Annotated in this window: 43 protein-coding genes and 2 pseudogenes; 43 read left to right on the top strand and 2 right to left on the bottom strand. The window is 53.5% G+C overall.

What is annotated here, in order from left to right:
* Positions 1-95 precede the first annotated feature (95 nt).
* The 11 genes and pseudogenes from FYJ45_RS21590 to FYJ45_RS21540 all read left to right on the top strand — a co-directional run.
* Positions 96-329, top strand: a pseudogene (locus FYJ45_RS21590) (conjugal transfer protein TraE); the annotation flags it as partial.
* A 1-nt stretch (position 330) separates the two neighbouring features.
* On the top strand, positions 331-696 hold the full coding sequence (locus tag FYJ45_RS21585; protein WP_154467181.1) for a DUF3851 family protein: 366 nt from the start codon (positions 331-333) through the stop codon (positions 694-696).
* Positions 689-2,422, top strand: coding sequence for a C40 family peptidase (locus tag FYJ45_RS21580; protein ID WP_154467180.1), 1,734 nt, complete (start codon positions 689-691; stop codon positions 2,420-2,422). The genes FYJ45_RS21585 and FYJ45_RS21580 overlap by 8 nt, the downstream gene beginning before the upstream one ends.
* 30 nt (positions 2,423-2,452) lie before the next feature.
* Positions 2,453-2,710 carry a DUF4315 family protein gene (locus FYJ45_RS21575; protein ID WP_154467179.1) on the top strand — a complete coding sequence of 86 codons (258 nt, stop codon included), beginning with the start codon at positions 2,453-2,455 and terminating at the stop codon, positions 2,708-2,710.
* Positions 2,700-3,467, top strand: coding sequence for a DUF4366 domain-containing protein (locus tag FYJ45_RS21570; RefSeq protein WP_154467178.1), 768 nt, complete (start codon positions 2,700-2,702; stop codon positions 3,465-3,467). The genes FYJ45_RS21575 and FYJ45_RS21570 overlap by 11 nt, the downstream gene beginning before the upstream one ends.
* Positions 3,464-3,676 carry a hypothetical protein gene (locus FYJ45_RS31000; RefSeq protein WP_154467177.1) on the top strand — a complete coding sequence of 71 codons (213 nt, stop codon included), beginning with the start codon at positions 3,464-3,466 and terminating at the stop codon, positions 3,674-3,676. Before FYJ45_RS21570 ends, FYJ45_RS31000 begins: the two co-directional genes overlap by 4 nt.
* Positions 3,657-5,756: a type IA DNA topoisomerase gene (locus tag FYJ45_RS21560; protein ID WP_154467176.1), complete on the top strand. Its 2,100-nt coding sequence runs from the start codon at positions 3,657-3,659 to the stop codon at positions 5,754-5,756. Before FYJ45_RS31000 ends, FYJ45_RS21560 begins: the two co-directional genes overlap by 20 nt.
* Complete coding sequence (locus FYJ45_RS21555) at positions 5,753-6,037, top strand: immunoglobulin (protein WP_154467175.1); 285 nt, start codon at positions 5,753-5,755, stop codon at positions 6,035-6,037. The genes FYJ45_RS21560 and FYJ45_RS21555 overlap by 4 nt, the downstream gene beginning before the upstream one ends.
* Entirely contained in the window at positions 6,037-8,967 is a 2,931-nt protein-coding gene (locus FYJ45_RS21550; protein ID WP_154467183.1) for a YodL domain-containing protein, read from the top strand. The genes FYJ45_RS21555 and FYJ45_RS21550 overlap by 1 nt, the downstream gene beginning before the upstream one ends.
* A gap of 2 nt (positions 8,968-8,969) precedes the next feature.
* Positions 8,970-9,185: a transposon-transfer assisting family protein gene (locus FYJ45_RS21545; protein WP_154467174.1), complete on the top strand. Its 216-nt coding sequence runs from the start codon at positions 8,970-8,972 to the stop codon at positions 9,183-9,185.
* Positions 9,186-9,343: 158 nt separating this feature from the next.
* Positions 9,344-10,069: a PD-(D/E)XK nuclease domain-containing protein gene (locus FYJ45_RS21540; RefSeq protein ID WP_195841928.1), complete on the top strand. Its 726-nt coding sequence runs from the start codon at positions 9,344-9,346 to the stop codon at positions 10,067-10,069.
* A 123-nt stretch (positions 10,070-10,192) separates the two neighbouring features.
* Here the strand turns inward: FYJ45_RS21540 and FYJ45_RS30995 are convergent, their stop codons facing one another.
* Positions 10,193-10,960: a hypothetical protein gene (locus FYJ45_RS30995; RefSeq protein WP_235930940.1), complete on the bottom strand. Its 768-nt coding sequence runs from the start codon at positions 10,958-10,960 to the stop codon at positions 10,193-10,195.
* On the opposite strand from FYJ45_RS30995, the gene FYJ45_RS30990 reads away from it, so the two are divergent.
* The 9 genes from FYJ45_RS30990 (at position 10,959) to FYJ45_RS21500 (ending at position 23,972) form a co-directional block, all read left to right on the top strand.
* Positions 10,959-11,303 carry a TnpV protein gene (locus FYJ45_RS30990; protein WP_442873441.1) on the top strand — a complete coding sequence of 115 codons (345 nt, stop codon included), beginning with the start codon at positions 10,959-10,961 and terminating at the stop codon, positions 11,301-11,303. The genes FYJ45_RS30995 and FYJ45_RS30990 overlap by 2 nt on opposite strands.
* Before the next feature lie 710 nt (positions 11,304-12,013).
* Positions 12,014-19,006, top strand: a complete 6,993-nt coding sequence (locus tag FYJ45_RS21535) for an SNF2-related protein (protein ID WP_321170284.1) — start codon at positions 12,014-12,016, stop codon at positions 19,004-19,006.
* Position 19,007: 1 nt separating this feature from the next.
* Complete coding sequence (locus FYJ45_RS21530; protein WP_154467172.1) at positions 19,008-19,826, top strand: DUF3849 domain-containing protein; 819 nt, start codon at positions 19,008-19,010, stop codon at positions 19,824-19,826.
* Positions 19,823-20,167 (top strand): plasmid mobilization protein, encoded by a 345-nt coding sequence (locus tag FYJ45_RS21525; protein ID WP_154467171.1) that lies wholly within the window; start codon positions 19,823-19,825, stop codon positions 20,165-20,167. Before FYJ45_RS21530 ends, FYJ45_RS21525 begins: the two co-directional genes overlap by 4 nt.
* A gap of 153 nt (positions 20,168-20,320) precedes the next feature.
* Positions 20,321-20,626, top strand: coding sequence for a hypothetical protein (locus tag FYJ45_RS21520; RefSeq protein WP_154467170.1), 306 nt, complete (start codon positions 20,321-20,323; stop codon positions 20,624-20,626).
* Positions 20,623-20,934 carry a CD1845 family protein gene (locus FYJ45_RS21515; protein ID WP_154467169.1) on the top strand — a complete coding sequence of 104 codons (312 nt, stop codon included), beginning with the start codon at positions 20,623-20,625 and terminating at the stop codon, positions 20,932-20,934. Before FYJ45_RS21520 ends, FYJ45_RS21515 begins: the two co-directional genes overlap by 4 nt.
* Positions 20,935-21,039: 105 nt before the next feature.
* Positions 21,040-22,080 (top strand): PDDEXK nuclease domain-containing protein, encoded by a 1,041-nt coding sequence (locus FYJ45_RS21510; protein ID WP_154467168.1) that lies wholly within the window; start codon positions 21,040-21,042, stop codon positions 22,078-22,080.
* Positions 22,073-22,501 carry a hypothetical protein gene (locus FYJ45_RS21505; protein ID WP_154467167.1) on the top strand — a complete coding sequence of 143 codons (429 nt, stop codon included), beginning with the start codon at positions 22,073-22,075 and terminating at the stop codon, positions 22,499-22,501. Before FYJ45_RS21510 ends, FYJ45_RS21505 begins: the two co-directional genes overlap by 8 nt.
* 55 nt (positions 22,502-22,556) lie before the next feature.
* Positions 22,557-23,972: a relaxase/mobilization nuclease domain-containing protein gene (locus FYJ45_RS21500; protein ID WP_154467166.1), complete on the top strand. Its 1,416-nt coding sequence runs from the start codon at positions 22,557-22,559 to the stop codon at positions 23,970-23,972.
* A gap of 223 nt (positions 23,973-24,195) precedes the next feature.
* Here FYJ45_RS21500 and FYJ45_RS21495 read toward each other — a convergent pair whose 3' ends face one another.
* A complete protein-coding gene (locus FYJ45_RS21495; protein WP_154467165.1) occupies positions 24,196-24,552 on the bottom strand; it encodes a helix-turn-helix transcriptional regulator in 357 nt (118 codons plus the stop codon).
* Positions 24,553-24,721: 169 nt separating this feature from the next.
* Here FYJ45_RS21495 and FYJ45_RS21490 point away from each other — a divergent pair, with 169 nt between their 5' ends.
* The 23 genes and pseudogenes from FYJ45_RS21490 to FYJ45_RS21385 form a co-directional block, all read left to right on the top strand.
* Positions 24,722-24,916, top strand: a complete 195-nt coding sequence (locus FYJ45_RS21490) for a MerR family transcriptional regulator (protein WP_154467164.1) — start codon at positions 24,722-24,724, stop codon at positions 24,914-24,916.
* Entirely contained in the window at positions 24,913-25,620 is a 708-nt protein-coding gene (locus tag FYJ45_RS21485; RefSeq protein WP_154467163.1) for a response regulator transcription factor, read from the top strand. Before FYJ45_RS21490 ends, FYJ45_RS21485 begins: the two co-directional genes overlap by 4 nt.
* Entirely contained in the window at positions 25,617-26,654 is a 1,038-nt protein-coding gene (locus tag FYJ45_RS21480; protein WP_154467162.1) for a sensor histidine kinase, read from the top strand. Before FYJ45_RS21485 ends, FYJ45_RS21480 begins: the two co-directional genes overlap by 4 nt.
* A 73-nt stretch (positions 26,655-26,727) precedes the next feature.
* Positions 26,728-27,411, top strand: a complete 684-nt coding sequence (locus FYJ45_RS21475; RefSeq protein ID WP_087221833.1) for an ABC transporter ATP-binding protein — start codon at positions 26,728-26,730, stop codon at positions 27,409-27,411.
* Positions 27,408-29,225 carry an ABC transporter permease gene (locus FYJ45_RS21470; RefSeq protein ID WP_154467161.1) on the top strand — a complete coding sequence of 606 codons (1,818 nt, stop codon included), beginning with the start codon at positions 27,408-27,410 and terminating at the stop codon, positions 29,223-29,225. The genes FYJ45_RS21475 and FYJ45_RS21470 overlap by 4 nt, the downstream gene beginning before the upstream one ends.
* Before the next feature lie 41 nt (positions 29,226-29,266).
* Positions 29,267-30,049, top strand: a complete 783-nt coding sequence (locus FYJ45_RS21465) for a transglycosylase domain-containing protein (RefSeq protein WP_235930937.1) — start codon at positions 29,267-29,269, stop codon at positions 30,047-30,049.
* 59 nt (positions 30,050-30,108) lie between these two features.
* A complete protein-coding gene (locus tag FYJ45_RS21460; protein WP_154467160.1) occupies positions 30,109-30,792 on the top strand; it encodes an ABC transporter ATP-binding protein in 684 nt (227 codons plus the stop codon).
* 56 nt (positions 30,793-30,848) lie between these two features.
* Positions 30,849-33,116, top strand: a complete 2,268-nt coding sequence (locus tag FYJ45_RS21455; RefSeq protein WP_154467159.1) for an ABC transporter permease — start codon at positions 30,849-30,851, stop codon at positions 33,114-33,116.
* A 450-nt stretch (positions 33,117-33,566) separates the two neighbouring features.
* A complete protein-coding gene (locus FYJ45_RS21450; RefSeq protein ID WP_154467158.1) occupies positions 33,567-33,992 on the top strand; it encodes an RNA polymerase sigma factor in 426 nt (141 codons plus the stop codon).
* 548 nt (positions 33,993-34,540) lie between these two features.
* Positions 34,541-34,765: a DUF6870 family protein gene (locus FYJ45_RS21445; RefSeq protein ID WP_154467157.1), complete on the top strand. Its 225-nt coding sequence runs from the start codon at positions 34,541-34,543 to the stop codon at positions 34,763-34,765.
* Positions 34,766-34,887: 122 nt separating this feature from the next.
* Complete coding sequence (locus FYJ45_RS32345) at positions 34,888-35,772, top strand: recombinase family protein (RefSeq protein ID WP_330588793.1); 885 nt, start codon at positions 34,888-34,890, stop codon at positions 35,770-35,772.
* A 63-nt stretch (positions 35,773-35,835) separates the two neighbouring features.
* Entirely contained in the window at positions 35,836-36,516 is a 681-nt protein-coding gene (locus tag FYJ45_RS32340; RefSeq protein ID WP_330588792.1) for a recombinase zinc beta ribbon domain-containing protein, read from the top strand.
* Between the two features lie 3 nt (positions 36,517-36,519).
* Positions 36,520-38,178: a recombinase family protein gene (locus FYJ45_RS30980; RefSeq protein ID WP_276892435.1), complete on the top strand. Its 1,659-nt coding sequence runs from the start codon at positions 36,520-36,522 to the stop codon at positions 38,176-38,178.
* Positions 38,163-38,450 (top strand): recombinase family protein, encoded by a 288-nt coding sequence (locus FYJ45_RS21430; RefSeq protein WP_330588791.1) that lies wholly within the window; start codon positions 38,163-38,165, stop codon positions 38,448-38,450. The genes FYJ45_RS30980 and FYJ45_RS21430 overlap by 16 nt, the downstream gene beginning before the upstream one ends.
* A gap of 278 nt (positions 38,451-38,728) precedes the next feature.
* Positions 38,729-39,631, top strand: a complete 903-nt coding sequence (locus FYJ45_RS21425; RefSeq protein WP_235930936.1) for a ParB/RepB/Spo0J family partition protein — start codon at positions 38,729-38,731, stop codon at positions 39,629-39,631.
* Complete coding sequence (locus FYJ45_RS21420; RefSeq protein WP_154467156.1) at positions 39,628-40,185, top strand: hypothetical protein; 558 nt, start codon at positions 39,628-39,630, stop codon at positions 40,183-40,185. The genes FYJ45_RS21425 and FYJ45_RS21420 overlap by 4 nt, the downstream gene beginning before the upstream one ends.
* 57 nt (positions 40,186-40,242) lie before the next feature.
* Positions 40,243-40,722 (top strand): PcfB family protein, encoded by a 480-nt coding sequence (locus FYJ45_RS21415; RefSeq protein WP_154467155.1) that lies wholly within the window; start codon positions 40,243-40,245, stop codon positions 40,720-40,722.
* Positions 40,719-42,470: a VirD4-like conjugal transfer protein, CD1115 family gene (locus FYJ45_RS21410; protein WP_154467154.1), complete on the top strand. Its 1,752-nt coding sequence runs from the start codon at positions 40,719-40,721 to the stop codon at positions 42,468-42,470. The genes FYJ45_RS21415 and FYJ45_RS21410 overlap by 4 nt, the downstream gene beginning before the upstream one ends.
* A 230-nt stretch (positions 42,471-42,700) precedes the next feature.
* Complete coding sequence (locus FYJ45_RS21405) at positions 42,701-42,919, top strand: Maff2 family mobile element protein (RefSeq protein WP_074661559.1); 219 nt, start codon at positions 42,701-42,703, stop codon at positions 42,917-42,919.
* A 209-nt stretch (positions 42,920-43,128) separates the two neighbouring features.
* Positions 43,129-43,347, top strand: coding sequence for a Maff2 family mobile element protein (locus FYJ45_RS21400; protein ID WP_074661564.1), 219 nt, complete (start codon positions 43,129-43,131; stop codon positions 43,345-43,347).
* An 88-nt stretch (positions 43,348-43,435) separates the two neighbouring features.
* Positions 43,436-44,302: a VirB6/TrbL-like conjugal transfer protein, CD1112 family gene (locus FYJ45_RS21395; protein WP_074661567.1), complete on the top strand. Its 867-nt coding sequence runs from the start codon at positions 43,436-43,438 to the stop codon at positions 44,300-44,302.
* An 18-nt stretch (positions 44,303-44,320) separates the two neighbouring features.
* Positions 44,321-44,764, top strand: coding sequence for a PrgI family protein (locus FYJ45_RS21390; protein WP_074661750.1), 444 nt, complete (start codon positions 44,321-44,323; stop codon positions 44,762-44,764).
* Positions 44,718-46,871 (top strand): annotated as a pseudogene (locus FYJ45_RS21385) (VirB4-like conjugal transfer ATPase, CD1110 family); the annotation flags it as partial. The gene FYJ45_RS21390 and the pseudogene FYJ45_RS21385, both read left to right, overlap by 47 nt.
* Positions 46,872-46,998: the final 127 nt, after the last annotated feature.

Genomic DNA, 46,998 nt, shown 5'->3' with positions numbered 1-46,998 from the left:
AACCGATGGAACGCCGTGTGCGGTGAAAGTCGCATGCACGGTGTGAAGTGGGGGAAAAGCCTGAGATGATATCAGGGGCTTACCTATCACTATAAAACTCGGACTTCCTTGTGCTGCTCTCGCAGGCACAGGGCGACCGGCAGATTTTAGCCAAACAGCTTGGGATCAGCCCCCACCAGCTTTCCTATGTAACCCACTCCGGCGAGGGTGAAGGGCTGCTGTTCTACGGCTCCACCATCCTTCCTTTCGTGGACCACTTCCCGAAAAATACGGAACTCTACGCCATAATGACCACCAAACCGTTGGATTTGCAAAAGGAGGACAAATAAGATGAAAGCGATTTCGTTACCCAATCACCACATGATGTTTTTTGACCGTGCGCTGGATGCCCAGCGCACCCAGCTGCTGACCACAATGGCGGATGTGGTCAGCGAGTGCCGTGCGGCTGCGAACCAGGCGGCGGTTCTGAATCAGGAGGGCGAAGCCGGGCTGATGCGCCTGGTGGAAATCTGGGGCGGTCTCCAGGCCGGATTTACCTATCTGGAGGGTTATCCCGCCCAAATCCTTGCAGATGTGCTGGCACAGATTTATGCCCATCTGACCCGGCGCAATCTCAATGACCCTGTGGGAATGGCTGTTTATGTGGAGCTGAACTACATGATGTCCGCCCTCATGCTGGGAGAATGGTATGAATAAAGAACCGCGCCTGCGCTTTACGGATGAGGAACGCTCTGACCCGGCGCTGGAAAAGCCCATCCGCAAGGCAGACCGGGCCGCCGCCAAAGCAGACAGGGCGCAGGCGAAAATCCCCAAGAAACAGGTGCGGCAAAAAACGGTTGACCCCAAGACTGGCAAAGTGACCACCAAACTGGTGCTGGAGGATAAGAAAAAGCCGCCGTCCAAGCTGTCCCATGCGGTGCGGGATACTCCGGGAGATGCGGCGCTGGGAAAACTCCACAAGGAAATCCGGGAGACTGAACAGGACAATGTGGGCGAGGAAAGCGCCCACAAGTCCGAGGAAGCTGCCGAGACCGGCGCACGGCTGGTCCGGGAGGGCTATCGCAGCCACAAGCTGAAACCCTACCGCAAGGCAGCCCAGGCAGAGCAAAGGCTGGCAAAGGCCAATATAAACGCCCTGTATCAGAAGTCTTTGCGGGACAACCCCCAGCTTTCCAGCAATCCGTTTTCCCGCTGGCAGCAGAAACAGGCCATTAAAAAGGAGTATGCCGCCGCCAAGCACGCCGGTCAGGCTGCTGGAGGTACTGCCAAAACTGCCGGAAAGACCGGCAAGGCCGCGAAAACCGTTAAGGAAAAGGTACAGCAGGCAGGGGCGTTTGTCATGCGCCACAAGAAAGGGTTCGGCATCGTGCTGGCACTCTTTCTGGTGGTCTGTCTGCTGATGAACACCGTTTCCTCCTGTTCCATGCTGGGACAGAGCATCGGTTCTGTGGTGTCCGGCACCACCTATCCGTCGGATGACCCGGAGCTTTTGGCGGTCGAGGCTGATTACGCCGCCAAAGAAGCGGAATTGCAATCCGAGATTGACAATATCGAGAGCAGCCACCCAGGGTATGACGAGTACCGCTATGACCTGGACATGATCGGGCATGACCCCCATGAGTTGGCAGCTTACCTGTCCGCTGTGTTGCAGGGCTATACCCGGCAGAGCGCCCAGACGGAGCTGGAGCGTGTATTTGACGCACAGTACGAACTGACGCTCACCGAGGAAGTGGAAGTGCGTTATCGGACGGAAACCCGAACTGACAGCCAGGGCAATAGCTACACCGTTCAGGTTCCCTACAACTACTACATTCTAAATGTAAAGCTCACCAGTAAATCCATTTCGTCTGTTGCCTCGGAACTTTTGACCCCAGAACAGCTGGAAATGTACCAGGTGTACCGGCAGACGCTGGGCAACAAGCCCCTGATTTTCGGCGGCGGTTCCACAAACACCAGTGATTCCGAGAGCTTGACCGGTGTTCAGTTTGTCAACGGCACTCGCCCCGGCAATCAGGCTGTGGTGGACATTGCCAAAAGTCAGGTGGGTAATGTGGGCGGTCAGCCCTACTGGAGCTGGTACGGCTTTAACAGTCGCGTGGAGTGGTGCGCCTGCTTTGTGTCCTGGTGCTACGGCCAGATGGGACTGTCCGAACCACGCTTTGCAGGCTGTCAGTCCCAAGGAATCCCGTGGTTTCAATCTCATGGGCAGTGGGGAGGTCGCGGTTACGCCAATATTGCCCCCGGCGACGCCATTTTTTTCGATTGGGACCTTGATGGGTCTGCGGATCATGTAGGTCTTGTGGTCGGCACGGACGGTAGTCGAGTCTACACCGTGGAAGGTAACAGCGGCGATGCCTGCAAAATCAGAAGCTATGACCTGAATTACGAGTGTATCAAGGGCTATGGCCTGATGAACTGGTAACAGAAATTTTTCAAGAAGGAGTGATTGATTATGGCTAAGAACAAAATCCAGCGCATTGACCAGGAGATTGCGAAGGTCCGCGAGAAGATCGCGGAGTATCAGGACAAGCTGAAAACCCTGGAAGCGCAGAAAACCGAGGCGGAGAACCTGGAGATCGTCCAGATGGTGCGCGCCCTGCGTATGACCCCGGCTCAGCTGAATGCTATGCTGTCCGGCAGCACGATCCCCGGCATGGCCGCTGCCTCTGCTGACTACACCGAACAGGAGGAGATCGACCATGAAGAATAAAAGAATTTTCAAGACTTTTTCGGCCCTGTGTGCGGCTCTGGTGCTGATGGCCAGCTTCTCCGTTACGGCCTTTGCCCAGGGGACGGAGCAGCCTCCGGCAGAAGATACTACCAAAGACAGTAATGTGGTGGTGGAGGAAACCGAGGACAGTCCGGCCCTGACCCCAGATGGTAACGCTGCCCTGGTAGATGATTTCGGCGGCAACAAGCAGCTCATCACCGTCACCACCAAGGCAGGCAACTACTTCTATATCCTCATTGACCGGGCCAACGAGGACAAGGAAACCGCCGTTCACTTCTTGAACCAGGTGGACGATGCGGATCTTGCCGCTTTGACGGAGGACGGACAGACAAAGGAGGAACCGCCCGCTGTCTGCAACTGCAAGGAAAAATGTGAAGCAGGTGCGGTCAACACAGCCTGTCCGGTGTGCGCAAAAGACATGAGCGGATGCACCGGCAAGGAGCCGGTGCCGGAAACCACGGAACCCCCAGCGCCGGAGGAACCGGAAAAAACACCGGGAATGAACCCTGCGATTCTGCTGGTCGTGCTTTTGGCGATGGGCGGCATCGGCGCGGTGATTTATCTGAAATTCATCAAGAAAAAGCCCCAGGCAGCCACCCATGACCCGGACGATTATGAATACGACGATGGCGAGGAAGTCCCGGACGAGGAAGAAATCGAGCTGGAGGACGAGGTATCTGAGGAACCGGATACCGACGGGGGCGGTACAGAGGAAAGCGAGGACCAAAAGGCATGACCCGCTTTACCGACAGCCCCTATGAACGCATGATGACACGCAGGCCGGAGGGCGGGAAGGACACTTCCCGTCCTCCCTCTTTACCCAAAAGCCACCCCTGTTACGGCTGCGGGAATTATGGTCAGCCCTGCGTGGGATTTTGTCACAGAGAACTGACCGCGTGGTGTCAGGAGAGGAGGAAGAAAAACCATGAAACTCGTAATCGCTGAGAAACCTTCGGTTGCAATGAGCTTGTCCGCCGTGATCGGCGCGACTGACCGCAAGGACGGCTATCTGGAGGGAAACGGCTGGCGGGTCAGCTGGTGCGTGGGACATCTGGCTGGGCTGGCCGATGCCGATGTGTATAACCCGGACTACGCCAAGTGGCGCTATGATGATCTGCCCATCCTGCCGGAACACTGGCAGATGGTAGTGGGCAAAGACAAAAAGAAACAGTTTGATGTGCTGAAACGGCTGATGAACGCCCCGGATGTGACCGAGGTGGTGAACGCCTGCGATGCCGGGCGCGAGGGTGAGCTGATCTTCCGCAGTGTCTATGAGCTGGCGGGCTGTCAAAAGCCCATGCAGCGGCTCTGGATTTCCAGTATGGAGGATTCCGCCATCCGGGAGGGCTTTGCAAACCTGCGCCCCGGTGCGGACTATGACGGCCTGCGGGATGCGGCGCTCTGCCGCGCCAAGGCAGACTGGCTGGTGGGCATCAACGCCACAAGACTGTTTTCGGTGCTGTACCACCGCACCCTCAACATCGGGCGCGTCATGTCCCCAACGCTGGCGCTCATTGTCCAGAGGGAAGCTGAGATCGACACCTTCAAGCCGGTGCCGTTCTACACGGTTTCACTGGAGCTGCCCGGTCTTACCGTATCCGGGGAGCGCATGGCGGACAAGGCTGCCGCCGAGCAGCTGAAAACCGCCTGCCAGGGTGCGGATGTGACGGTCAAAAAGGTGGAGCGCAAGTACAAATCGGAAAAGCCGCCCGCCCTCTATGACCTGACTACCCTCCAGCGGGACGCCAACCGTCTGCTGGGATATACAGCCCAACAGACTTTAGATTATCTTCAGGCATTATACGAAAAGAAGCTCTGCACGTATCCCCGCACGGACAGCCGCTATCTGACTTCGGATATGGCGGATGGATTGCCTGTGCTGGTCAATCTGGTTGCCAACGCCATGCCGTTTCGCAAAGGGATCGCCATTTCCTGCGATGCCGGTGCGGTTATTAACGACAAAAAAGTGACCGACCACCATGCGGTGATCCCTACCCGCAATCTTCAGGACGCCGACCTGTCCGGCCTGCCAGTGGGCGAACGGATGATACTGGAATTGGTGGCACAACGTCTGCTGTGCGCTGTGGCAGAGCCTCATACCTATGCGGAAACCGCCGTTACGGTGGAGTGTGCCGGTACAGAATTTACCGCCAAGGGAAAAACCGTGAAGCGCCCCGGCTGGCGGACGCTGGACGCTGCCTACCGCGCCGTGCTGAAAAACGCGGAGCCGGACAAAGAAGCCGAGGACAAGGCTTTGCCTGAGTTGGCCGAAGGTCAGACGCTGCCCCTTTCCGGCGCTGCCGTTAAGGAGGGCAAAACCACCCCACCCAAACACTTTACTGAGGACACCCTTCTATCGGTCATGGAGAACGCGGGCAAGGAGGATATGCCGGACGAGGCAGAGCGTAAAGGTTTGGGAACCCCGGCCACCCGCGCCGGGATTCTGGAAAAGCTGGTGTCCACCGGCTTCCTGGAACGGAAAAGAAGCAAGAAAACCGTGCAGATCCTGCCCTCCCATGATGCGGTGTCCCTTATCACCGTGCTGCCGGAGCAGCTGCAATCGCCTTTGCTGACTGCTGAATGGGAACACCGTTTAAGCGAGATCGAGTGCGGCGAGCTGTCCCCGGAGGACTTCATGGCCGGGATCAGTGCCATGCTCCGGGAGTTGGTGGGAACCTATCAGGTCATCAAGGGGACCGAGTACCTGTTTACGCCGCCCCGCGAAGTGGTGGGCAAATGCCCCCGCTGCGGCGGTGATGTGGCGGAGCTGCAAAAAGGTTTCTTCTGCCAGAACGAGGGCTGCAAATTCGCCATCTGGAAAAACAACAAGTGGTGGGAACTGAAGCGCAAGCAGCCCACCAAGGCCATCGTGACGGCGCTGCTTAAAGATGGCCGCGCCCATGTGACTGGCCTGTACTCCGAGAAAACCGGCAAGACCTACGACGCCACCGTGGTGCTGGAGGACGATGGAAAGTACGCTAATTTCAAGCTGGAATTTGACCGGCAGAAAGGCGGCAAACGATGAAACTTTCCCTTTATGAACAGGAAACCATTCTCCTCTACAATCAGGCCGAGGACACCGCCGAGGTCTATACCCATGACCGGAAACTGATGGAGAAGCTGACCCGCCTTTCCAAAAAGCACCCGGAACAGGTCTGCAAAAAAGATAAGCACAATTTTACAGTTCCCAAACGCTGTGTGTCGGTCCGGGAGCCGTACAGCGCTGAGCGCCGCAAAGCCGCCAGCGAACGGGCCAAGGCTGCCGGGTACAGGCCGCCCACACCAAAACCAAAGTCTGATGGATGATGGCCGGAAATCTTTTTGAAACCGTCAAGCAATCCATCACTGTCAGAGAAGCCGCCGAAATGTACGGGATTGAGGTCAGACGGAACGGCATGGCCTGCTGTCCCTTTCACGATGACAAAAATCCCAGCATGAAGCTGAACGAGGAATATTTCTACTGTTTCGGCTGCGGGGCCACTGGCGATGTGATCGACTTCACCGCCCGGCTCTACAACCTGTTCCCCAAGGAAGCCGCCGAGAAGCTGGCGCAGGATTTTGGCCTGGCTTATGACAGTCAGGCTCCTCCCCGGCACTATGTCCGGCAAAAAACCGAGGCGCAGAAATTCAAGGAGGACCGGGACCATGCCTTTCGGGTTCTGGCCGACTACTTCCATCTGCTCAGGAAGTGGGAAACGGAATATTCCCCCAAAACACCGGAGGAACATCCACACCCCCGGTTCATGGAAGCAATCCAGAAAAAGGACTATGTGGGCTATCTGCTGGATTTTTTTCTGGAGGACGCCCCCGATGAACAAAGACTGTGGATTGCCGAACATCAATCAGAAATCGCCAATTTGGAAAGGAGAGTGAAAATCATGGCTGATAAGCCCACCAATCGGGAGCGGTTGCAGGAAATCACGGCGGGCATTGAACAGGGTATCAAGGAGCTGTTCGAGAGTGAAAAGTATATGCGCTACCTGTCCGTCATGTCCAAGTTTCACCGCTACTCCGTCAACAACACCATGCTCATCTATATGCAGCGCCCGGACGCCACCCTGGTGGCCGGGTTCAACAAGTGGAAAAACCAGTTTGAGCGCCATGTGAAAAAGGGTGAGCATGGTATCACTATCATCGCCCCCACGCCCTACAAAAAGAAGATCGAGGAAATGAAGCGCGACCCGGACACCCATGCGCCCATCCTGGACGCGGACGGCAAGGCGGTCATGGAGGAAAAGGAAATTGAAATCCCCATGTTCCGTCCGGTCAGGGTGTTTGATGTAAGCCAGACGGACGGCAAGCCCCTGCCGGAGCTGGCCTCCAGCCTGTCCGGGACGGTGCCGCACTATGAGGCGTTCCTGGAGGCGCTGCGCCGCTCCACCCCGGTTCCCATCGAGTTTGAGACGATGGCCGAGAACATGGACGGCTATTTTTCCTCCGAGCAGCAGCGGATCGCCATCCGGGAAGGCATGAGCGAGGTGCAGACCGTTTCCGCTGCCGTCCATGAGACCGCGCACAGCAAGCTCCACGACCCCAAAAAGTATGAAGCGGAGCCGACTTGGAAGATCGTGATGGTGAGCGAGGGCGGCATCAAGCAGGACTTCCGCTTGGACTTTGCCACCGAAGCGGAGGCGGAACAGGTCGCTGCCGAGGAAGACTGGCGCTATGTGGACGAGAATCAGTTTGAGTGGCGTCTGGAAGTGGAGGAAGATCTGACGGCGGTGAAACAGGCCGCCAAGAACCGCAACACTGAGGAAGTGGAGGCGGAAAGCATTTCCTACGCGGTCTGTCAGTATTTCGGTATCCAGACCGGGGAAAACAGCTTCGGCTACATCGCTTCCTGGTCCAAGGGCAAGAAGCTGAAGGAGCTGCGGGCCAGTCTGGAAACCATCAACAAGACCTCCTGTGAGCTGATTAACGACATCGAGCGCCACTACAAGGAAATCTGCAAGGAGCGCGGCATTGACCTGACCGCCAAACAGGAGCCGAAACAGGTGGATATACCGCAGGAAGCCTTATTTCTTCTGGACGATGCGACCTATCTGCATATCCAGCCATGCGATACCGGCTGGGATTACACTCTCTATGACAAGGAAACCATGGAAGAACTGGACGGCGGCCAGCTGGATGCCCCGGAGCTGTCCCGTTCTGCGTCTGTCCAGCAGATTTGTACGGGATTGGATATGGATTCTCCGTCCATCCGGGAAGTTCCGCTGTCCATGGTCGAGACCTTGCAGGATGCCGCCTGTCAGCAGATGCAGGAACAGGTCAGCCAGCAGGCCGAAGATTCTGTAAATACGCCCACCCAGCTGCCGGATGCTCAGAAGCAGTCTTTGGATGAATACCCCATGCCCGACAGTGAGGTATCTGTCTCCGATATGCAGGAATATGGCTATCTCTATGACGGGATGCTGCCTGTCACCAGAGAACGGGCGCTGGAACTGGACGCTGCCGGTCTGACCGTCTATGTTCTCCATGAAGATAACACGGAAAGCATGGTGTTTGACCCGCAGGAGATCATGGATCATGGCGGTCTTTTCGGTGTGGACCGTGAGGAATGGGAGAAAAGCCCTCAGTTCCATGAAAAGGTCATGGAGCGTCAGGAACATCAGCAGGAACGAGAACAGGCATTTCTCTCCCAGAATAGAGACTGCTTTGCCATCTATCAGGTGAGCCGTGACGACCCGCAGAATGTGCGCTTTATGAATCTGGACTGGCTGCAATCCCATAACCTTTCCGTAAATCGGAACAGTTATGACCTAATCTACACAGCCCCGCTGAACAGTTCCGGCAGTACCATGGAGCAGCTGGAAACGCTGTATGAACAGTTCAACCTGCAAAAGCCGGTGGATTTTCACAGCCCGTCCATGAGCGTCAGCGACATCGTTGCCATCAAGCAGGACGGCAAGGTATCCTGTCATTACTGCGACAGCGTTGGCTTTACCCAGATCTCCGGATTCCTGCCGGAAAATCCGCTGAAAAATGCGGAGATGGCCGTGGAGGACGATTACGGCATGATCGACGGTATCATCAACAATGGCGCAAAAGAGCCTACGGTGGCAGAGTTGGAACAGCAGGCCCGAAGCGGTCAGCCCATCTCCCTCATGGATTTGGCAGAAGCCGTTCATCGTGAGGAACGAGACAGGAAAAAGTCCGTTGTGAACCAGCTGAAAAGCCAGCCCAAGGCAGAACACAAAAAGACAGCGCAAAAAAAGAGCGCAGAAAGGGAGATTTGATTATGGGAAACTTCACTTTTGAAGAAATAAACCTGATGTGCATTTACAATACCGGCAGCCGCACCGGGCTGATCGACAGCCTGTGTGAGATGCGCGGCGAGCTTTCGCCGGAGGAAACGGAACTGAGAGAGCTGACCGACAGCACCCTTACGAAGCTCTGTGCGATGACCGATGAGGACTTTGCCGAGCTGGAGCTGTATCCGGATTTTGACCAGTAAATTGATAGGTGATAAAGCCATTTGATGGGAGGCTGAGTCATTTTACAATTGGCTTCAATTCTTGAAACAACAACTATACTTCTTCATCTAAATTAAGTATAATAATGTTAGCGATTAGTGCTATATTTATAAGATGTTCAAGAAGGATGGTATATATTATGAAAACAATACAAGAATTGATTGAAGAAGGTATTGAAATTAAGAAAACTTGTAGTCACACTGAAATCATAACGATTGTGAGTGGAGACAGGTATGCGGAATGGTTAACTTACGGTGAAAGATTGCTGCGTCAGCAATTCCCAGATGACCCGCAGACTCTAGAATTTTCTGATATTGCAAAAAATGCAAATGGAAATGATGTGAAAAAATGTGATCGCTTAATTGGTATTCTAAAAGCATTCGCTGATATACCACCTGTAGTATCTTCTGAAAACATTGATACAACACTCGAAAAAATATGTACAAATTTTCATAGATGTGCGCGTTCTATCTTAAATCGGCATGGAAATCGAAATACGCTAGAAATTAAAGATGAGTATGATGTTCAAGATTTACTTCAAGGTATATTACGCCTCTTTATTGATGATGTCCGTCCAGAGGATTATGTTCCAAGCTATGCAGGAGGAAACTCAAGAACGGATTTTTATTTGCCAAAGTACGAAACATATATCGAAACAAAGATGACTAGAGATGGGCTACGGGACAAGGAGGTTGGTGAGCAACTTGCAATTGACATTGCTCGATATGGAGATAGATGTCGAACCCTAGTGTGTTTTATTTATGACAAAGGAAGTTTACTGAGTAATCCGTATGGGTTAATTTCAGATCTTGAATCGCTTGGAGCTGACAGGGTATGTGTAAAAGTTTACATTGCGCCAATCTAAAAATATTTAATTGTAGTTTTCAATACGGCAAACTAGAACAAGCAGGAAATCATTTTGGTTTCCTGCTTTTCTTTTACCCAAAAACCGAAAGGAGGACAGAACACCATGCCAACCAAAGCTGAACTATATGCACAGATGGCGGACAAGGTGGCAACGCAGCTCACGGGGAGCTGGCAGGAATGGGCAGGGTTTCTCACCACTGCTTCCCGCCTTTACAAGTACCCGTTCCATGAGCAGCTGATGATCTATGCCCAGCGCCCGGACGCTACCGCCTGTGCAGAGTACGACCTGTGGAATGAAAAGATGGGCCGGTATGTGCGGCGCGGCTCCAAGGGTATCGCTCTGGTGGACGATTCCGGGGACCGCACCCGCCTGCGCTATGTGTTCGATATTGCCGACACCGGAACCCGTGAACATTCCCGTACCCCCTGGCTGTGGCAGCTGGAGGAACGGCACATGGATTCCGTAACGGCCATGCTGGAGCGTACCTACGAAGTCAGCGGCGATGACCTCGCCCAACAGCTTGCAGATGTGGCCGCAAAACTGGCGGACGAATACTGGAATGAGCATCAGCAGGACTTCCGCTATATCGTTGACGGTTCGTTTCTTGAGGAATATGATGAATTTAACATCGAAGTACAGTTTAAGGCCGCCGCTGCCGTCAGCATTTCCTACGCCCTCATGTCCCGCTGTGGACTGGAGCCGGAACAGTATTTCAGCCACGAAGATTTTATGGCGATTTTCGACTTCAACACCCCTGCCACTATTGGGGCGCTGGGAACAGCGGTCAGCCAGCTCAATCAGCAGGTGCTGCGGCAGATCGGCGTCACCATCCGAAATTATGAGCGCGAACAACTCGCGGAAAGGAGAACCCAACATGAACAATCCCATGACCTATATCCAGAACGGAGATTACCTGATTCCCGACCTGAAACTGAGCGAACAGCCGACGAAGCCCCTGGGCAAGTACGGCAGGATGCGGAAAGCGTACCTGAAGGAACATCGGCCCCTGATCTACAATCACCTGCTGATGAGCGAGAAGCTGTACCCGCACCTCATCGAGATCGACGAGACGGCGCAGAGCCGTCTGGAGCAGATGATGCCTCAGCTGGCGGCGGCAGCGGGCGCGACGGAGCAGATGAAAGCCAGCGACCCCATGAAGTGGGTGGGCCTGATGAACACCTGCAAAGCCCAGGCAGAGGAAATACTGATGGCGGAGCTTATCAACAGCTGAGTTTCTTCCTCTCTGAAAACGAACAAATCCGAATCATCGACGAAGCAGAGAATGTGAAAACATCCTCTGCTTTTTCTTTTGTCCAAGCTGACATCGACCATGTGCTGCGGCTGGGCGGCAACACGGACCGCCAGCGGGAACGCATTGTGGCGGTCTTTGAGAAGCAGAAGTCCACCGCCGAAATCGCGGATACCCTGAAAAATCTGTACCATGGCGGCAACGGGATCGGCAGCGTCACCGCATGGTATGCCGAGGACGGTATCCGTCTTTCCCATGGGAAGTCTGCCCGTTACGACAAGTCTGCCCAGGTCATATCTTGGGAGAGCGCCGCCGAGCGTATCGGACAGCTTTTGCAGGAAGGTCAGTTTGCCACCAATGTGGAGCTTGCAGAAGCGGCGGGCTATGAACGCTCCCTTCTTGCCACAAAGTTCTGGAACCTGTACCACGATTTCAGCGAGGATGCCAGGGATTCCGGGTATCTTGCCTGCCTGTCGAGCATCCAGGGAAATGGATTCCCGGCAGAAACCGCATGGCTTGCTGAACAGCTGAATAGCCCGGAGTTCCGCCAGACCCTTGCGGAAGAATACGCCGCTTTCTGGACGGCCTACCAGCAGGATCGGGATTTGCTGCGATTCCACTACCACAAGCCCAGAGAGATTTGGGAAAGCCTGCAAGACCTGTCCCTGCCCCGCAAGAGTTTTTCTTCTGAAATGCAGGATGTTCCTGCGGTCAAGCAGTTCATCACAGAGGACGAGATCGACGCAGCCACGACCGGCGGCAGCGGTATTGAGGGCGGCAAGGGCCGCATTTTCACCTTTTTCAAAAATCCCCATACGGATAAGGAAAAGGTGGATTTCCTGAAATCTGAGTACGGCATCGGCGGTCACTCTCACGCCCTGTCCGGCGCTATGGGCAGTAATGAAGATCACGACGGAAAGGGTCTGCACTATAAAAAAGACGGCTGCCCGGATGTGCATTTCACATGGGAGAAAGTTGCCAAACGGATTACCGGCCTGATTCAAAAGGGACGCTATCTCACCGAACAGGAACAGGCGGAGTATGACAAAATCCAGACAGAAAAAGCGCTGGCCGAAGAAGATGCCATACAAGCCCGGCAGCCAGACACAGAGCCTGCCGATGTTCTGCGGGAGGATGTGCCGGAACAGCCCATTCCTACGATTCGGGAACTGCATGAGCAATACAAGCCCATGGTGCTTGCCGCTGTTATGGAGGATGTGCCATACCGCAACGCCTGCGGTCACAGTGACCATGAAAACGCCGTGATCGAGGGCAACGCCGCTATTCGCCGTGCTGTCCTGGGGTCCGGTAATATGGGGTTGCTTCGCCTCTATTCTGACACCCCGGAGTTCCGGCAGCGCCTTCATCGGGAAGTCATAGACGAGACCTATCCCAAGCTCCATGAGCTGCTGCGCCCACTTTCGGACAATGACATTGACCGAGCTATCCAGGACTGGAATGGCAAAATCGAGAGCAAACACGCTGTTGTCCGCTACATGAAAGACCATGCGCGGGAAAAAGACACCGCCGCATGGCTGGCTCGTGAATTTGACGGCGGCGACGATAAAACCCCATTTGCAGTCCGCCCGGAAAGCCCCGAAGGAACGGCGCTGCCCTGGCCCAAGGTGCAGCGCCGGATTGCTCAGCTCATCAAGGAGGACCGCTTCTACACCCAGGTCGAACAGGACAATCTGGACGATGTAGACCCCATCGCCATCCGGGAGGCCCTGGCCCAGCGCGGCATTGTGGACGGCCATGTGGTGGACCCGGAAAAGCTGGACAACGACCCCTTTATTCAGCAGGTCATGCGAGATGTGGATGCCATATCCAGAGAAACCGCCCAAGCAGACCAGCAGGAACAGCCTTCCCCCGGCAATTCGCGTGTTCCTGTATCAGACAAGGAATATGCTACGGCCCGTGGCACGGTCCGGGAACGGACTTCTTATGATCCAACAGTCCCTCCCTATCATGTGGGGGATATTGTCTATCTGGATGACCTCGCCCACCGAATCACGGAGCTGCGGGATGACACGGTGCAGCTGCTGCCCACCGGCATGAGCTACCCCATCTACCGGGCCGAGAGCCGGGAACAGTTTGAGCAGCTTTTGCGGGAGGATAACCGCAACGACTTCTATACCGAGTTCCTGCCTGCAAATCTGGATACGGTAGATCAGGACCTGCGGGATGTGCTGGCCCATGGCCTGATTGGTGAGGCGGACAAGGCGGAGCTTTCCGAGCTTCTTCGCAACGGCAAGAGCAATCGAGAGATCGCCCTGTGGCTGAGTCGGACCTATCTCAACATCGTGGAAACGATGGAGCTGGAGACCGGCGAGACCGCCGATTACCGCACGATGCCTGAAGGTATTGAGCTGGAAGTGTTGGATGCAGATGAAAAGCGTCTGGCCATGCTGTTCTTCCACTGGGACGAGGTTGCGCCTTTGCTGCGCGGGCTGTACGCCCGTCAGCTGGACGGTTTTGGACGGGAACGCCCGGAACCGGCTGCTGAAACCCCGGCTTACCACGCCGAGACTGTGGCCGTCTATCCGGGCGACAAGAACCATCTGCCCTATGATGTGGTCGTTCAGACCCTGCGAACCAACGAGCCGGAGCCACCCGCACCTGCCGCGGAGCCGGAAAAGACTTTGGATGAAGTGCTGGACGAACATCCCATTTCTATCCAAGTCAACGGCGAGTGGCAGACCTTCCCCAATGCCAGAGCCGCCGAGGAAGCCTCCTATGAGGAATACAAAGCCAACCTGCGCCGTAACGCACAAAACTTCCGTATCACCGACGATCATTTGGGTGAAGGCGGCCCGAAAGCCAAGTTTCAGGCCAATGTCGAGGCAATCAAGCTGCTGAAATATCTGGAGGAAACCACCGGACAGGCAACGCCGGAACAGCAGGAAATCCTCTCCCGGTATGTGGGCTGGGGCGGTCTTGCCGATGCCTTTGACCCGGAGAAGCCCGCATGGGCTGCGGAATATACACAGCTGAAAGAGCTGCTGACCCCGGAAGAATATGCTGCCGCCAGAGGTTCCACCCTGAACGCCCACTACACCAGCCCTACGGTGATTCGGGCAATTTATGAAGCCGTAGGCCGCATGGGATTTGAGACCGGCAACATTCTGGAACCGTCCTGCGGTGTGGGCAATTTCTTCGGTATGCTGCCGGAGGAAATGCAAAACAGCCGCCTGTACGGTGTGGAGCTGGACCCGATTTCCGGGCGGATTGCAAAACAGCTCTATCCCAAGACCGACATCACCGTGGCTGGGTTTGAAACTACCGACAGACGGGATTTTTATGACCTCGCCATCGGTAATGTGCCGTTCGGCCAGTATCAGGTCCGGGATAAAGCCTATGACAAGCTGAATTTCAGCATCCACAACTACTTTTTCGCCAAGGCGTTAGACCAGGTGCGTCCCGGCGGCGTGGTGGCCTTTGTGACCTCCCGCTATACCATGGACGCCAAGGATTCCACCGTGCGCCGGTATCTTGCCCAGCGCGCCGAGCTGCTGGGAGCCATCCGTCTGCCCAATGACGCGTTCAAAAAGAACGCCGGTGCCGAGGTCGTTTCGGACATCATCTTCCTGCAAAAGCGTGACCGCCCACTGGACATCGTACCGGAGTGGACACAGACCGGACAGACCGAAGATGGATTCGCCATCAACCGTTATTTTATCGACCACCCGGAAATGGTACTGGGCCGACAGGAGCCGGAAAGCACAGCCCATGGTATGGACTACACCGTGAACCCTATCGAGGGGCTGGAGCTTTCCGATCAGCTACATGATGCCGTGAAGTACATTCGCGGCACTTATCAGGAAGCCGAGCTGCCGGAGCTGGGCGAAGGTGAAGCCATCGACACCTCCATCCCCGCCGATCCCAATGTAAAAAACTACTCCTATACCGTGGTGGACGGCGCTGTATATTTCCGTGAAAACAGCCGCATGGTGCGCCCTGACCTGAACGCCACCGCCGAAGCCCGTGTAAAGGGGCTGGTGGGGCTGCGGGATTGTGTGCAGGAGCTGATCGACCTTCAGATGGATGCAGCGGTCCCGGACCGCGCCATCAGGGACAAACAAGCTGAACTGAACCGGCTCTATGATGATTTCTCCGCCAAGTATGGACTTATCAATGACCGGGCAAACCGGCTGGCCTTTGCCGACGATTCCAGCTATTATCTGCTCTGTGCGCTGGAAGTCATTGACGAGGACGGCAAGCTGGAGCGCAAGGCGGATATGTTCACCAAGCGCACCATCAAGCCCCATGAGGCGGTGGCTTCCGTGGACACCGCCAGCGAAGCTCTCGCTGTGTCCATCGCGGAGAGGGCCTGTGTGGATATGGCGTATATGTCGGAGCTGACCGGAAAAACCGGGGACGAGCTGGCTGCCGAACTGCAAGGCGTGATCTTCCGTGTACCGGGGCAGGTGGAGAAAGACGGCACTCCCCATTATGTGACCGCAGATGAATACCTGTCCGGCAATGTGCGCCGCAAGCTGCGTCAGGCACAGCGGGCAGCACAGCAGGACCCTTCCTTTGCTGCCAACGTGGAAGCCCTTACCGCCGCACAGCCCAAAGACCTGGATGCGTCGGAAATCGAGGTGCGTTTGGGCGCGACCTGGATCGACAAAGAGTACATCCAGCAGTTTATGTACGAGACCTTCGACACGCCGTTTTATATGCAGCGGAATATCGAGGTCAACTACACCCCGTTTACAGCGGAGTGGCAGATCACCGGCAAAAGCTCCATAAGCCAGAACAATGTGGCAGCTTACACCACCTACGGAACCAGCCGTGCCAATGCCTACAAGATTTTAGAGGATTCCTTAAACCTGCGGGATGTCCGTATCTATGACACCATAGAGGACGCAGACGGGAAAGAGCGCCGTGTGCTGAATGCCAAAGAAACCACCCTGGCTGCACAAAAGCAGCAAGCTATCAGGGATGCTTTCCGCGATTGGGTTTGGAAAGATCCAGAGCGCCGTCAGACGCTGGTGCGCCAGTACAATGAGGAAATGAACTCCACCCGCCCCCGTGAGTATGACGGCAGCCATATTGTTTTTGGCGGCATGAACCCGTCCATTACCCTGCGGGAGCATCAGCTGAACGCCATCGCCCATGTAATGTACGGCGGCAATACGCTGCTGGCACATGAGGTAGGCGCGGGCAAAACCTTTGAAATGGTGGCTGCCGCCATGGAGAGTAAGCGCCTGGGGTTGTGTCAGAAATCCCTCTTTGTGGTTCCAAACCACCTGACCGAGCAGTGGGCGTCGGAGTTCCTGCGGCTCTACCCTTCCGCCAATATCTTAGTCACCACCAAAAAGGACTTTGAGACCCATAACCGCAAGAAGTTCTGCGCCCGTATTGCCACCGGGGACTATGACGCCATCATCATGGGACACAGCCAGTTTGAGCGTATCCCCATCAGCCGGGAGCGTCAGGAACGGCTTCTCTATGACCAGATCAACGAGATCACTGAGGGCATCGCAGAGGTGCAGGCCAGCGGCGGCGAGCGTTTCACGGTCAAGCAGCTGGAGCGTACCCGTAAGTCTCTGGAAGCGAGACTGGAAAAGCTGCAAGCCGAGGGGCGAAAAGACGATGTGGTAACTTTTGAGCAGCTGGGTGTGGACCGATTGTTCGTAGACGAGGCCCACAACTACAAGAACCTGTTTTTATACACCAAAATGCGGAATGTGGCAGGGTTATCCACATCGGACGCGCAGAAATCCTCCGATATGTTTGCCAAGTGCCGCTATATGGATGAGATCACCGGAAACCGTGGCGTGATCTTTGCCACCGGCACACCGGTGAGCAACTCCATGACCGAGCTTTACACCATGCAGCGGTATCTCCAGTATGACCGCCTGCAAGAACTGAACATGACCCACTTTGACTGCTGGGCTTCCCGATTTGGGGAGACCGTCACAGCATTGGAGCTTGCACCGGAAGGCACCGGCTACCGGGCAAGAACGAGATTCAGCAAGTTCTTTAACCTGCCGGAGCTGATGAACCTGTTCAAAGAAGTGGCGGACATCAAGACCGCCGACCAGTTGAATCTTCCTACCCCGGAAGTGGAATACCACAATATCGTGGCGCAGCTTACCGAACATCAACAGGAAATGGTCAAGGCTCTTTCCGAGCGCGCCTCCAAGGTCCACAGCGGCAGCGTTGATCCGTCCCAGGATAATATGCTCAAAATTACCTCGGATGGCCGCAAGCTGGGACTGGACCAAAGGATCATCAACCAGCTGCTGCCGGACGAATCCGGCACAAAGGTCAATCAGTGTGTGGACAATATCATGCAGATTTGGCGGGATGGGGACGCAGATAAGTTGACCCAGCTGGTGTTCTGCGATATTTCTACGCCCCAGGCAGCGCCCTCCAAAAAGGCGGCCAAGCAGTTGGACAATCCGCTGCTTCACGCGCTGGAAGAAGCGGTCCCGCTGGAGGAACCGGAACCGGTCTTTACGGTATATGACGATATTCGTCATAAACTCATTGCCCAGGGGATGCCCGCCGACCAGATCGCCTTTATCCATGAAGCCAACACAGAGGTTCGGAAAAAGGAACTGTTCTCCAAGGTCCGTACCGGGCAGGTGCGCGTCCTATTAGGCAGCACCGCTAAGATGGGTGCAGGTACCAACGTCCAGGACCGCCTGGTGGCGCTGCATGATTTGGATTGCCCTTGGCGGCCGGGAGACCTTGCCCAGCGTAAGGGCCGTATTGAGCGTCAGGGCAACCAAAACCCTCTTGTCCATGTGTACCGCTATGTTACTGAGGGGACTTTTGACACTTATTTGTGGCAGACGGTGGAAAACAAGCAGAAATTCATCAGCCAGATTATGACCTCTAAATCGCCGGTAAGAAGCTGCGACGATGTGGACGAAACGGCACTTTCCTTTGCTGAGATCAAGGCCCTGTGCGCCGGAGACCCCCGTATCAAGGAGCGCATGGACCTGGATGTGGAGGTTGCCAAGCTAAAGCTGATGAAAGCCGACCATCAGAGCAAGCAGTACCGCCTGGAGGACCAGCTGCTCAAATACTTCCCGCAGGAAATCGAAACCAACAAGGGGTATATCCAGGGTTTTGAAGCCGATTTGGAGACGCTGGCTGCCCACCCCCACCCGGAGGACAGCTTTGCCGGTATGGAAATCCGGGGCGATGTACTGACCGACAAAGAAAATGCCGGTGCAGCCCTGCTGGATGCCTGCAAGGAGGTCAAAACATCCGATCCGGTGCAGATTGGCAGCTACCGGGGCTTTGCCATGTCGGTGGAATTTGAAGCGTGGAAACAGGAATATACGCTCCTGTTGAAAGGACAAATGACCCATCGGGCGGCCCTTGGCACAGACCCGCGCGGAAACCTCACCCGTATCGACAACGCGCTGGCGCAGATGCCCCAGCGTTTGGAAGCGGTCAAAAACCAGCTGGACAACCTTTACCAGCAGCAGGCCGCTGCCAAGGAGGAAGTGGGCAAGCCGTTCCCCTTTGAGGACGATCTGCGGGTCAAGTCCGCCCGTCTGGTGGAACTGGACACGCTGCTGAACATCGACAGCAAAGGATGTTCTACCCCGGAAACCGTGGTTGCCAAGAGCGCGCGGCCCTCGGTGCTGGACAGCTTGAAGCGCCCGGTGCCGCCCCGCAGCCCTGAAAAGAAACCGAAACAACATGAGGAGGTGCGATAATATGAATACCAACGATCTGAATACGGCCCTCTATGAGAAGATGGCCGCTGAACAGGACAAATACCGGGACTGGCTGAAAAGCCAGCCCCCGGCAGAGGTTCTGAACCACGCCTATGAGTACACTGTCCGGGAGGACATTGTGATGGCCATGGAAGAACTGGAGCTGACCGATGCACAGGCACAGGCACTTTTGGATTCTCCCACGCCGCTGGCCGATGTGTACCGCTACTTTGAAAAGCTGGAGACCGGTTACATGGATGTGATCCGGGACAGCATTGAGAACCGGGCGGATGATGCCTGCAAAGCCCAAGCAGAGCTGCGGAAGGCCGCCATCTACCCCCACTCCGCCGCCTACGCCAGAGAGCATGGGGAGTTAGAGCAGTACCGAGCCTCCAACCATGCAAATTTTCAGTGTAAAGAGGCCATTGAAGCGGCGGTGCGGGAACACTTCGACGGGATGTATCTCAGCCACGATGCCGCCAAGAGTGTGATCGAAACCTACGGCATAGACAGGGTTGCACTGGTTCTGGCCAACACAGTCCAGCTTCAGGACTGGGATGGCCGCTATTCCCGTCGCAACAAGGAATGGGCCAAGACCATCCCCAACTACAATTCCAATACCGTCCGGTGCGGTTATGTCCTGAACAGCCACCCGGCGGTATTGGACGGCTTTATTGATCTGGTACGGGAGGAACAGCAGCGCAGCCACACTCAGGGAGAAAAAGTGCAGCCGCCCCGGACTTCGGTGCGGGAAAAACTCAAGCAGGAACCGCCTGCCCGCAATCCCGTCGCCCCAAAGAAACGGGAGCCGGAGCGATGAGCAGCCAAAAACGCAAACGGGATGTGCCGGTCCTGTTTTGGGTCTCCGCTGCGGAGATGGATGCGATCCAGCAAAAAATGGCGCAGTTTGGCACAAAAAACCTGAGCGCCTATCTGCGGAAAATGGCTGTAGACGGCTATGTGGTGCAGCTGGATTTGCCGGAGCTGAAAGAACTGGTTTCTCTCATGCGTTATTCCAGCAATAACTTAAACCAGCTGACCCGCAAGGTGCATGAAACCGGGCGGATTTTTGATGCCGATCTGGAGGACATATCCCAGCGGCAGGAACAGCTATGGGAGGGCGTAAAGGAGATACTGACCCGGCTCTCCAAACTTTCGTAACAGGGACATTTACCCCATCTGCGGAGGGAGGAACGGCGTTCTTTTCGCCGCGCCTTCCTCCGCTTTTTCTTTTTGCCCGTATCCTTGCCTTTTGGCTGTACCGGCAGGATAATATGGATAGAAAATAGATTGCCGCAAAGGAGTTGAGTATAGATGAAAACCTTTGAAAAAGTGCTGGAGATGTTCCGGGATTATCTGGACTGTGATCTGGAGGAAGAAGTCCTCCCTTGCCGAGAAGGGTATCTCCGCGTCACATGGAACGGTGATTCCCGCTACTGTGTGGATGGACTTCTCAGCCGGACGCCGGACGAACTGTTCGAGGTGCTGTTATCCGATTATCGCAGCTATCAGGAACTGCGGCTGACGAAAGGATGCCGGGAAGTGACGGAAGAAGATGAGAGACAGGCGGAAATTCTCTGTCAGAGCTTTCGGGAACGATGGGAGGAGGAACGAGAATGAGAGCATTGGTATTTTTGCTGAAGCTGCTGTTGAAGATTTTGGTAGCTCCGGTGATCCTGGCGCTGACCCTGTTCGTCTGGATTTGTGTGGGAATCGTCTATATCTCCGGTCTGGTGCTGGGGCTTATCAGCATGGTGGTTGCCCTGCTGGGCGTGGCAGTTTTGATTACCTACTCCCCGCAAAACGGCATCATCCTGCTGGTAATGGCGTTTCTCATCAGTCCCTATGGTCTGCCAATGGCCGCCATCTGGCTGCTGGGCAAGGTGCAGGACTTGAAATTTGCCATTCAGGATTTGGTTTATGAATAAAATACGCTGCTGGTGCTATTTTACTTTCCTCAAAAAATAGGATATACTAATAAATGAATGTACTCTGCCGCCATGTGCGGACAGTTTTAGATAAGGAGGGCGTGTATGGAAAAACAATTAACACCAGGCAGCTCCATGATTCTGGAGATCCGGGAACTGCTGGAAAACGCCAGAAAAAATGTTGCACAGCAGGTCAATACACAGCTTTTGACAACCTACTGGAACATTGGACGGATTATCGTAGAATATGAACAGCAAAATCAGATTCGCGCAGACTATGGAAAACAAACCTTAAAGGAACTTTCCAAAGAACTAACACGGGAATTCGGCAAAGGTTTTTCTCGTTCTAATCTACAAAATATGCGGGCATTTTATCTTGCCTATGAAAAATGCCAGACAGTGTCTGGCAAATTGTCCTGGTCCCATTACTGCGAGCTTTTGAGTATTACCGATGAGAACAAGCGCAGCTTTTATGAGAAGGAGTCTATCAATTCGGGCTGGTCAGTTCGGGAGTTGAAACGGCAGATTGACAGCTCGCTGTATGAACGGCTGCTACTTTCCAGCGGAGATGCGAATAAAGAAAAGGTTCTTTCTCTGGCTCAGAAAGGGGTTGAGATCAGCCAGCCAGCTGACATCATCCGTGATCCCTATGTGTTCGAGTTCTTGGGTGTGCCGGAGAACAAACCCATGTTGGAAAGCGATTTGGAAAAGGCTCTTGTCGCACAGATTGAAAAGTTCCTTTTGGAACTTGGGCGAGGCTTCATGTTTGTCGGAACCCAGCAGCGTGTAACCCTGAACAACACCCACTACTATGTGGACATGGTGTTTTACAACAAAATCCTCCGCGCTTATGTGCTGATTGAACTGAAAACGAAAAAACTGACACCAGAGGCTGCCGGTCAGCTCAATATGTACTTAAACTACTATGCGGCGGAAGTCAATGACCATGACGACAACCCTCCTATCGGTATTATCCTCTGTACGGAAAAAGACAGCATCGCGGCGGAATATGCCCTGGGCGGTCTGTCCAACAATATCTTCGCATCCCGGTATGTTCTCTATATGCCGGACAAAGAACAGCTGATCGCTCAGGTGGAGGCCGTCTTGAAAAGCTGGCACGAAAAGAAAGACAATAGCCATGACTGAAAAAGAACTGATTGGAAAAGTACATTCAGCGGTCTATCATCAATGCCAGCGCCGTGGTTATGCGGCTCCGGTGGATGTGCTGATGGAGGTCGGTGTCCTGCCAAAACAGAAATATGAGGACTGGCGGTTTGGACGGGTGGATTATTTGGAACGGGTCTGCACTGTCAATCTGCGCAAGCTCTCATTCATCATGCACCAGATGCGGGTGTACGCACAGAAAACCGGCTTAAAACCCTCCTTCTGTTACTACAAGCAATGGGGTGTAAAAAAGAAAAATGGGCAGGGACACAAGCCGGTGATTCCGCTGCGGTTCAGCAAAAGCGGAAACCCGGAAATTGAGAAATGGTATGCAACTCATTTTGTGGACACCAAACGGATTGCAGTCTTAAAAGCACAGCAGCCTGTTGAAAATTCAGATTAACCAAAGGACAGCTTACACAGCTGTCCTTTTCTTTTTGGAAAGGAGGTTCCCCCCTATGGCAACCACACGCATCATGCCGCTGCATATCGGCAAGGGCCGCACCGAAAGTCAGGCAATCAGCGACATCATTGATTATGTGGCAAATCCACAAAAGACCGACAACGGAAAATTGATTACCGGCTACGGCTGTGACAGCCGGACCGCTGATGCCGAGTTTCTGTTGGCGAAACGGCAGTACATCGCCGCTACCGGACGGGTACGCGGCGCGGACGATGTAATCGCCTATCATGTGCGCCAGTCGTTCAGACCCGGAGAGATCACACCGGAGAAAGCCAATCGGCTGGGCGTGGAATTTGCCAAGCGGTTTACCAAAAGCAATCATGCCTTCGTGGTCTGCACTCACATAGACAAATCGCACATTCATAATCACATCATCTGGTCGGCGGTCAATACGGACTGTGACCGCAAGTTCCGTAATTTTTGGGGCAGCACCAAAGCGGTCCGCCGGTTAAGCGATACCATCTGCATTGAGAACGGACTGTCCATTGTGGAGAACCCAAAGCCCCATGGAAAGAGCTACAACAAGTGGCTGGGCGAGCAGGCCAAACCCTCCCACCGGGAACAGCTGCGGGTGATGATTGACCGGGCGCTGGAACAAAAGCCCGCAGACTTTGACGCGCTGCTGAAGCTGCTCTCGGAAATGGGCTGTGAGGTATCCCGGCGTGGGAAAGCAATCCGGCTCAAAGCCCCCGGCTGGAAGAATGTAGCCCGTATGGATGACAAGCTGGGAGCCGGGTACAGTGAAGCAGAAATCCGTGCGGTGCTGGCCGGAGAAAAACAGCACACGCCCCGTAAAAAATCCACCGTACAGCCGGAGCCACCCAAGGTCAATCTGCTGGTGGATATTCAGGCAAAATTGCAGGCCGGAAAAGGTGCTGGCTATGCGCGTTGGGCCAAAGTTTTCAATCTGAAGCAAATGGCGCAGACCATGAATTACCTGTCAGAGCATAACCTGCTGGAGTACGCGGTTTTGGAAGAAAAGGCTGCGGCTGCCACGGCACATCACAATGAGCTTTCGGCGCAGATCAAAGCGGCTGAAAAGCGCATGGCGGAGATCGCCGTCCTACGTACTCATATCGTCAACTATGCCAAGACCCGTGACACCTATGTGGCCTACCGGAAGGCCGGGTATTCCCGGAAATTCCGAGAGGAACATGAGGAAGAAATCCTGCTCCATCAGGCTGCAAAAAATGCCTTTGATGAGCTGGGCGTGAAGAAACTGCCCAAGGTCAGAGATCTGCAAGCCGAGTATGCCAAGCTGCTGGAGGAAAAGAAGAAAACTTACGCCGAGTACCGGCGCTCCCGCGAGGAAATGCGGAAACTTTTAGTGGCAAAAGCCAATGTGGACCGGCTGCTGAAAATGGACGAGGAACAGAAAAAAGAACAGGAAAAAGACTACGGCCAGCGGTGAGCCGGTCATGGTCAAAAGCGTTCGCAGAACGCGCAGCCGCAGAATGAAATTCTGCGTTCAAAGGGGCTTGGGGGCGCTGCCCTCAACAAGCAAAGCGGAGGGGAAAATCACGGAGGGATTTTGCGCTCTGCGGGTCGGTGTGTATTAACACCGGCATTGCTTGCCTCTTTCCCGCAGGAATAAAATAAGCCAGTGACGAAACCTTCAAATTTCGCTCACTGGCCTACTTTGTTTCAAGTTTCTTGGAAAGTTCCTTTAGCTCCTCGGTAAATCCTCGCGTGTGGTGCAATAAGGTTTCTCGCATCTCCGGCGGACAGTTCATATACAGCAGCTTCATCTCATTCTGTCCTGCTTCGTCCGACGTGAGGTCCGGGTACATAAGCGAGTCCAGAGAAAGATGAACCACCTTTGCCAATGCTTTCAAGATTAGATAAGAAGGATTTCTCCTTGCTTTCTCAATATCGGCAATCTGTTTGGTAGAAACATGGGCTTCATCAGCCAACTGTTCCTGCGTCAGATTTTTTTCTTTTCTTGCTGCGCGGAGTGCCTCCCCCAAGGCAGCCAAATCATCAATCGGCATTATCGTTCACCTCAATAATATTGTATCGTTCCGGTTTGATTTGAGGAATAACCTTATCATTCCGGTTTACCAGTACGATTATACCGATTTTCTCTTTGGGAGCATGGTTGTAGGCTTGTATTCTTCGAGCGATAGAAATATAATAGAATAGATTGCTGGAGGTGTGAAGATGGATTACATGATGCTCAAAGAGGCAAGTGAAAAATGGAAAGTTTCAGTTCGACAGGTAAATTACTATTGTACCGATGGGCGCATCCCCGGCGCAGTAAAAATGGGAACTGTCTGGCTGATACCCAAAGATTCTCAAAAACCAGCTGACAAAAGATATAAAAGCACTCGCAGTAAGGAGGGTGAAGTCAAATGAAGCACATTTTCTTTGTAGAAGATGATTTAAGTTTAATCAATGGATTGTCATTCGCAATTCAAAAGCAAGGATATGAGTTGACGATTGCTCGTACAATCGCGGAGGCGAAACAACTATGGGCAAACGGCAATTATGATTTGGCGGTTTTGGATGTAACTTTGCCGGATGGTTCCGGTTTCGATCTTTGCCAAAAAATCCGGGCATCTTCTAAAGTCCCGATTATGTTTTTGACTGCTGCCGACGAGGAAACAAATATTATTATGGGCCTCGATATTGGCGGTGATGACTATATTACTAAACCGTTCAAGCTGGCTGTTTTTCTTTCGAGGGTCAATGCCCTTCTCCGTCGCAGCGAAAATTATAATCAGGCACAAGACAACAACACTTCATTGAAATCGAATGGCATAGAGGTTCAGCTTCTCAAACAGGAAGTTACTAAAAACGGTGTTGCAGTTAGCTTGACCGCCAGCGAATATAAGCTGCTGTGCCTATTCATGGAAAACCCCAATATCGTTCTTTCACCTGAACAGATTTTGGGTAAACTATGGGATTGTGATGAAAAATACATTGATAATAACACCCTGACTGTATATATCCGGCGGCTTCGCACGAAAATCGAAGATAATCCTGCCGATCCTCAAAAAATTGTGACGGTTCGCCGCATGGGATACAAATGGAACGAAACAGATAGGGGTGTGTTATGAAAATACTGGTCAATCGAAAAATCAACTGCCTTTTTCTGTGTCTATTACTGATAATGGCAGTATTCACCGCAACTGCAATTATCTTTATTATTCTGGATTTGGAGAATATAGTCCTTTATGTGTCAGTAGCCGCCGTGCTGATGATACTGTTTGTTCTTATCGCCCTGTATTTGTATTTTCGAGAACAAAGCAAAGTTATGAATGAAGCCATAGAGCAAATTCGGGAATACATTGCAGGCAACAGAAATGCACGTATCGAGTGTGATGATGAAGGCGACTTATACCGGCTGTTCCATGAGGTCAATTCCCTGGTTGCAATTTTGAACGCTCATGCTGAGAACGAAGGCCGCGACAAAACCTTTATGAAGAATACCATCTCCGATATTTCCCATCAGTTAAAGACGCCTCTTGCTGCGCTTAACATTTATAATGGCCTGATACAACAGGAAGTGAACGATAACCCGGAACTGAGGAAATTTGCCTCACTCTCTGAGCAGGAATTGGATCGGATTGAAAATCTTGTGCAAAATCTTTTGAAAATCACCAAGCTGGATGCAGGGACGATCACTCTGGAAAAATCTCGCCAGTATATTGCAGATATGATGGAGTATGTTAAAAAGCATTTTGCCTATCAAGTACAGCAACAGGAAAAATCGCTCATACTCTCTGGCGATGACGAAATCACCCTTTTCTGCGACCAAACCTGGTTAGTAGAGGCAGTCAGCAACTTGGTGAAGAATGCCATCGACCATACAAAGCCAGGTGCAACAATCTCCATTTCATGGAGAGCCTTTGCGTCTGTCATTCAGATCATTGTAAGCGATAATGGCAGCGGCATTCACCCGGAAGATCTGCCCCACATTTTCAAGCGGTTTTACCGCAGCCGGTTTTCAAAAGATACGCAAGGGATCGGGTTGGGCCTGCCGCTGGCAAAGGCCATTATAGAAGCACACAATGGAACGATTGAGGTGGATAGCACACTTGGGGTTGGAACAACCTTTACGATCAACTTTTTGATTCCTACAAAATTGTAGGGTTCCTGTCATAATGCAGTAGGGTTGACGTGCTACTCTTTCTATACCAAGACAGAAAGAGGTGTAATCTGATATGAATTTGTTAGAGGTCAAGAATATCTCTAAAACATACGGGACCGGCGAAGCTACGGTCCACGCTTTGAAACAGGCGACTTTCTCCGTCCCAAAGGGCGAGTTCGTTGCGATTGTCGGTGAGTCTGGCTCCGGTAAAAGTACGCTGCTGAACATGATCGGCGCGCTGGATACCCCCACTTCTGGAAAAGTGTTCATCGACGGCAAGGATATTTTCTCGATGAAGGAACGCAACCTGACGGTATTCCGGCGGCGGAACATCGGCTTCATCTTCCAGAGTTTCAACCTGATCCCAGAGCTGACGGTGGAGCAAAATATTATCTTCCCGGTGCTGCTGGACTACCAAAAGCCCAACAAAAAGTATCTGGAAGAACTGCTGACGGTGCTGGGCTTGAAAGAACGGCGCAACCATCTGCCCAGCCAGCTTTCCGGCGGCCAGCAGCAGCGTGTGGCGATTGGCCGTGCGCTGATTACCCGCCCGGCTCTGATCCTGGCCGATGAACCCACCGGCAACCTGGACACCCAGAATACCAGCGAAGTGATTGCCCTGCTGAAAGAAGCCTCCCGGCTGTATGAGCAGACCATCGTGATGATTACGCACAGCCAGAGCATCGCTCAGACCGCTGACCGCATCCTGCGGGTGTCGGATGGCGTGGTGACTGATTTTGGGAGGTGCCGGGAATGAGAAGTTATTTAAGCCTGATCCCGATTTCAGCAAGGGTTCACCGGCGGCAAAACCGCATGACGCTGCTCTGCATCATTTTCGCCGTGTTTATGGTCACGGCTATTTTCAGCATGGCGGAAATGGGCGCTCGGATGGAACAATCCAGACTGTCAGATAAGCATGGGGAGTTTTCGCTTATCGACAGTCTAATGGACACCGCAATGGGGCAGACATTGATGATTACGGCGGCTGGAATGTTTCTGCTGGTTCTGATTGCCGGGGTATTGATGATTTCCAGCAGCATTAACAGCAGTGTGGCGCAGCGCACCCAGTTCTTTGGCATGATGCGCTGTATCGGTATGAGTAAGCAGCAGATTATCCGCTTTGTCCGCTTGGAAGCCTTAAATTGGTGTAAAACCGCCGTTCCCATTGGTCTTGTCCTTGGGATTTTAACTTCCTGGGTATTATGTGCTGCTCTACGATTTCTTGTTGGGGAAGAATTTTCAAACATTCCGCTGTTTGGTATCAGTGGCATTGGAATTGTCAGCGGTATTTTGGTGGGTGTGATTACTGTCCTATTGGCGGCGAGAACCCCAGCCAAACACGCTGCAAGGGTTTCTCCCGTTGCGGCAGTTTCTGGAAATTCCGAAAAAGCAAAAGCAGGTCATCACGCTGTCCATACAATTTTTCTCAGGATTGAAACGGCGCTGGGTATTCACCATGCTGTGGCCGCAAAGAAAAACCTGTTTTTGATGACTGGCTCCTTTGCTTTGAGTATCATTCTGTTTTTGAGCTTTTCTGTTCTAATTGATTTTGTCGATCACCTGATGCCGCAATCGGCTGCCACCTCTGATATTGATATTTCAAGTAGTGACGGAGGCAATTCCATTGACAGCGATTTGGTACAGACGCTTTCAGCAATGGAGGGCGTGAAACAAGTCTATGGTCGCAGAAGCAGCTTCGACGTGGCTGCCGGTCTGGATGGTGACACGACCCTTTCCAGCACTTTGGATTTGGTTTCCTTTGACGATTTTGACCTGAAGGCTCTCCAAAAAGACGGTACACTCCGCTGGGGAAGCGACTTGTCAGAGGTTTATGGTGACAGCGAGTTTGTCCTTGCAACTTGGGATCAGAATAGTCCCTGGGCCGTGGGAGATACCATTCTCATAGGGGACGAGCAGATCACGATTGCCGGGCTGTTGAAATATGACCCATTCAGCGGGGATGGTCTCACAGGTGGCAAGATCACTCTGATTACATCTGACGAGACATTTACTCGGCTAACGGGTATCACCGATTATTCGCTTATTATGATTCAGACTACTTCCGACGCAACGGATGAAGATGTAGCCGCCATTCGTGAAATCGTGGAGGAAAGTGGTTATACCATGAACGATAAGCGGGATGAACGCACATCTGGCACTTATTTTGCCTTTGTTGCCTGCGTCTATGCTTTCCTTGGCATTATCACGCTGGTTACTGTGTTGAACATCGTGAACAGCATCTCCATGAGCGTATCGGCCCGTATTAGGCAATATGGCTCTATGCGGGCAGTAGGCATGGATGGCCGCCAGCTTTCCAAAATGATTCTGGCTGAAGCATTTACCTATGCCTTTTGGGGCTGTATCATCGGCTGTGCGGTTGGTCTGCCTTTCAGTAAAGTAATCTACGACTTCCTTATCACGGATCAATTTCCGTATGCGTCCTGGACTTTGCCTATCGGATCGCTGGCCGTCATCGTACTGTTTGTCATTGCTGCGGCGGTGCTTGCCGCATATTCTCCGGCCAAACGAATGCGGACAATCTCGGTGACGGAAACCATCAACGAACTGTGACAGGAATTATGAGCCGGTACAAACACAGGAAAAAACGTGCCATGAGAAAAACCATTTTGCGGTTGTTGCTCCTTGTAGCAGCCGTTGCGGTTATGGCGGGTTGCGTATTGATTGGCCGTGGTTATCAGATGTATCAGGCGGCGCTGACCCAGCAAAGTCTTGAAAGCAAAGTAGAGGAAATCCAGTCTGATTCGAGCTATACGGAGTTATCAGAACTTCCCAAAATGTATCTGAATGCCGTTGTAGCCGTTGAGGATCACCGTTTTGAACAGCATTTTGGAATTGATCTGATTGCCATAGGTCGGGCTGCATGGAATAATCTGACCACCTGGAGCCTGCGGGAAGGCGGCAGCACAATTACGCAGCAGCTTGCCAAAAATATGTATTTTACGCAGGAAAAGAGCTTTATTCGTAAGGTGGCAGAAATGTTTGTGGCGTTCCAGTTGGAACACACCTACACGAAAGACGAAATCCTGGAGCTGTATGTCAATTCCATATATTTTGGGGATGGCTATTACGGCATTGGTGACGCTTGTAAAGGATATTTGAATAAAGCGCCCATTGAGATGACGAATTATGAGTGTACCCTTATGGCGGGTATTCCCAATGCCCCCTCTGTGTACTCCTTAACAGAAAACCCGGCCTTGGCGGAGCAACGGCAGAAATATGTGGTTAGACAAATGGTAAAATACGGCTATATCACCGAAGATCAGGCACATCAATTTTCAAATAATTCAGCTATACAGGCAGCGACCTTGATGGTTTCATCAAGGCCGCTGTTTTTTAATTGTAATTCCTACAAAATTGTAGGGTCGCTGTCATAATGCAGTAGGGTTGACGTGCTACTCTTTCTATACCAAGACAGAAAGAGGTGTAATCTGATATGAATTTGTTAGAGGTCAAGAATATCTCTAAAACATACGGGACCGGCGAAGCTACGGTCCACGCTTTGAAACAGGCGACTTTCTCCGTTCCCAAGGGTGAGTTCGTTGCGATTGTCGGTGAGTCTGGCTCCGGTAAAAGTACGCTGCTGAACATGATCGGCGCGCTGGATACCCCCACTTCTGGAAAAGTGTTCATCGACGGCAAGGATATTTTCTCGATGAAGGAACGCAACCTGACGGTATTCCGGCGGCGGAATATCGGCTTCATTTTCCAGAGTTTCAACCTGATCCCAGAGCTGACGGTGGAGCAAAACATTATCTTCCCGGTGTTGCTGGACTACCAAAAGCCCAACAAAAAGTATCTGGAAGAACTGCTGACGGTGCTGGGCTTGAAAGAACGGCGCAACCATCTGCCCAGCCAGCTTTCCGGCGGCCAGCAGCAACGTGTGGCGATTGGCCGTGCGCTGATTTCCCGCCCGGCTCTGATCCTGGCTGATGAACCCACCGGCAACCTGGACACCCAGAATACCAGCGAAGTGATTGCCCTGCTGAAAGAAGCCTCCCGGCTGTATGAGCAGACCATCGTGATGATTACGCACAGCCAGAGCATCGCTCAGACTGCTGACCGCATCCTGCGGGTGTCGGATGGCGTGCTGACTGACATGGGGAGGTGCAGTGAATGAAGAGCTATTTAAGCCTTATCCCGATTTCGGCAAAGGTACACAGACGGTAGAGCCGGATGACACGAATTTGTATTATTCTTGCTGTCTTCCTCGTAACTGCAATTTTTTCCATGCCGGAAATGTGGACGGAAGGGCAGACAACTGCAATGCGCCATAATCATGGGAACTGGCACATTGCCCTTCAAAATGTACCGGAAGATAAAGCAGAACAGATTTGCGGAAATGCTAATGTTGGGGTTTTCTCATGGTATGATGTGATCAATGGTGATGCTGATCAGGGCTATTATATAAATGGCAAAAATGCGGTTTTATATGGCGCTGAGGAAGCATACGTTACAGACATTATGAATTATCCAACGGAAGGTGCTTATCCTCAGAGTGGGAAAGAAGTTGCGCTCAGTGCTGACGCAAAAGAGCTTTTTGGAATTAAGGTGAAGGACAGGATTGCCTTAAATACGCCTGCGGGGGTTCTTGAATACACCGTTTCTGGATTTTATGAGGATGATACAGAGTTTAACGACATCATTGAAGGTAGCTGCGTGTACATGAACAGAGAGGCATTTGATGAAGTACGCAGCTTGAATGGCGTGGAAGCATCGTCTCAGTTTTATATCCGGTTCGAGAAAGAGAAGGGCTTGAAGAAAACGATTGCTGAAATGAAAGAGCAATATAACCTTACGGATGAAAATGTTAAGGAGAACACGGCAGTTTTAAGTTTGCTGGGAGCCAGCACCGATGAAAGGGTAAGCGATCTTTATCCTCTGGCAATTACTTGTTTTGTAATCATATTGATTGCCGGTGTTTTAATGATCTCAGGTTGCATGAACAGTAATGTGGCGCAGCGGACAAAGTTTTTTGGAATGATGCGGTGTGTTGGGGCAAGCAAACAGCAGATTGTACGGCTTGTAAGGCTTGAGGCATTGAACTGGTGCAAAACCGCTATCCCGATTGGATGTGCATTAGGGACGGTAACTTGTTGGATAGCATGTGCGGTATTGCGGTTCTTTGTAAAAGGAGAATGGGTGGATATGCCTCTTTTTTCGGTAAGCATAAGCGGCATTCTTTGCGGAGCTGTTGTGGGCGTAGTTACGGTATTTATTGCGGCGCAGTCCCCTGCAAAACATGCAGCAAAAGTTTCCCCGGTAGCAGCCGTATCCGGAAATTCAGAATCATCGAAAAAAGTGGTCCATGCGGCAAATACGAAGCTTTTTAAAGTAGAAACCTCCCTTGGAATCCACCATGCGACAGCGTCTAAGAAAAACCTGTTTCTGATGACAGGCTCCTTTGCCCTTACAATCGTACTGTTCTTGGCTTTTTCCGCCTGCCTTGATGTTGTGCATAAATTGCTTCCGTCAGTGAGTGATTTCACGCCGGATATTACGATTGCGAGCGAAGACGAATCAAATTCCATAGATAGAAGGTTGTTAGAAGATATTTCAGAAATATCAGGTGTAGAGTCTACTTTTGGCATGATGTTTGATATAGATTATCCTGTTGAAATTAACGGCAACGCAGGGAAGATTGACCTGTTTTCTTATGGGGATTTTATGCTGGACAGCTTCAAAGGGTCAATGATAAGTGGAGATTTATCAAGTGTTTATGGGGATTCTGATTACGTGATGGCGGTCTATAATGATGCCGGACATCTGAATGTGGGGGATAAAATAAAGATTGGAAATAACGAGGTTGAAGTAGCATGTGTTGCATCCGAAGGAGTTGGGAGCGTCAGCGGCGCGACCGTTGTGGTGTGTTCAGAAGAAACCTATCGGAATCTAACAGGGGAGCAGGATTATGCTACAGTGAGCGTAATAACAAAAAGTGATATTTCCGAATCGGAAGTAGAGCAGATTCGTGATTTGTCTGATGGATATCAATTTTTCGATGACAGGGAAGAAAAGAACGAAGTTTCTGGCTCCTACTGGGTATTCCGAATTGCGGCATACGGTTTCCTGGCAATCATTTCTCTGATAACCGTGTTGAATATTATGAACAGCATTTCAATGAGTGTGTCTGCAAAGGTGAAGCAATACGGTGCAATGCGTGCTGTCGGGATGGAAAGCAGGCAGGTTACAAAGATGATAACGGCAGAGGCAGTAACATACGCTGCTTGCGGCACAATTGCCGAAACTGCACTTGGGTTGATACTTCACTATTTGATTTATGTGAAGATTGTCATTAGTCATTTTGGTGGTTTTTGGAATATCCCATTCAGCACTATTGGAATTATAATCTTGCTGGTTATGTTTTCATGTATCGTTGCAGTCCATGGCCCTGCCAAACGTATGCAGAGCATGGCAATCACCGAAACCATCAATGAGTTGTAATGGCTCAACATAAATTCTTGTCAATAATGTTTCTTTAATCTGCCGGGCGACGGCAAAAGAAAAAAAGCCGTCGCGCAGCAGCCCTTTGACACGCCCAAACGACCAGCGGCGGCTTTGAACGATCAAGGCCGCCGCTTTCTTCATGCCTGAAGGAGAGTGATACCAGGACCGGCGGCCCAGGGAGGGAGCCGCCGTGAGAGCAGTAATATGTAGTTCATCAAAAAAAGCCTTGCTTACGCCTCGGCTCTTTCTACTCCTCCACCGGCATCATCATGCCGGTTAATCGGTAGCCACAAGAAAAATGAGCTTGACGCCAGTTTCTCACTTCGGGAGACTGGCGTTTTTGCTTGTCGATTTTTGTGGAATAGCCCCGAATTATGCCGGTGCCGTTCTCCGCCCCATTTCGGCTCACTCGTCAACTAGACCCGTGAACCGAAATGGAGGTACATAATGCAGAAAATCAATCTTCGGGAACTATATCCCGATATTTATAAAACGGACACTTATCTGGAAGTAACCGACGAAGTACAAGCTGTGTTCCTGGCCGACAAACGAGCGGAAGCACGCTACCTGCGCCAGATGTATAACTACAAAGCGCACTACTCCTTGGACTGCGATAATGGCATTGAGAAGGCCATTGTGCAGCACCCGCCGACCCCGGAAGAAATCCTGGAGGACAGGCAGCTGCGCGATCAGCTCTACGCTGCGGTGATGGAGTTGCCGGACAAGCAGGCCAAGTGGATTTATGCCCGGTTCTACTTGGGCATGACCGTCAAGGAAATCGCCCAGGCGGAAGATGTTGATCTCAGCTGGGTGTATAAGAGCATAAAGCGCGGTTTGAAATGCCTGGGAAAAAATTTCAAAAACTTTAATTAACATGGCCAAAATGTCGCCGTTTTCTTCACTACCATTAGAAGGACAACTTATCACCTTCATTGGTACATTGACAACTGAATAGACGGCATTTCCGGTACATAACCCATGTACGAGCGAATCAGGCGCGCCGCGAAGATGGACAGCCCAGGAGGTGATGAACAGGACTGTTCCGAGCGATCTACGCCAGCCTGATACCCGAAAGCGGCATTTCGGGGCGCGATGACTGCATGGGGGCTTAAAGATACTTCCTCACGGCCTCCTAAAGACTTGGAGGGGAACCCTGCGGCGCACGAGTAAAACGACGCTGCGGAGTTATGACAGCCGCGCCAGCGGAGACCAGGAATGTCCCTATCGTCAGGGGCGCGTGGCAAATGTGACGAAAGCAACGGAAATAATCTGAAAGGCTGTGTCCATTTGCTGTTAGCAACAACAAGGCATTATTTGGGTGCAGTCCTTTCTTTTCAAAGTCAGATACCATGAGCTGGCAGCTCCGGTTGCCAGCTCATTCATGTGATTTTGAAACCGACTTCAAAGAAAGGAGAACCCTTATGAGCCAGTTGACGCAATGCTGGCCAAAAACGACAACCGATGAATTGGTTGACATCCGTGAAGTCACGGTAGACAAAGACCTTCCCAAAGAGGAACGGATAGCGGCCTTTCTTCACCAAATCAAAAACCCCTATCGCTTTCGCTGCGGCGATTTTGTAGTAAACGCCGCATTTGCCAGCAACGGGGTCACATTAGAGGAATGCCTGCAAGGGATTTTAAGGTAATCGACATCCTCGCTCTTTTTTCAAAAGTGTGTTACGATGTGCATGGAAAAGGATGAAAACTGAAAACCTCAAAATCCACTCTTTTCTTGCGGGAGCTTCCGGGAGGAAAGGAGTGCTTTTTCATGCCAAAATATCAGGCGACAGCTTACATTCGTCTGTCATACACCGATGATCGCTCCAGCGAGAGCGACAGCGTTACCAACCAGCGAAAGCTGATTGAGAACTTTATTGAACGAAACCCGGACATTCAAATCGTATCCGAAAAAAACGACGATGGTTATAGCGGTATCATTTTTGACCGTCCGGCGTTTAAGGAAATGATGCAGGACATCACCGATGGCAAGATCAACTGCGTCATTGTAAAGGACCTCTCCCGCCTGGGACGAGAGTACATTGAAACCGGACGCTATCTGCGCCGGGTGTTCCCCACTTATGGGGTCCGTTTTATTGCCATCACGGATAACATCGACACCGCCCATGAAGGCAGCGGTGACGATCTGACCGTATCCGTCAAGAACATTATGAACGAAGCCTACTGCCGGGACATTTCCATCAAGACCCGTACCTCTTTGGATATAAAGCGGCGTAACGGAGATTTTGTTGGAGCCTTTCCCGTTTACGGCTATATGAAATCCGAGGAAAACAAAAATCTGCTTGTACCTGACCCGTATGCTTCCCGCGTTGTCCGGGACATCTTCCGTATGCGCCTGGATGGGACAAGCGCCCTGCGGATCGCCACCGTGCTGAACGAAATGGGCATCCTCTCCCCCCTGGCCTATAAGAAAAATAATGGTTTTCCCTATGCCAAACACGGCTATGCCGACAAAGAGGATTGCAAGTGGTCTGCTACAACGATTATTCGTATTTTGCGGGATGAAACCTACATCGGCACATTGGTACAGGGGAAGCAAGGCACGCCACACTACAAAATCAAGCAGATGGAGCAGCGGCCATCCTCTGAATGGATTCGCGTTCCTGACGCCCATGAGCCGCTGATTGCCAAGTAGGATTTTGAACTTGTCCAGCGTATCCGCAGATTGGATACCCGGACTTCTCCCAAGCAGGATACGGTGTATCTGTTTTCCGGTGTCTTAATCTGCGGGTGCTGTGGGAGCCGCATGACGCGGAAAACGAACCGGGCTAAAGACAAGGAATACCACTATTATTATTGTCCCACTGGGAAAAAGCATGGCTGCGCCAATCCGGTAATGCTCAAGGAAAGCGATCTTGTAGAGTGCGTCAAGGACAGTCTAAAAGGCTACATCGACAATGTGAGCTGTCTGCAAGCTATCCTGGACGGTATCGACCAGAGCAGTATCAATCAGGCGCTTGCCAATGAATACGCCTCCCACATCGCCGCCAATGAGCAACAGGTGGAACAGGCGCTTGAATTTAAGGCCCGACTGTATGAAAGCCTGATTACCGGCACCATCAGCAAAGAGGAATATACCGACTATAAGGCCAGATACACGAGAATTGCAGAAAATGCAAAAGAGAGTATCCGAGTCTTAAAGGAAAAGCTGGCTGATGTTCTGGAGAACCGGAGTGAACGGAACCGCTGGATTTCTCACTTCACACAGTTTTCTACGATGGAGACCCTGGACCGCAAAGCTGTGGTTCACATGATACAGAGCATCAAGGTGATTGGGAAAAAGGAACTGGAGATCACCTTTACATATCAGGATGAATACCAGAAAGCAATCCAGCTAATTCAACTGGCAGAGCAAACAAGCCAAAGAAAGGTGGGATGATTTGTGGCAAGAAAAAGCAGAAAAGAAGCTGTGGTGCTTCCTGCACCGGAGATAGATACCTCTTGCCGCGCCGGAGTTTATGTGCGGCTTTCCGTTGAGGATAAGCATACTCACACCGCCTCTATTGAAACCCAGCAGCTGATTATCGCCCGGTATCTGGAGCAGAACCCGGAGATTATTGTGGTACAGACCTACATTGACAATGGCGCAACGGGTACGAACTTCCACCGTCCCGGCTTCCAGCAGATGCTCTCCGATATTGAAGCGGGTCTTATCAACTGTGTCATTGTAAAAGACCTCTCCCGCCTTGGGCGAAATGTCATAGACACCGGCTACTACATTGAGCGTTACTTTCCTACGCAGAAAGTCCGGTTTATTGCCGTGAATGACCGCTACGATTCTTCTTCCCCGGACAATGCCCACGATGGGATCATCATCCCGCTGCGGAACATGATTAACGAAGCCTATGCGATGGATATTGCCAGAAAAATCAAAGCCCAGCAGCGGCAGGCCATGAAAGAAGGCAAGTATGTTGGCGGGCGTACACCCTATGGATATTTGAAAGCTCCTAATGACTGCCACAAGCTGATTGTTGACCCGGTGGCTGCCGAGGTAGTCAAAACCATGTTTCAATGGGCCGCCGAGGGCGCAGGATTAAACACTATCGCGGTACGCTTGAACGAGGCTGGGTATCTCTCTCCCAGCCACTACAAGAGAACCTTGGGAGAGATCACCCATGAGAATCTGGTGGGCAATGGGCATTGGCAAACCCGCACCGTTGCCAAAATTCTCCGCGCAGAGGTTTATACCGGAGATCTGGTGCAAGGGGTATCTAAAATCATTGACCACAAGCAGGTCAGAGCCAGCGCCGATGAATGGACAACAGTACGCGGCACCCATGAAGCCATCATCAGCCGGGAGCTGTTTGCCGCTGTTCAGAAAGCATTGGACCAGGCTGCACAGCAGGCAAAAGACAGGGAGATACATTCCTGGTCTCCTAATCTTTTGAGAGGCAAGATCTTCTGCGCCCACTGTGGTCATAGCCTTCATCGGCAAAAATGCGTCCGCAGAAAATCACAGGAGGTATATGTCTATCACTGTATCAGCAATAACCGTATCAAAAAGGGCGTTTGTCCTGGTGCTTTTATCTTTGAAAAAGAGCTGCTGGATGCCTTGGCCGATATGATACAGGAACAACTCGATACCACGCTGGGGCAATACTCTCTCGGCCTGGAAAACCTCACCAAAGAAGCCGAAGAGCAGAAAAACATACAGGCTAAAATTTCCAGCCGAAAACAGGAAATCCAGCAGCTGCGTACCTACCAGCGCGGATTGTATGAGGGCCTGATCCAGAACCATCTGTCAAAAGACGAGTATTTTACCTTCAAAGAGAAGTACGAAGCCAAAATCGAGGCCATCAGCAAGGAAATCGAACAGCTGAAAGCAGGGCTTGCAATCATCGCCAAGCAGCTGGAACAGTACAAAATGCTGTCCCAGGATGCACAGCATATCAAGGAAGATCGCCATCTGACGGCAGCCCTGATTGACCGCCTGATTGACCGTATAGAGGTCTCAAGAGAAAAGCGGATTACGGTTCGTTTCCGTTTCCAAAGTGAATTTGAACATTGTGAGGAGGTGCTGAGCCAGTGCAGAAATATGTGATTGCCCTTTATATCCGCCTTTCCTTGGAGGATTATAAATACGACAGTATGAGCATTGAAAACCAGCACCTTGCGCTGAACGAATTTGTTTCTTCCATGCCGGAGTCCGCCCATGCAGAAGTCCTTGAATTTATCGACAACGGGTATAGCGGGACAAACTTTGAGCGACCCAAAGTCCAGGAGCTGATTGAGATGGTGCGGGCCAATAAGATCGACTGCATCATCGTAAAAGATGATTGTGTTATTTTAGAACTAAACGCAGAAAGCCCCTAAAAATGCGGGTTTTGTGGTGTTGGTTCTGTTTTTTGACCCAAAACAGAGGATAACAAGAGCGCAGGGCGGCGCAAGGAGGGTAGAACGCCCACAATCAAACAAAGCAAGACTTCATAGAGCGGGTATCGCCGTTGGAGAAATCCAGCGGTCGGTATCCGCTCTTTTTTTGCGTCCGCAGACTGGTACATAGGCGTGTATCCTGCCCCGCTGGGGGGCTGGGGTACACGCCTTTTTTCTTTTTCCCATAAACCCACATTGAGAAAGCGAGGTGAACACAAATGCCAAGAGCAAAGAAAAAAGAGGCGGAGGCACCGGCTGAGGCCGTGACGGAGACCGTCCAGCGGATGCCCCTCTCCCAACTGCACCCCTTTGAAGGGCATCCCTTCAAGGTGCTGGATGACGATGCTATGGCGGAGACCGTAGAGAGCATCCGGCAGATGGGCGTTGCCAATCCCCTCATCGTGCGCCCGGACCAGGACGGCGGGTATGAGATCATCTCCGGCCACCGCCGCCACCACGCCGCAGAACTGGCAGGGCTGGACACCATCCCCGTCATTGTCCGGGAACTGGACGATGACGCCGCCGTCATCATGATGGTGGACTCCAACCTCCAGCGGGAGAACATCCTGCCCAGCGAGAGGGCAAAAGCCTACAAGATGAAGCTGGAGGCTTTGAAGCATCAGGGGAGCCGGACCGACCTAACTTGTGAGCAAGACGCGCACAAGTTGGACGGGAAAAAATCCAGGGACATCATCGCGGAACAAGCCGGTACGAGCAAGGACTCTGTGCGCCGCTTTATCCGCCTGACAGAACTGATCCCCGAAATCCTGGATATGGTGGACGAGAAGAAAATCTCCATGACGCCCGCCGTGGAGCTGTCCTACCTGAAGCCGGAGGAACAGCGGAACTTCCTGGAGGCGATGGACTACGCCCAGGCCGCACCCTCTGTGTCGCAGGCCCAGCGCATGAAGAAAAAGAGCCAGGAGAGCGGCTGCACCCTGGACGATATGTGCAGCATCATGGACGAGGTGAAGAAGGACGACCTGGGGCAGATCGCTTTCAGGACCAGCGACCTCCAGAAGTTCTTCCCCAAGTCCTACACGCCCAGGCAGATGAGCGATACCATCCTCCGCCTGCTGGAGCAGTGGCAGAGGCGGCGGCAGCGGGACCAGCAGCGGTGACACGCCCCCTTTTGCGGGGCGCATTTTTTATGAAAAAAAGGAGTTTTACGCTTATGAACAGTATCCACTTTCACTTCAACGGTGATGTGAACATCAACCTGTCCATGCCCGACAGGGCGGACAGGCCCGGCTACAAAAAGCTGGTGGACTCCCTGGAGGACTATCTGCACGACGCGGCGGAGGAGGCCGCCGTCACGGAGGCCGAGGCGGACTCCATCGTGATGGTGATGCGCCCGGACAAGACCCCGGAGGTCATGCAGGAGACCCAGTGCTGGGACGAGATCGAGAGCAAAGGCAAGTACGACTGCCTGGAGGTCGTGTCGGACGATGCCCTGGATGTGGCGGGGCTGGCTATCGTCTTTGACGGGCGTCGCGTCCTGAACCTGGGCAGGGAGCGGTATCTGCTCGGCCCCGTGATCGTCTACAAGTACGATGAGGACGGGGACGGCGTTTCCCTCTCTGCGGAGGATGTGATCGCCGCCGTGGTCTACTTTGCCGACCATACCGTGACCCTCTACGCCGATGGGAAGGACTTCCCGGCGTTCCACATCTGAGACCCCGGCGCATACCTCCAGTGCCAGTGCCGTTTCCGCAGAAAGGGGGAATGAGATTTGCAGGAGGAAGTAGAGAACAGGACCGTAAACCTGATGATAAGCACCAGCAAGCTGACCGGGCGGACACTGGTGGCGGCGTTCCGAAAATACTGCCAGCACCGGGCGCGGGTGAAGGCCGGCAGGGCGGCGGAGGGCGACCACGGAAAGATGACCGTGGAGAAGCTGATCCGCAAGGACCAGGGGGCGCAGCAGATCGACATCGCAAAGAGCGGCATCAAGGACTTTGAGCGGGTGCTGAACAAGTACGGCGTGGACTATGCCATCCGAAAGGATGTGTCCCAGGAGCCGCCCCGCTTTATGGTGTTCTTCAAGGCAAAGGACGCCGATGTGCTGACCGCCGCCTTCAAGGAGTATTCCGTGAAGCTGTCCCAGAAAGAGAAGCGGCCCAGCGTCCTGAAAGCCCTGGCGCACCTGAAGGAGCTTGCCAAGTCCATCCCCTCCAAGGTGCGGGAGAAGAACCAGGAGCGTGAGCGATGAACCAGAAAACAAAGAAACTCATCATCCTGAACATCCCCTATGCCATCATCGGGCTGTTCTGCTCCAATATCGGGGAAGCGTGGCGTATCGCGGAGGGTACGGACATCTCCACAAAGCTCCTCGGCTTTTTCACCTCGATGGGTACGGCGTGGGGGAACCCCATGCCCAGCTTCCACCCCTTCGACCTGTGCATCGGGCTTGCCATCGGCGCGGCGTTCCGGCTGGTGGTGTATGTGCGGAGCAAGAACGCCAAGAAATACCGCCACGGGGAGGAATACGGGAGCGCCAGATGGGGCGGCCCGAAGGACATCGAGCCGTTCGCGGACCCCGTGTTTGAGAACAATGTCATCCTGACACGGACGGAGAGCCTCACCATGAACAGCCGTCCCAAGGACCCCAAGACCGCCCGGAACAAGAACGTGCTGATCGTTGGCGGCTCCGGTAGCGGCAAGACCAGGTTCTGGCTCAAGCCCAACCTTTTACAGTGCCATAGTTCGTATGTCATCACTGATCCAAAAGGGGGGATCGTCGAGGAATGCGGGGCCGTCCTGGTGCGGAACAAGTACCGCATCAAGATTTTTAACACGATCAATTTCAAGAAGTCGATGCACTACAACCCCTTCGCCTATATCCACTCGGAGAAGGACATCCTGAAGCTGGTGACAACGCTGATGGTGAACACGCAGGGCGAGGGCAAGGGCGGGGACCAGTTCTGGGAGAAAGCCGAGAAGCTCCTTTACACGGCGCTCATCGCCTATATCCACTATATCGCGCCCGTGGAGGAGCAGAACTTCGGGACGCTCATCACCTTCCTGAACGCTATGGAAGTCCGGGAGGACGATGAGACGTTCCAGAACCCTATCGACCAGATGTTTGAGGCGCTGGAAAAGAAAGAGCCGGACCACTTCGCTGTCCGCCAATACCGGCTCTATAAGCTGGCGGCCGGCAAGACAGCAAAATCCATCCTCATCTCCTGCGGCGCTCGGCTGGCTCCCTTTGACATCGCCGAACTGCGGGAGATCACCCGGTATGACGAGCTGGAGCTGGACACCCTGGGGGACCGGAAGACCGCCCTGTTCCTCATCATGAGCGACACGGACAGCACCTTCAATTTCCTCATCAGCATGATCTACACCCAGCTTTTCAACCTGCTGTGCGAGAAGGCGGACGACCAGTACCACGGGCGGCTCCCGGTCCATGTGCGCTGCCTCATTGACGAGTGCGCCAACATCGGGCAGATACCGAACCTGGAGAAGCTGGTGGCGACCATCCGAAGCCGGGAAATATCGGCCTGCCTGGTCTTGCAGGCGCAGAGCCAGCTAAAGGCGATCTACAAGGACAACGCCGACACCATCATCGGCAACATGGACACCCGCATCTTCCTCGGCGGCAGTGAGCCGACCACCTTGAAGGAGCTTTCCGCCGCCCTGGGCAAGGAGACCATAGATATGTTCAACACCGGGGTGAGCAAGGGCAGCCAGGAGTCCCACAGCGTGAACTACCAGCGGACGGGCCATGAGCTTGCCAGCGTGGACGAGCTGGCGGTGCTGGACGGCGGCAAGTGCATCCTCCAGATCCGGGGCGTGAGGCCGTTTTTGTCGGACAAGTACGACTTGACGAAGCACCCCAATTTCCAGTACACGGCGGACTGTGACGAGAAGAACCGCTTCGACATCGAGAAGTTCCTGGACCACCGGCTGAAGCTGCGGGCGAAGGACGAATTTGAAGTGATCGACGCGGACGGATGAGCGTCACGCCGTAAAGCCCCCTCTGCGGGGCTTTTTCCATGTCCGGGCGTTCCCTCCCTGCACGGAACAGCGCCCGCCTGTAATGAAGCTGCCCCCACTCACCTTACGGCAGGCATCCAACAGGCGGGCTGACTGTGCGGGACGGCGGGCGCCCTTTTGCACCATCAAAACCATTCCACGAACCGGGCGGGGCAAAGGCTCCGCCCACTGTCTTGAAGGAGGACAAAGTTATGGCATTTTTCAACAGTGCGATCGGTGTTTTGCAGACCCTCGTTGTGGCGCTGGGCGCCGGCCTCGGCGTGTGGGGCGCGATCAACCTTCTGGAGGGCTACGGCAACGACAACCCCGGAGCCAAGAGCCAGGGCATGAAGCAGTTGATGGCGGGCGGAGGCGTCGCCCTCATCGGCATCACCCTCGTTCCCCTGCTCTCCGGCCTGTTCACCGCCTGACGCTGGCATCCCGCCCATAAGGGCGGCGGTTCTCCCCCTGGCCTGCCGGAAATGGAGCTGCCCCCACCCTTACAATGGCAGGCATCCATTCAGCGGGCCAGACTGGGAAAGCCGCATAAAACCGGGGGAATCCCGTGTTTTCGTAACCAAGCAGACCTGTTTCCGGGCGGGGGCATCTCCCGCCCACCGACTTTAAGGAGGACAAAAATATGGCATTTTTCAACAGTGCGATCAATGTGCTGCAGACCCTCGTTGTGGCGCTGGGCGCCGGCCTCGGCGTGTGGGGCGCGATCAACCTTCTGGAGGGCTACGGCAACGACAACCCCGGAGCCAAGAGCCAGGGCATGAAACAGTTGATGGCGGGCGGAGGCGTCGCCCTCATCGGTATCACCTTGGTCCCCCTGCTCTCCGGGCTGTTCACCGCCTGACACGGAGGCAGGACAAGGCCCGCTGTAACCAGGGCGGGGCGGCGCCCTGCCGCCCTGCCCCACCAGATGAAAGGACAAGGTATTTGATTTGGGCAGTATTCTTGACGCAATCGCGGAATGGCTCAAAGAGCTTCTGATCAGCGGGATCATGGGCAACCTCACAGGTGTTTTCGATTCGGTCAACTCCCGCGTGGGGGAGATCGCCATGGATGTGGGCATGACCCCGGCGAGCTTCTCCCCTGGCATCTTCTCCATGATACGCAGCGTATCGGAGACCGTCATCATCCCCATAGCGGGGCTGATCCTCACCTTCATTGCCTGTTACGAGCTGATCCAGCTCATCATTGAGCATAACAACCTCTCGAACTTCGAGACATGGATCATCTTCAAGTGGATATTCAAGACCTTCGTGGCTGTCACGCTCATCTCCAACTGCTTCAACATCGTGATGGCGGTCTTTGATGTCTGCCAGAGCGTGATCTCCCAGAGCGGGGGCATCATCGGCGCGTCCACATCGGTCAGCGATGAGGCCATCGCCGCGATGGAGGCCACGCTCTCGACCTACGGCGTGGGTACGCTTTTGGGCATCTACCTGATGAGCTTTGTGATACAGCTCACCCTCTGGATACTCTCCATCGTGATCTTCGTCATCGTCTACGGCCGTATGATAGAGGTGTATTTGATGACAAGCCTCGCGCCCATCCCGCTCTCTACCTTCGGGAACCGGGAACAGAGCCAGACCGGGCAGAACTACCTCCGCTCCCTGTTCGCCCTGGGCTTCCAGGGCTTCCTCATCATCATCTGTGTCGGCATCTACGCTGTGCTGATACAGTCCATCTCGTTCACTTCGGATATAGTCGGCTCCCTCTGGGGCGTGGTGGGGTACACGGTCCTGCTGGTGTTCACCCTGTTCAAGACCGGGGGCCTTGCCCGAAGCGTACTGAACGCCCATTGACCGGGAAAGGAGGTCATCATGGCAGCGTATATTTCCATCCCCCGCGACCTGACGCGGGTAAAGACCAAGGTGTTCTTTGGGCTGACGAAGCGGCAGCTCGTCTGCTTCGGCGCGGCGGCGCTCATCGGCGTCCCTGCGTTCTTCCTGATGAAACGCTCCGGCAACACCAGCCTCGCCGTCATGGGGATGATCGTCCTCATGCTCCCGCTGTTCTTCCTCGCCATGTACGAGAAGGACGGCCAGCCGCTGGAGGCGGTGGCGCGGCATTTCATCCAGGCGAAGTTCATCCGCCCGAAGGTCCGTCCCTATGCGACCAACAACTATTACTCTGCCCTCATGCGGCAGGACCAAGTGGAAAAGGAGGTACAGGCCATTGTTCAAAACGCAGAAAGGCGGGCGCGGGAAAGCGGAGCCGATCGCTCTCCCCGCAAGCCTGACAAAAGCGGAGAAAAAACAGATTAGGGCCATCATCGAGAAGGCCCGCAGGGATGACGGCACTCCCCGCACCGCCCAGCAGTCCATCCCGTTCCAGAGGATGTTCCCGGACGGCATCTGCCGTGTGACGGACAACTACTACACCAAGACCGTCCAGTTCAACGACATCAACTACCAGCTGGCCCAGCAGGAGGACAAGACGGCCATCTTCGAGGAGTGGTGCAGCTTCCTCAACTTCTTCGACAGTTCCATCCACTTTGAGCTGTCCTTCATGAACATGGCGACCGACGCGGAGAGCTTCGAGAAGTCCGTCCGCATCCCGCCTGCGGGGGACGCCTTTGACAGCGTCCGGGCGGAGTACAGCCAGATGCTGAAAAGCCAGCTTGCCAGGGGCAACAACGGCCTGACAAAGGCGAAGTACCTGACCTTCGGCATCGAGGCGGCCTCCATGCGGCAGGCGAAGCCCCGGCTGGACCATGTGGAGACGGACCTGCTCAACAACTTCAAGCGCATCGGCGTGACCGCCGCTGTGCTGAACGGGAAGGAGCGCCTGCGCCTGATGCACTCCATGTTCCACATGGGGGACCGTGACCCCTTCGCCTTCGAGTGGAAGTGGCTGGTGGAGTCCGGGCTTTCCGTGAAGGACTTCATCGCACCCGCCGCCTTTGCCTTCAACGGCCGGCGCACCTTCCAGGCGGGGGATATGTACGGGGCCATGTCGTTTTTGTCCATCACGGCCTCGGACATCAGCGACCGTATGCTGGCGGACATCCTGGACATCGACTCCAGCCAGATCGTCACCATGCACATCCAGTCCATCGACCAGAACAAGGCCATCAAGACGGTGAAGCACACCATCACGGAGCTGGACCGCAGCAAGATCGAGGAACAGAAGAAGGCCGTCCGCGCCGGGTACGACATCGACATCATCCCCTCCGACCTCGCCACCTACGGCAGGGACGCCAAGGCGCTGCTGAAGGAATTGCAGAGCCAGAACGAGCGGATGTTCATGGTGACGTTCCTGGTGATGAACACCGGGCGCACCGAGCAGGAGCTGGAGACCAATGTGTTCCAGTCCCAGAGCATCGCCCAGAAGCACAACTGCGTCCTGCGGCGGCTGGACTTCCAGCAGGAGCAGGGGCTGATGTCCTCCCTGCCGCTGGCGCAGAACCTCATCGAGATACAGCGGGGCCTTACCACCAGCTCCACCGCCATCTTCATCCCGTTCACCACGCAGGAGCTGTTTCAGGACCGGAAGGAGTCCCTCTACTACGGCCTGAACGCCCTTTCCAACAACCTCATTATGGTGGACAGGAAGGCTCTTAAAAACCCCAACGGGCTGATCCTTGGCACTCCCGGCTCCGGCAAGTCCTTCGCCGCCAAGCGGGAGATCGCCAACGCCTTCCTTGTGTCGGACGATGATGTCATCATCTGCGACCCGGAGGCGGAGTACGCGCCGCTGGTGGAGCGGTTCGGCGGGCAGATCATCAGGATCAGCCCGTCCAGCAGCCAGTATGTCAACCCGATGGACATCAACCTGAACTACTCCGAGGAGGACAACCCCGTGGCCCTGAAAGCCGACTTCATCCTCTCCCTGTGCGAGCTGGTGGTAGGCGGCAAGGAGGGCCTCCAGCCGGTGGAGAAAACGGTCATCGACCGCTGCGTCCACCAGATATACCAGAAGTATTTCGAGGACCCCAGGCCGGAGAATATGCCCCTCTTGCAGGACCTCTACGAGGCGCTCTTAAAGCAGGAGGAGAAGGAGGCCCGCCATGTGGCGACCGCCCTTGAAATTTATGTCACCGGCTCCCTGAACATCTTCAACCACCGCACTAATGTGGACATCACCAACCGCATCGTCTGCTTTGACATCAAGGACCTGGGCAAGCAGATGAAGAAGATCGGGATGCTGGTGGTGCAGGATCAGGTGTGGGGGCGCGTGACCCAGAACCGCAGCGCGGGCAAGGCCACCCGGTATTTCATGGACGAGTTCCATCTGCTCCTGAAGGAGGAGCAGACGGCGGCCTACTCCGTGGAGATTTGGAAACGGTTCCGCAAATGGGGAGGCATCCCCACCGGCATCACCCAGAATGTGAAGGACCTGCTCTCCAGCCGGGAAGTGGAGAACATCTTTGGTGCGACACGTTGACGCACAAACATCACGCTATGAGGGTAATACTTCATAGACTTATGGCCATGTGATGCTAAAAGCGTCGGGCTTATCTCGGCAGGGATGAGCAACAACTGATAACCCGATAGGT

This window comes from Eisenbergiella porci, assembly GCF_009696275.1.
GTDB lineage: Bacteria > Bacillota > Clostridia > Lachnospirales > Lachnospiraceae > Eisenbergiella > Eisenbergiella porci.
This window is presented reverse-complemented; position numbering and strand designations above follow the sequence as displayed.

Excerpts from the sequence above, each read along its gene's own strand:
- FYJ45_RS21585 (WP_154467181.1), top strand. The coding sequence starts at position 331 with ATGAAAGCGATTTCGTTACCCAATCACCACATGATGTTTTTTGACCGT.
- FYJ45_RS21580 (WP_154467180.1), top strand. The coding sequence starts at position 689 with ATGAATAAAGAACCGCGCCTGCGCTTTACGGATGAGGAACGCTCTGAC.
- FYJ45_RS21575 (WP_154467179.1), top strand. The coding sequence starts at position 2,453 with ATGGCTAAGAACAAAATCCAGCGCATTGACCAGGAGATTGCGAAGGTC.
- FYJ45_RS21570 (WP_154467178.1), top strand. The coding sequence starts at position 2,700 with ATGAAGAATAAAAGAATTTTCAAGACTTTTTCGGCCCTGTGTGCGGCT.
- FYJ45_RS31000 (WP_154467177.1), top strand. The coding sequence starts at position 3,464 with ATGACCCGCTTTACCGACAGCCCCTATGAACGCATGATGACACGCAGG.
- FYJ45_RS21560 (WP_154467176.1), top strand. The coding sequence starts at position 3,657 with ATGAAACTCGTAATCGCTGAGAAACCTTCGGTTGCAATGAGCTTGTCC.
- FYJ45_RS21555 (WP_154467175.1), top strand. The coding sequence starts at position 5,753 with ATGAAACTTTCCCTTTATGAACAGGAAACCATTCTCCTCTACAATCAG.
- FYJ45_RS21550 (WP_154467183.1), top strand. The coding sequence starts at position 6,037 with ATGGCCGGAAATCTTTTTGAAACCGTCAAGCAATCCATCACTGTCAGA.
- FYJ45_RS21545 (WP_154467174.1), top strand. The coding sequence starts at position 8,970 with ATGGGAAACTTCACTTTTGAAGAAATAAACCTGATGTGCATTTACAAT.
- FYJ45_RS21540 (WP_195841928.1), top strand. The coding sequence starts at position 9,344 with ATGAAAACAATACAAGAATTGATTGAAGAAGGTATTGAAATTAAGAAA.
- FYJ45_RS30990 (WP_442873441.1), top strand. The coding sequence starts at position 10,959 with ATGACCTATATCCAGAACGGAGATTACCTGATTCCCGACCTGAAACTG.
- FYJ45_RS30995 (WP_235930940.1), bottom strand. The coding sequence starts at position 10,960 with ATGGGATTGTTCATGTTGGGTTCTCCTTTCCGCGAGTTGTTCGCGCTC.
- FYJ45_RS21535 (WP_321170284.1), top strand. The coding sequence starts at position 12,014 with ATGCAGGATGTTCCTGCGGTCAAGCAGTTCATCACAGAGGACGAGATC.
- FYJ45_RS21530 (WP_154467172.1), top strand. The coding sequence starts at position 19,008 with ATGAATACCAACGATCTGAATACGGCCCTCTATGAGAAGATGGCCGCT.
- FYJ45_RS21525 (WP_154467171.1), top strand. The coding sequence starts at position 19,823 with ATGAGCAGCCAAAAACGCAAACGGGATGTGCCGGTCCTGTTTTGGGTC.
- FYJ45_RS21520 (WP_154467170.1), top strand. The coding sequence starts at position 20,321 with ATGAAAACCTTTGAAAAAGTGCTGGAGATGTTCCGGGATTATCTGGAC.
- FYJ45_RS21515 (WP_154467169.1), top strand. The coding sequence starts at position 20,623 with ATGAGAGCATTGGTATTTTTGCTGAAGCTGCTGTTGAAGATTTTGGTA.
- FYJ45_RS21510 (WP_154467168.1), top strand. The coding sequence starts at position 21,040 with ATGGAAAAACAATTAACACCAGGCAGCTCCATGATTCTGGAGATCCGG.
- FYJ45_RS21505 (WP_154467167.1), top strand. The coding sequence starts at position 22,073 with ATGACTGAAAAAGAACTGATTGGAAAAGTACATTCAGCGGTCTATCAT.
- FYJ45_RS21500 (WP_154467166.1), top strand. The coding sequence starts at position 22,557 with ATGGCAACCACACGCATCATGCCGCTGCATATCGGCAAGGGCCGCACC.
- FYJ45_RS21495 (WP_154467165.1), bottom strand. The coding sequence starts at position 24,552 with ATGCCGATTGATGATTTGGCTGCCTTGGGGGAGGCACTCCGCGCAGCA.
- FYJ45_RS21490 (WP_154467164.1), top strand. The coding sequence starts at position 24,722 with ATGGATTACATGATGCTCAAAGAGGCAAGTGAAAAATGGAAAGTTTCA.
- FYJ45_RS21485 (WP_154467163.1), top strand. The coding sequence starts at position 24,913 with ATGAAGCACATTTTCTTTGTAGAAGATGATTTAAGTTTAATCAATGGA.
- FYJ45_RS21480 (WP_154467162.1), top strand. The coding sequence starts at position 25,617 with ATGAAAATACTGGTCAATCGAAAAATCAACTGCCTTTTTCTGTGTCTA.
- FYJ45_RS21475 (WP_087221833.1), top strand. The coding sequence starts at position 26,728 with ATGAATTTGTTAGAGGTCAAGAATATCTCTAAAACATACGGGACCGGC.
- FYJ45_RS21470 (WP_154467161.1), top strand. The coding sequence starts at position 27,408 with ATGAGAAGTTATTTAAGCCTGATCCCGATTTCAGCAAGGGTTCACCGG.
- FYJ45_RS21465 (WP_235930937.1), top strand. The coding sequence starts at position 29,267 with ATGAGAAAAACCATTTTGCGGTTGTTGCTCCTTGTAGCAGCCGTTGCG.
- FYJ45_RS21460 (WP_154467160.1), top strand. The coding sequence starts at position 30,109 with ATGAATTTGTTAGAGGTCAAGAATATCTCTAAAACATACGGGACCGGC.
- FYJ45_RS21455 (WP_154467159.1), top strand. The coding sequence starts at position 30,849 with ATGACACGAATTTGTATTATTCTTGCTGTCTTCCTCGTAACTGCAATT.
- FYJ45_RS21450 (WP_154467158.1), top strand. The coding sequence starts at position 33,567 with ATGCAGAAAATCAATCTTCGGGAACTATATCCCGATATTTATAAAACG.
- FYJ45_RS21445 (WP_154467157.1), top strand. The coding sequence starts at position 34,541 with ATGAGCCAGTTGACGCAATGCTGGCCAAAAACGACAACCGATGAATTG.
- FYJ45_RS32345 (WP_330588793.1), top strand. The coding sequence starts at position 34,888 with ATGCCAAAATATCAGGCGACAGCTTACATTCGTCTGTCATACACCGAT.
- FYJ45_RS21425 (WP_235930936.1), top strand. The coding sequence starts at position 38,729 with ATGCCAAGAGCAAAGAAAAAAGAGGCGGAGGCACCGGCTGAGGCCGTG.
- FYJ45_RS21410 (WP_154467154.1), top strand. The coding sequence starts at position 40,719 with ATGAACCAGAAAACAAAGAAACTCATCATCCTGAACATCCCCTATGCC.
- FYJ45_RS21405 (WP_074661559.1), top strand. The coding sequence starts at position 42,701 with ATGGCATTTTTCAACAGTGCGATCGGTGTTTTGCAGACCCTCGTTGTG.
- FYJ45_RS21400 (WP_074661564.1), top strand. The coding sequence starts at position 43,129 with ATGGCATTTTTCAACAGTGCGATCAATGTGCTGCAGACCCTCGTTGTG.
- FYJ45_RS21390 (WP_074661750.1), top strand. The coding sequence starts at position 44,321 with ATGGCAGCGTATATTTCCATCCCCCGCGACCTGACGCGGGTAAAGACC.